The organism is Mycolicibacterium sichuanense (assembly GCF_033741125.1).
In the GTDB taxonomy this organism is placed as follows: domain Bacteria; phylum Actinomycetota; class Actinomycetes; order Mycobacteriales; family Mycobacteriaceae; genus Mycobacterium.
The window spans coordinates 451,066-508,736 of record NZ_JAWQPU010000003.1 but is presented as its reverse complement, the minus strand read 5'-3'; the positions used below and the strand labels follow the sequence as shown (position 1 = coordinate 508,736).

Here is a 57,671-nt window from a genome sequence, read left to right as displayed (position 1 = left end):
GCTCACCAGTGGCCACGTCGATGGCCGTCACCCGCAGTACGCGGTCTGGCCACTCCCGGCTCGGCAGCCGATGCGCGATCACCGCCCGCCGTACCGGCTCGGTGACCGTGTCGGCGGCCACCGCGATCGCCCCGATTCGCTGCAGCACCCGTTCGCCGGTGTCGTCCTCACCCGTCGTGGCGGTGGCAAGCAACGCCACCAGATCGTCGATGCTCACCCCTGGGTCGATCTCATGGCCGTCGCCGGAGACCTGCGCGTCGAAGAGCGCCTCGAGGGCAGTGCCGCTGCCGATCTGGGCTGCGACCGTGGACCCGGCGGACGTGCCGAGCAGGACGTCGGAGTCGAGCAACTCGCGGGCGACCTGCGGGGCCTCGTCGGCGATGCCCCGCAGGATGCCGATCTCCCAGGCAATGCCCGCCAATCCGCCGCCGGCCAGCACGAGTCCGCGTTTGGTCACGGCTGCAAAGTGTGCCAGGTAACGAGTACCACCGAAAGTTCGTCGTGCCGATGATCGCGAGATCTCCTGGGCTCGATTCGGCGACTCGAGCACCCGTGGTCGCCGAAGCGGCCAAAACGTAGTCTCTGCACCATGACCGGACGCCGCTGGCTGGCCGCACCCGTCGCCGTCGTGCTGTTGACGTGTGCCGCGCCGATGGCGACGGCGGAGCCACCCGCTCCCACGGTGCCGATCGTCCCGGCCCCGGTGCAGCCCGCCAACGTCGGGGATCTGAAGACTGCGGCCACCGCCTACTACGACGACGGCGGGTATCTGACGGACCTTCAGCTGACCACGGCTCCGGCTGCCGCCTGGATCGCCGAGGAGGCGCCGCGTGCCGCGCGGCCCGCCGTGGTGTTCGACATCGACGAGACGGCCCTGTCCAACTGGAAGGCCATCGAGGCCAACGACTTCGGACGCGTCATCGACGGCCCCTGCGCGGATCCGCCAGCGGGCCCCTGCGGGTGGCGGGCGTGGGACCTCAGGGCACAGGCGACCCCGATCCAACCGACGCTGGACGTCTTCACCGCCGCCAGGTCCGCCGGTGCGGACGTCTTCTTCATCACCGGCCGGGATGAGTCGCAGCGCGCCGCGACCGAGCAGAACCTGGCCGACGCGGGCTACCGGGATTACGACCGGCTGATCATGGAACCCGTTGGCGCCCAGTTTGATTCGGCAGCGGACTTCAAGGCTCCGCAGCGGGCCGACATCGAGGCACAGGGGTACACGATCATCGCGAACCTCGGCGATCAGCCGTCGGACCTCGTCGGTGGCTTCGCCGAACGCACCTATCTGCTTCCCAACCCGTTCTATCGAATTCCCTGAGCTAGCCGACCAATTGGTTCGACAGCCCCTCGAGTGACTGGCGGGCATAGCCCAGCCACAGCTTGCCGAATACCGGCAGCAGCGGGGCGGCCAAGGCAGTCCGGGGATGGATGGTCCAGCGCCACGTCACCCTGGTTCCCGTGCCGGCCGGCGTGAACGTCCACAGGCCCTCGACGTGATCCACCAGCGGCGCCAGCGGTCCCGTGACGTCGGACAGGCGGTAGCCGAAGGAGGCCGGCGGGTCGTAGGACACGAGCTCCTCGCGCATGCTGCCGCCGCCCGTCAGCACGACGGTGCGGGTCTGCCCAACGGCGTCCCAGTCACCGGTCTGCTCCCGCACCGCCTTGATCGGCGGGATGGGGCCATACCAGCGAGCGAACAGCGTGGGCAGCTCGATCGGGGCGGTGCCGGCGAAGGCGGCCTCTTGGGTCACGGGGATGGCCCGTGATTGCTCGACGACCGTGGGATGCGCCATGATGGCGATGGTACCCCCAGGTACCACGCGGCGGCGAGAGGAATCGGAATGGCGGACACGATGCGGGCACAGCGGTTCTACGCGGACTCGAAGACGATTGCCGTCGAGGACGTTCCGATCCCCGAACCCGGCCCCGGCGAGGTGCTCGTCAAGGTGGCGTTCTGCGGCATCTGCCACTCGGACCTCAGCCTGATCAACGGGACCTTTCCGGCGCAGGCGCCGGTGGTCACCCAGGGGCACGAGGCCTCGGGCACCGTCGCCAAGCTCGGGCCAGGCGTCACCGGATGGGCCGAGGGTGACCGCGTCGTCGTGGCCGCGGGCAAGCCGTGCCTGGAGTGCGTGAACTGCCGGCGCGGCGACGCCTCGAACTGCCTGCGGATCCGGTTGATGGCCTTCGCCTACGACGGAGCCTGGGCCGAGTACACGGTGGCCCAGGCCTTCGGGCTCACCAGGGTCCCGGACAACGTGCCGCTGGAGCAAGCCGCCATCCTGGCCGACGCGGTATCGACGCCCTACGGCGCGGTGGTGCGCACCGGCAAGGTCGGCATCGGCGAATCCGTTGGCGTGTGGGGAGTCGGCGGCCTCGGGACCCACATGGTGCAGCTCGCGCGTCTGGTCGGGGCGGCGCCCATCATCGCGGTCGACGTCAAGCCCGCCATCCTGGAGCGCGCGCTGGCGGTCGGTGCCGACTTCGCCTTCGACGCCCGCGACGCGGATCTGGCCGCCAACATCTCCGAGGCCACCGGTGGACGCAACCTGGACGTGGCATTCGACGCCGTGGGCATCGCCTCGACCTTCGAGCAGGCGTTGAACAGCCTGACCGTCGGCGGTCGACTGGTGGGCGTCGGCATGAGCGCCGACACCCCGAACATCGGTCCGACGGCCTTCTTCAACCTGCTCAAGCGCCAGGTCCTCGGCCATCTCGGCTACCAGAACGCCGACATCGGGACGCTGGCCGCGCTCGTCTCCCTCGGCCGACTCGACCTTTCGCGCTCGATCAGCGAGATCGTGCCCCTGGAGAATGTCGCCGAGGGCATCGAGAAGCTCGAGACCGCCGCCGGCGACCCGATCCGAATCCTGGTGCAGCCCTAACGCAGATCCGGGGCGGCCTTCCCACTGATCAGCGGCAGGTCCAGGTAGGTGGCGATGCCGGGTGGGGCCGCGCAAACGGCGGGCACCGAGTTCACGCAGTGCGCCGCGGTGGCGACGATGCCGTCGTTGGACTCCAGCCCCTCCTCGACGCTGTCGGGCTGGAAGCCCTTGACCGTCACGGTGAAGTCCGGGTTGCCCTTGACCTCCATCTCGTAGCGCTCCCCGGCGGGACCGAAAGTCCAAGGCGGGTCCAGGTTCTCCTGTCCCATGAACCAGTTCACCGTCACCCGGACCACCGGCTCGTCGCCGACGAGGGCCTCCCAGTGAAACTTGCGGCCCGCCACCTGGCCCGCGTCGATGACGCCCATCGGGGTGTCGATGGGGGCCGTCGCCAGCGAGATCTCCTGGGTGGACCTGATCTCCGGAGCTGCGGCGAACCCCATCTGGTCGACGATCATCTTCACCGACTGATTGAAACCTCCGTCGAGGAGCTTCTGCATCGGGCCAGTCAGCGCCTTCTCTGGGGTATCGCCGAAACCCATCACGTAACGCAATACGTCCGGCGCGTCGTAGGTGCGCAGATCCGAGAACTCCTCGGCACGAACGAATCTCACGCCGGTCGACATGATCGACATCATCAGCGGAAACTTGTCGCTGATGCCGCCGGGCGCGATGCCGGTGCCATGCAGAGTGACCCCGCCCGCGAGCGCGGCCGCGCGCAGCGGCCCACCCTCCTTCTCCCCCGGGTAGAACCACCCGACCGGGGTGACGACGTTCTTGCCCGACCGCAGCAGGGCGGCCACCTCGTCGACGTCGGGAAGCAGTGGTGAGTACAGGACGGCGTCGGCGTCCAGCGCCAGGATCTCGTCGACGTCGTTGGTCGCGGCGACGCCCAGCGGACCACATCCGACGATGTCGCCGACGTCCTTGCCGCTCTTGGCCTCCGAGTGCACCCAGCAACCCGCCAGCTCCAGGTCGGGATGCTCGAGCACGCCCTTGATGGCAGCGATGCCGACCCCACCCGTCGCCCACTGCACCACGCGTAACGGCATCGGCCACTCCCCTCGTCCCGAGCAATCGACAAAACTAGAACACGTTCCATTCAGATGTACACCACCGGACCTCACCCGACTGCCCGATTGCCCGCGCCGGACGTCTGGCTCGTCGTCCACTTCATCGGCACTTTCCGGGTAGCGGCTCCCACCAGGCATTAAGGTGTCTCCTGGCATGCCGGACCCGGGCAGATTTGGCACGAGGAGATCTAGATGAGCGAGCCGAATCCGCGCGAGGGCACGATGTTCGGCCACTACCGCCTGCTGCGCCTGATCGGCAAGGGCGGGATGGGCGAGGTCTACGAGGCCCAGGACACCGTCAAGGACCGCGTGGTGGCCCTCAAACTGCTGCCGGAGAACGTCTCGCACGACCCGGTGTTCCGCAAGCGACTACAGCGCGAGGCACATTCGGCCGGACGGCTACAGGAGCCGCACGTCGTGCCGATCCACGACTACGGCGAGATCGACGGCGTGCTGTACGTGGACATGCGCATGATCGACGGAACCGATCTGCGCAAGCTGTTGAAGAACTTCGGTCCGATGACGCCGGCACGGGCGGTGGCGATCGTGCGGCAGGTGGCCTCGGCGATCGACGCGGCGCACGCGAGCGGCCTCGTGCACCGCGACGTCAAGCCCGAGAACATCCTGATCACCCGCGACGACTTCGCCTACCTCGTAGACTTCGGTATCGCCAACGCCGCCACCGACGAGAAGCTGACCGAGCTGGGCACCGCGGTCGGCACCTACGCCTACATGGCGCCCGAGCGGTTCTCCGGTGACGAGGTCACCTACCGCGCCGACGTCTACGCCCTGGCGTGCGTGCTCTACGAGTGCCTGGCTGGGTCGCAGCCGTACGCGGGTGACAGCGTCGGCGTCGTCATCACCGCCCATCTCGTGCAGCCGATCCCCCGGCCCAGTCAGGCGCGTCCCGGCATCCCCGCCGCGTTCGACGACGTGATCGCCCGCGGCATGGCCAAGAAACCCGACGAACGCTTCGCCACCGCAGGCGATCTGGCGGCTGCCGCCACCGAAGCACTCACACCCCGCGACCAGGACCAAGCCGCGACGATCCTGCAGCGCGGTCAGGCCGCGGCGCTGCCGGGCAGCACATCCGTCGACCAGGGTGCCACCATGGCCGCGCCAACCCCGATGCCGACCCCGTTGCCAACGCCCGCGCCAACGCCCGTTCCGCCCTCGCCGTACGGCCCGCCCGGTGTCCCGCCGCCGCCCTACGCAGGCGCCCCCGCGGCATACGGCGCGGCGCCGGGTCCCTTCCCGCCCGCCCCGCCCCAGTACGGCTATCCGGGGGCGCCGCCGCCTCCGCCCGGCTCCCCGGCGTGGGGACCACCTCCTACGGGCCCAAATGCCCCTGGCGGCAAGAAGACTCCGTGGGTGCCCATCGTCGTGGTCGCCGCGGTCCTGATCCTGCTGCTCGGCGCCGTCGGCATCTTCGTGCTGACCAGATCCGACGGCACGGGCAGCACGGCCTCGAGCACGACGCAGACGTCCACGGCCCGGCAGCGGCCGTCGACCACCCGTGCCACTCCAACGACGGCAGCCGGCGACCCCAGCGGTTTCGACGCCCAGCTGATGGCCCTCATCCCCCCGGGTTACCCGACGAGCGTGTGCGAGAAGGCGGTTCCCCCGGCCACGGGCGCCCTGGCGACGATCGACTGCCGCCAGTCCACCCAGCCGGGCGGTCCCGGTGCCGCGCGCTACTCGCTGTTCGCGAACAAGGACACGCTGGCTCAGCAGTTCGCCTCCTCGATCGCCGACGACGAGGAGTTGCTGCGCTGCCCCGGCGCCGACGGTGACTCCCCGACCACCTGGCACTACAAGTCCACCCCCGACGCCGTCGCTGGCTCGGTGGCCTGCGGTACCTATCAGGGCAACGCCGACATCATCTGGACCCAGGACGACGACCTGCTACTGGCCGACGTCCAGAGCAGCGACATGTCCCAGCTGCACGACTGGTGGCTGAACTACAGCTGACGACGACTCCTGCCGGGGCGAGCGCCAGCGCTGTTATGTTGCAGGGAACGCAGCGTGGCGAAGGGATGAGTCGTGACCAGCAGGGGCAACAAGGTATTCGTCGTCGGGGTCGGGATGACCAAGTTCGAGAAGCCCGGACGGCGCGAGGGCTGGGACTACCCCCAGATGGCCAAGGAGTCGGGCACCAAGGCGCTGCAGGACGCAGGCATCTCCTACGACGCCGTGGAGCAGGGCTTCGTAGGGTACTGCTCGGGTGACTCCACATCCGGGCAGCGCGCGCTCTACGAGCTCGGCATGACGGGCATCCCGATCGTCAACGTGAACAACAATTGCTCGACCGGGTCGACGGCGCTGTACCTCGCGGCGCAGTCAATTCGAGGCGGTCTTGCCGACTGCGTCATGGCGCTCGGGTTCGAGAAGATGCAGCCGGGTTCCCTCGGCGGTGGCGCCCAGGACCGCGAATCCCCGCTTGGCAACCACGTCAAGGCGCTCGCCGAGATCGACGAGTTCGCGTTTCCCGTGGCGCCGTGGATGTTTGGTGCCGCCGGCCGTGAGCACATGAAGAAGTACGGCAGCACCGCAGAACACTTCGCCAAGATCGGCTACAAGAACCACAAGCACTCGGTGAACAACCCATACGCCCAGTTCCAGGACGAGTACAGCCTCGAGGACGTCCTCGGCGCCAAGATGATCTCCGATCCGCTGACCAAGCTGCAGTGCTCGCCGACGTCGGACGGCTCCGGCGCCGCGATCGTCGCCAGCGAGCAGTTCGTCGACCAGCACGGGCTTGCCGGGCAGGCCGTCGAAATCGTCGGGCAAGCCATGACCACCGACTTCGCCAGCACCTTCGACGGCAGCGCGGCCAACATCATTGGCTACGACATGAACGTCCAGGCCGCCAGGCAAGTCTACGACCAGTCGGGGTTGGGCCCCGAGGACTTCCAGGTCATCGAGCTGCACGACTGCTTCTCGGCCAACGAGCTACTGCTCTACGAGGCGCTGGGCCTGTGCGGTGAGGGCGAGGCGCCCGCGCTGATCGACGACGGCGCGACCACCTACGGCGGCCGCTGGGTGGTCAACCCGTCGGGCGGCCTGATCTCCAAGGGACATCCGCTGGGGGCCACCGGCCTGGCGCAATGCGCCGAGCTGACCTGGCAGCTCCGCGGCACCGCCGACAAGCGCCAGGTCGACGGTGTCACCGCCGCCCTGCAGCACAACATCGGCCTCGGCGGCGCGGCCGTCGTCACGGCCTACCAGCGGGCCGAGCGCTAGCGCACCTCGACGACGTCGTAGACGCCGTCGGCGTGCCTGGCGCGGATCGTCTTCTTGTCGTACTTGCCGACGCTGGTGCGCGGTACCTCGTCGATGAACACCCACCGCTCTGGCAGCCACCAGCGAACGACTTTGTCCGCCAGGAACTCTCGCAGCTCCGACGGGGAGACCGTGGCGCCCTGGTGCAGCACCACCGCGGCCAGCGGACGCTCGTCCCAGCGCTCGTCGGGCACCCCCACCACGGCGGCTTCCCGGACCGCCGGGTGGGCGATGAGGTGATTCTCCAGATCCACCGAGGAGATCCACTCACCGCCGGACTTGATGACGTCCTTGGCCCGGTCGGTCAGGGTGACGTAGCTCAGCGGGTCGATGCGTCCCACGTCTCCGGTGCGGAGCCAGCCGCTGTCGAACTTGGCCTCGTCGCGGTTCTGGTAGTAGGACCCGGTGATCCACGGCCCCCGCACCTCGAGCTCGCCAACGGCCTTGCCGTCGTTGGGAAGTGGGTTGCCCGCGTCGTCGACGATGCGTACCTCCACCCCGCACATTGGCCTGCCCTGCGTGGCACGCAGACTCCAGTGCTCCTCCTCGGACAACCCCGGCGGCGGCCACGCCATGGTGGCCACCGGCGAGGTCTCCGTCATCCCCCACAGTTGCCGGATCTGGACGCCGAACTTCTGCTCGAACGCCTGCATCAGCGACACCGGCACCGCGGAACCGCCGCAGGACACCAGGCGCAGTGACGAGATGTCATGTCCCGGTGCGGCATCGAGGGTATGCATGACGTCGTTCCAGATGGTCGGCACCGCACCGGCCACCGTCGGGCGCTGGGTCTCGATGAGGTCGATGATCGTCGCCGCGTCGAGGAAGCGATCGGTCAGCACCAGATCGGCCCCGGCCATCAGCGTCGCGTACGGCAGCCCCCAGGCGTTGGCGTGGAACATCGGCACGATCGGCAGCACCGAGTCCTCGAAACCGATGCCGAGGGTGTTCGCGGTGCAGGTGGCCATCGCGTGCAGGTAGCTCGACCGGTGGCTGTAGACCACACCCTTCGGGTTTCCCGTCGTGCCGCTGGTGTAACACATTGCCGCAGCGTCAGTTTCGACGAGTTCGGGCCAGGCGAACTCCGGTGACTGCTCGGCCAGCAGCTCGTCGTAGCGCAGCACGGTCTTGCCCGAGGCCGTCCACGGCTCGAGGTCACCCGCCCCGACCGCGATCACCGTGTGCACGGTGCGCAGCAGCGGTAGGACCGGGGCAAGCTGCGCCGTCAGCGACAGGTCCGCGATGACCACCGTGTCCTGGGCCTCGTCGGCGATGTAGGCGATCTGCTCGGCCGACAGCCGGATGTTGAGCGTGTGCAGCACCGCGCCCATGGACGGGACGGCCAGGTACGCCGCGAGATGCTCGGCGTTGTTCCACATGAAGGTGCCGACGCGGTCGTCTCCGGTCACGCCGATTCCGCGCAGGGCGTTGGCCAGCCGGCCCACCTGTTCGCCGAGTTCCCGGTAGCTGGTGCTGCGGTATCGCCCGTCGCCCATGGCAGTCGTCACCGTACGGTCGCCGTTGACCTCGCAGGCGTACCGCATGATCGTCGTGACGGTCAGCGGGACGTCCTGCATCGTGCTCTGCATGGCCGTCGATGCTAATGGCGGCACCCGCCCGAAAATGGCGGTTCGGCGAGCTGCAACGAAATGGTGTTTCGGAGCGACATACCGGGCGACTGCCGTAGGGAGTTCCATGGCCGCGCGGAGTAGTGGATGATTGGCAGCAAGCTGACAGGAAGGCGCCTCATGCGCACGAAGTGGACGGTCGCCGCAGCGGCCATCGGATTCTGCGGAGCCGCCCTGGCGTCGGCAACCGTCGCCTCGGCGGAAACCGCCGAGGAGACCATCAACCGGCTGCAGTCCGAGGGCTACACCGTCACCATCGACAAGCTGGGCACCGCTCCCATCTCCGAATGCCAGGTCACCAGCGTGCGCAACCCGCAGAGCGTCTCGCAGCTGGTGCCCTTCGTCGGCCCAGGCAACAACGGCGATCGCGTCCTGATCCCTCAGGTGACCAGCCAGACCATCTCGGTCTCGCTGGACTGCACGCGCTGACCATCACCGGCTGGAGCAGTCCAGCGACACGGTGATGGAGCGGTTGGTGACCACCTCGATGAAGTCGTTGCGGTTCCCCCGCCCGTTGATCGGCACCACCTGAGTCTGGGTCTGCGGATTGCGCACACTGGTGACGGTGCAAGCCGACAGGGGCGCGCTGCCCACCCGGTCGACGTTGACGGTGAATCCCTCGGCTTGCAGCTGTCCGATCGTGACGATCGCCGAACTCGATTCGGCCGAGGCGACATTCGCGGGGCCGCCGAGCAGGCCGATGGCCAGGGCGGCCGGGGTGATCAGGGTCAGTAGAACTGCACGCATCGTCGGCATCCGTTCTGGTCGGGCACGGCCACCGTGGCCGTCACCCCATAGACGAGACCGACCTTCCGTTGGTTCACAGCTGGCCCAATTCAGAAGCGGCCCAACCCAGAAGGGCCCGGCCGGAGTGATCCGACCGGGCCCTTCCCTCGGCACGCCCTACGCCGACGCAGGGACCTTCGCCTGCACCGGTTCTTCGGCGCGGGAGTCGTGGTCGTCGACCATGGTCAGCTCGTCGAACGGGTCCTTGCCGCTGAGCACCCGGTCCACCTGGTTGCGGTCGACGGTCTTCGTCCAGGAGCCCACCAGCATCGTGGCGACCGCGTTGCCGGAGAAGTTGGTGACGGCGCGGGCCTCCGACATGAACCGGTCGATGCCGACGATCAGGCCGACGCCGTCGAGCAGGTCGGGGCGGTGGCTCTGCAGGCCGCCGGCAAGCGTGGCCAGTCCGGCGCCGCTGACGCCGGCCGCACCCTTGCTGGCGACGATCATGAACACCAGCAGCGAGATCTGCTCACCGAGGGCCAGTGGCTTGCCCATGGCGTCGGCGACGAACAGCGACGCCATCGTCAGGTAGATCGCGGTGCCGTCGAGGTTGAACGAGTAGCCGGTCGGGACCACCACGCCGACGGTCGTCTTCTCGACGCCGAGGTGCTCCATCTTCGCGATCAGCCGGGGCAGCGCCGACTCCGAGGACGAGGTGGCGAAGATCAGCAGGTACTCGCGGGCCAGGTAGCGCACCAGCCGGAAGATCGACACTCCCGCCACGGCGCGCAGGAGCACGCCCAGCACGCCGAAGATGAACACGATGCAGGTCAGGTAGAAGCCCAGCATCAGGGTCAGCAGCTGGGTGACCGCACTCCAGCCGGTCTGGCCGACGACGTTGGCGATTGCGCCGAAGGCGCCGATCGGGGCGAGCCACAGGATCATGGCAAGGACCTTGAACACCAGCTTCTGCACCGCTTCGATGCCCCGCAGGATGCCCTCGCCGGCCGTGCCCATGCTCAATAGTGCGAAGCCGACGAGCAGCGCGATGAACAGCGCCTGCAGCACGTTGCCCTCGGTCAGCGACGACAGCAGCGACGTCGGGATGATGTGCTGGATGAACTCCATCAGGCCGCCGGCCTCGTGCGCGGTCTCGGCGAGCTTGGAACCCTTGTCCGAGGTCGCCTGCAAGTTCAGGCCGGTGCCGGGGCTCAGCAGGTTGCCGACCACCAGACCGATGGCCAGCGCGACGGTCGACATCGCCAGGAAGTAGACGAACGCCAGGCCACCGACCTTCCCGACGGTGGCCGCCGCCTTCACCTTGCCGATGCCGAGCACGATGGTGCAGAAGATGACCGGCACGATCATCATCTTGATCAGGCTGACGAACATGGTGCCGAGCACGCCGACGCTCTTGCCAACGTTGGGAGCCAGGATGCCGACCGCGACGCCGGCGAACACGGCGACGATGACGGCGATGTACAGCCAGTGGGTGCGATCCCGCTTCTTGGGTGGCGAGTTCGGTGGTGAGGACGAGTCCAGCTGGTTGGTCATGGTGCCTGCTCCTTGTGTTCCTACGGTCGGCTAGGAAGTTGTCTGCATGAAGAGTGGGCCTTCGAGTGACGCGCGTCACGCTTTTGTTCATTTAGTTCTGCACCGTGCCGCAGCAACCAGCGCCGGGGGATAATCGCCCGGTGCTGTGGTCGGTCGTCGGATTAGCCGCGGTACTGGTCGTGTGGTCGCTGTCGTCGAGCCTGCTGCGGCGGTGGCGGGTCACCCCGGTGATGGTGCTGGTGGTGGCAGGCGCCTTGGTCGGGGCCACGACTCACGACGCGCTCGCGGCCAAGCTGGACACCGACGTCATCTCGCCGATCATCGAGATGATCCTCGCCGTCGTCCTGTTCGAGCACGCCACCAACATCAAGCGGGGCGTCTTCGGAGGACAGGCCCGGCTCGCCCTTCGGCTGCTGTTGATCGCGGTGCCCGTCGGCCTGGCACTGACGATCGCGAGCGGGCTGGTCTTCCTGCCCCATCTCGGCTGGGCGACGCTGCTGGTGATGGCGTGCGTCCTGGTGCCCATCGACTACGCGCCGGTGGTGTCGTTCCTGCACGACGAGCGCATCCCGCTCCGAATGCGCCAGGTGTTCAACGTCGAGGAGGGATACGCCGACGGCGTGATCTCCCCCGTGTTCGTCTTCGCGCTGGCGATCGCGGTAGAGGGGCACTCCACGTCCAGCAGCATCGGCCACGCGCTGGCCGAGGGCCTGCCCCACCTGCTGGTGGCGATCGCGCTGGGGGTGGGCATCGGCGCCGGCGTGGCGAAGGTGGCCAACCTGGCGGACGCGCGTGGCTTGATGACCGTGCAGGCGCGGCGCATCGTGATGATCGCCGCTCCCGTGCTGACCTACACCCTCAACGTCGGCGTGCACGGCAACGGCTTCGTCGCGGCCTTCATCTGCGGCATCGCCTACAACGCGGTGCGCGTCTACCAGGACGCCAGCCGCGAGCAGGGACTGATCGACGACCTCACGTTCCTTCTCACCGCGATCGTTTGGTTCGTCTTCGGTGCCGTGGCCTGGTACGTGCTCGAGGACGGCGTCCCGCTGCGCGTGGTGTTCTACAGCCTCGTCGTGCTCGTCGTGGTCCGCGGTGTCTCCGTGACGGTCTCGATGGTGCGCAGCGGCCTCAGTAGATCCGAGCGCATGTTGCTCGTGGCGCTGGGTCCGCGCGGCACCGCCAACATCGTGCTCGCACTGCTGGCCTACGACGTGCTGGCCGACGATCCGGCCGAACGCCTGCTGGAGGCCACCGTCCTGGTGGTGCTGGGCAGTGTGGTGTTGCACGGTCTGCTCGGTGAGTACCTGATCAACCGCAACGCCTGTGCCGACGCCGAGACGCGCGCGACCGTGTCGTGAAATTCGTTGGCGGTCAAGACCTTTACGTGACCGCACCCCGTCGAAACCCGCCAGCTGCACGGCGGGATGCGGTAAAGTCCCTGGTCGGGCAGTTGCGAGCCCTCGAGAATCCCCTGCGACGACGCAGACGATCGGGCCGGAGGTGCGATGCGCAGGTGGTGGCCGCGCTCGTTGGCCGGGCAGGCGATCGCGCTACAGATCGCCGTGATCGCGGTGGTGGTCGTAGTCGGCAGCGCCCTGGCCCTGCTCGATGCCCGTCGCGACGGCGATTCCGCGGCACGCCAGCAGGTGGTGAGCATCGCGACGGCGCTTGCCGATTCGCCGTCCACGGCACAGGCCATCGAATCGGGTGACGCGACCAGCGTGCTGCAACCGGTGACCGAGGCCGTGCGGACCAACACCAACATTGCCTTCATCACGATCATGTCGCCGGACGGAACCCGGTTCACCCACACCGATCCCAGCCAGATCGGCGGACACTATCTCGGCACCATCGCACCCGCGCTGCGCGGCGAGACGTTCACCGAGGTCTACACCGGCACCCTCGGGTCGTCGATCCGGGCGGTCGTTCCGGTCCACGACGACTCCGGTCGGGTGATCGGTCTGGTCTCGGCGGGCATCACGCAGCAGACGCTGGCCCAGCGATGGCGTGACCAGTGGCCGATGATCGCGGGTGTCGGCCTTGGGGCCCTTGCCCTTTCGCTCGTCGGAGTGTGGGCCATCCGCCGGCGGCTACTGCGTCAGACCCACGGATTGCGCCCGGACGAACTGCGGGTGATGTACGAGCATCACGACGCGATCCTGCATTCGGTCTCGGAGGGGCTGGTCGTGCTGGATCGTGATCGGGTGGTCCTGGTCAACGACGAGGCACGCCGGCTGCTCGGCCTTCCGACGGGCCGGGTGTCGCAAGACGACCTGCCGGAATTCTTGCGCGCCTACGCCCCAGGCGCCCGCGACGAGGTGCACGTCACCGACGACCGGGTGCTGGTGGTCAACCGCTCCCGCGTCGCCGACTCGGCACACTCGGAGGTGGTGACGGTGCGTGATCGCACCGAATTGCAGGGCGCCCTCGGCGAACTCAGCTCGCTGCAGATACTGACAGACTCGTTGCGCGCCCAGGCCCACGAGGCGGCCAACAAGCTGCACACGGTGATCACGATGGTGGAGATGGGCAGGCCGGAGGAGGCCGTCAGGTTCGCGACCGACGAGCTGGCCCTGTCGCAGCGGCTGGTGGACCGGCTGTCCGCGGACGTCGGCGAGCCCGCCCTGGTCGCACTGCTACTCGGCAAGACCGCGCAGGCCGACGAGCGCGGCATCTCCCTCACGGTCACCGAGGACACCCATCTGCCGTCGGACACCGACGACGTGCCCCTGTCGGCGCAGGAGATGATCACGGTGCTGGGCAATCTGATCGACAACGCAATGGACGCATGCGACCGGGCGGACCCGTGGGTCGAGGTGACGGTGGCACTCCGGAACGACGAGTTGCTCCTGCGCGTGGCCGACAGCGGCACCGGCATGGACGGCGGAACCTTCGAGCGGGCCGTGCAGCGCGGCTACTCGACCAAGAACACCGAGCCCGGGCAGCATGGCCTCGGTTTGGCGCTCGTCGCCCAGGTGGTCCGTCGCCACGAGGGGACCCTGACCACCGACGTGACCTACGGTTCGGTGGTGACGGTGCTGGTGCCGGGGCGCGCTTCGTGATCTCGGTGCTGATCGTCGAGGACGATCCCCTCATCGCTGCGGCGCATCGCACCTATCTGGATCGGCTCGACGGCTTCTCGACGGTCGCAGTGGTGCATACCGCCCGCGAGGCCATGCAGACCGCGGCGGAGGCATCTGCCACGGAGTCACCGATCGACCTGGTCCTGCTCGATCTCGGTCTGCCGGACGCCAGCGGCATCAGCCTGGCGTCTGCCTTGGCCGGGCTGCGGCCGGCCCCCGACATCATCGCGATCACCTCGGAGCGAGATCTGGAGATGGTGCGTGCCGCCGTGGCCCACGGCGCACTGGCGTACTTGTTGAAACCGTTCGCGTTCGCGGCCTTCCGCGAACGACTCGAGCGCTACCGACGCTACCGCTCGGCGCTGCCCGCCGGCGTCGACGCGGCGAGCCAGGAGGAGGTCGACCGAGCCCTTGCCGAATTGCGAGTCGCCACCGATCGATCGGCGACCCCGAAGGGCGCCGCCCCCCAGACGAACGACGAGATCTCGCGGGCCGTTCGCGACGCCGTCGACGGGGTGACCGCCGATGCGGTGGCGAAGCGGGTCGGCGTTTCCCGGGTGACCGCGTGGCGCTACCTGGAACGGCTGGCCGACGAGGGCACCGTGACCCGGCATACCGACTACGGCGGGGCTGGCCGGCCCAAGACGCGCTACCAGTGGCGCCGACCCTAGCCGGCTCACGACGGCTTGGACGACGAAACGGCGGCTGAGCGAACGAGTCGCACAGCCGCCGTTTTCGTCCTGCGTGGTGGGTATTAGCCCCGGTTGAACAGGTTTCCGATGCCGTTGAGCAATCCGTTGCCTGCGCCACCGAGCTGGGTCAGCGCGTTGGTGCCGGCGGTGCCGACCTGGGTCTGACCGTTGGAGACGGCCGTGCCCGTCTGCGAGATCGCGTTGGTGCCCGCGGTGCCGACCTGGGTCTGACCGTTGGAGACGGCCGTGCCCGTCTGCGAGAGCGCGTTGGTGCCCGCCGTGCCGACCTGGGTCTGCGCGTTGGACAGTGCGGTGCCGATCTGGGTCAGGAAGTTCGTGCCTGCGTCACCGACGGTCGAGGTCGGCGATGCGGCCGCCGCCGAGACGGTGGCCTTGTTGGCGGTGTTCCTGACGACGTTCTGCTGGTTGTCCGCGGCTGCGGTACCCGCGCCGGCCAGAGCCAGTCCCGCTGCGATTGCTGCGGCGCCTCCGGTCAGTGCGACGGCGCCCGCGAACCGGTTGGCTACACCCTTACGTTGTACGTTCATGAGCTTGCTCCCTTTCAGCAACGTTTTCGACGACCTCCTAGAAGTTACCAGAACTCGCCGTGTTCAAACACACACCATGAGATTTTCTTTGCATTGCTTCGCCGATTCGGACGGTTCGCCTATTTGCCAATTAACAGTTCCGTCAATCCAGCATTCGATCTTGAAATGGACGTGACCGCGCTTTCGAACGGTCGAGGAATTCGAAAGGCCGCCTTACCTCGGCATTCACCGATCAACAGGCACTATCTCCATGTTCGCTATCAGCAACGATGCTTCGCACGGCCTCGAATGACCGCTCCGTGGCTCGATCATCGACTCGGATCGATCAGTGCAAGAAGTCGCAACGAGCCCTTCGCTCGCCCGGCGCAATGATGCCGAATCGACATCAACCATTTGCTAACAGTTAAGCGCCGAATGCCGCCATTAGCGCCAGCCAACCCCGCGATGACTACTGATCTTGAGTTGCCGGTTGACAAATACAGCTAATTAGATCTCGCGCCGGCGGAGGAGTCTTCGGAGCGACTTCGGAGCGTGCCCATTCGTCCGGCGCGGCGTCGCGGGGCGCCTCGGCGCGAGCTCGCCGGACCGAATCGGGGCATTGCCAGCAGCGCCCCTGCCGAGCGCAGGGAGCCGATCACCCGCCCGACCGACCGAGGGCACGGAGCATCCGACATGCGGTCCCGGGGGGTTCAGAGGCCCGCACGCGGGCAGGGCGCGGCCACCGGGGCACCTCGGACGCGGAAATGGCGTCTACGGCGCGAGGCACCGGGGGAGGCGTGCAGACCTAGAGAAGGCACGACGCCGTCAGCGTGCGACGACGCACACGCTGACGGCGAAACGGTGTGAGAGGAGAGCCCTGGCGACCGCGAGGGCGCCGGCGGGCGTCAGACGCCGGCGGGCGCCAGCTCGCGGCGGGCGGGCACCACCAGGGCCGGGGCCGCGACGAACGGCGAGTAGAGCATCGGCGTGCTGGACGCGACGGCGTAGGTGGTGACCCCGCCGTCGTAGTCGGTCACGTAGAGACGGTCACCGCGCAGGGCGATCGCGGACGGACGCGCACCGACCGACACCTCGGCGGTGACGGCGCGGGCCTCGGTGTCGACGACGGCCACGTGGTCGTAGTCGACGACGTAGGCGCGGGCACCATCCTCGCTGAGGGCCAGCTGGGTGGGTGACGTGGCGACGTTCACCCTGCCGGAGATCCGGTTCTCGACCAGGTCGACGACGTAGAGGACCCCACCTTCGGCGAGGTCGGAGGTCAGCACGTACGCCGTGCTGTCCATGCCGAGCTCCAGGCCGCGAATCGGAGCACCGATCTCGAGTGTCCGGCGGACGCGCGACGACTGCACGTCCACGGTCAGCAGGCGGCTGCTGCGGGCGTCGGACACGGCGACGTACAGCCGCCGCCCGGTGGCGTCCAGACGCAGGGCGTCGATGGTGGCGTCCTCACCCTTGGCGACGTAGATGGTGCCGACCCGCTCCTCGGTGACGTCGATGACGGCGACGTCGACGCCGTTCCCGCCGGCCCGGCCGGCGTAGACGCGCTTGCCGTCGAGGCTGGTGGTGACCGCGGTGACGTCGAACGCCAGCGGGTATTCCTTGACGACGTCACCGTTGACGGTGTCGATGACGGCGATCGCGTCGTAACCCGCCGACGACACCGCGACGATCGCCCGGTTCTTCGCGGCGACGACCGAGGTGGGCTGCCCGGCGAAGACACCGCCGTGGACGGCCAGCGTCTCGGCGTCCAGAACGGCGATGGAGTCGTCCCCGAAGTTGGCGATCACGATGGTGTCGCCGTCGACGGCGATGTCGGCGATCGGCCCGCGGCCAACCATGGTCGACTTCAGCAGCGCGACGTCTTCGTTCTCGACGGTGACGCTTGTCGTGCGCGCACGAGCGTTAGCCATGTTCTTGGCACCTCCGCCGGCATAGCTGCGCCGGCAATAGATTTCATCTGGTCGACGCCCCGCTGGGGCGTGGTCGACATCGAGTGTAGCGACGCAGGCGGACGTTCCAGAGTGCCGTGATCGGGCCACCGACCGGGTGATCACGTTCCTCTCAGTACACACTTAGGAAACTTTCCGTTATCGCATCGTTACCTTTGATCCGCACCGAATTTCGGCTGCTCTGCCTGCGTCTTCGCGGCCGCGCCGGGTTCTTACCGGCGACCCTGAGCAGTAGCTCAGATAACGAATTCTTAACCTTGGTCGCGAAAGTGAGCGCTAGATCACAAGGCGACACGACCGGCGATTCAGTGACTTCGGCGGCGCGATGGACGGATGTGACTGTCGAGGCCACTGAGGCGAGCAGCGGCGGTCACCAGCGCCACCGAACGCGTTGCGCCGGAGCTCATTCGAGGCGCCGACCGGCCTCAGCCCTGCTCGACGACGTTGTTGCCACCCGAGTTCTGGATCTGGGGATCACCCGTGTGGTACGTGATGCGATTGTCGAAGCCCGACACCCCGATGGTCGCGGTGGCGTCGACGGTGACGACGTTCTGGACGCCGGACACCGTGACGCTGTGGCACTGCCCGGTCAGGACGACGGTGTTGCTGACACCGCTGACGTTCACCGCGTTGTCGTCGCAGGCGATCGTCCGGTTCCCGTCCACTCCGGCGACGCTGACCTCGACGCCGGACGGTTCGGTCTGCGGCGACGGTCCGGGGCTCGGCGCCGCGGCGTGGTTCTGGCCGTTCTCAGTGGTGGGGACGCCGAACGGCCCCCCACCGCCGGATGCGGACGGGGTGTCCTGGAACGCACCGACGGTCGGCGAGACGCCGGAGAACACGTGCGCCACCACGAGCACGACCCCGGCGACGATGGCGACGAGCACGGCGGCGAGCAGGCCGTAGCCGACCCAGGAGCGCCCCGCCCCAGCGGTGGGCGGCATCCCCATCGGCGGGTAGGGCGACGGATACGGCGTTTGGGCCGGTGCGTACGGCGGCTTGGTGATCGGGGCGGTGTAGGGCGACGCGGCGGTGTAGGACTGCGGCATGCCGGATCCGCCGTATGGGGCAGGCCCCAGTTCGGCCGTGCTCTGGGTCAGCTCGGCGGACTGTTCACTCAGCGACCGTTCCAGGTCGCGGATGCGGGCCTCCGGATCGTCATCGGAGCTCATGCGCCGATGCTCGCACAACGCGTCCGCCGGCACGGCCTACTTGATCAGTCGCTGCGACACTTCGAGCATCACCCGCCGGGGAGTGAACTGGTAACCGGTGGCCAGCAGGGCGTTCTTCAGTCCCGAGACCACGGTCGGCGTCGACTTGTCGAGTGCCGCCATGGCGGTATCGACCACCTGCTCGGAGGTCTGCCTGCCGTTGGTCAGGAATTCCTCGCCGGTGCGTGCGAAGAACTCGGTCTCGGTGGCACCGGGGCACAGCGCGAGCACGCGCACGCCGCTGCCCTTGGTCTCCTGCCACAGCGCCTCGGTGAACGACAGCACGAACGCCTTGGTCGCGCCGTACACCGCCATCCCGGGCGTGGGCTGAAACGACGCGGTGGATGCCACGTTGAGGATCAGTCCCCGGCGGGCGCTCAACATCGACGGCAGGTAGAGCCCGGTCAATTCGACCAGCGTGACGCAGTTCAGCTGGATCTGCGCGGCGTTGCGTTCGACCTCCTGCGCGGCGAAGTCACCGTGCAGACCCACCCCGGCATTGTTGATCAGCACGTCGATCCGACGCCCGAGTTCGGTGACCTCCGACGCCAGCTTGGCGGCCGAACCGGGCACGGCCAGATCAGCGGTGACGACGTCGATCGAGAGATCCGGATGTCGTTGCAGCAGAGTATCTCTCAGCTCGGCGAGCTTCTCGGCCCGGCGCGCGACCAGCACCAGATGAACGCCGCGGCTGGCCAGCTGGATGGCGAACTCCTCGCCGATCCCACCGCTGGACCCGGTGATCAACGCCGTTTGGTTGCTGAGGTCCATGGGGTCCACCTGTCGTTCGGATTGGGGTGTACGGCGATCGTCACGACGATCCTATGGTGGAGACATGACCTCGGAAAGCGTTCCGGACTACCCGCAACCTGCTGCCCAGCGCGGACGGGTGGAGCCCGCGCCGCGGCGTGTTCGCGGCTTCACCAAGGATCGCCAGATCTTCGACACCACCGCAGCCCGTTACGTCTGGGAGGTGCCGTACTACCCCCAGTACTACGTACCGCTGGGCGATGTGAACACCGACCTCTTGATCGACGAAGACCATTCGCAGAAGGTCCAATTCGGACCGTCCAGGCTGTACTCCATCGTCGGCCGCTCCGACGAGAAGCCGCCCGTGCGGGTGTTCGACGCCGACGGTGGGGGGCCAGTCGCGGGTCTGGCGCGATTCGAATTCGCCAGCATCGACTGGTTCGAGGAGGAGGAGCGCATCGTCGGGCATCCCCGCAACCCGTACAGCCGCGTCGACGCACTGCGATCGCACCGCCACGTCAGCGTGGAGCTCGACGGCGTCGTGCTCGCCGATTCGCGCGATCCCGTACTGCTGTTCGAAACCGGCTTGCCGACGAGGTACTACCTCGATCGCAGCGACGTCCGGTTCGAGCACCTGCTGGCGACCGACACCCAGACCCTGTGTCCCTACAAGGGCACCACGACCGGCTACTGGTCGGTGAAGGTGGGCGACACGATCCACTCGGACCTGGCGTGGAGTTACGACTACCCACTGCCTGCGGTAGCACCCATCGCAGGTTTGATCGCCTTCTACGGCGAGAAGCTCGACATCGTGGTCGACGGCGTCCGGCTGCCGCGCCCCACGACGCTCTTCAGCTGACCACGCTCATCGGAACTGCGCGATCGCCCACCCGGACATGCGCACATTAGAGAACGGTGAGAGGATTCGGGCGTGGTCGAAGACGCGGGGAGCGCACAGGCGCAGGCATTGCTGAGTGAACTGTATGGACACGTGGCAGATCTCTCCCGCAAGCTGGAAGCCGCCGAGGAGCGCAATCGGCGCGCTCGCGCCCGTGGAAACTCCCGCCGGGAGCCGCTGGCCGGCACCTTGCGGCGGGAATTGCACGAGGCCCGGCGCTTGATCGACGGCCTGCACCACCGCTACCCGCAGACGCAAACCGCTTCTCCGCACCTGGGCAGCGGCCACCACCGCAGGTCGACCGGGCTCCCGCCGGCCTAGCGTCGCCGCGAGTCTCGTTGATGGCCAACGCTGGTCGACGGCGAGGTTGAGCCACCGGCGCGATCCGCTTGGTTATGGTCGAGGCGCCATGACGAGACGTAGCCTGCTGTCGATCCTGTTCGTGCCCATGTTGCTCTGCGGACTGCTGATCGGCCCGACGGGTTGTTCGCTGTTCGCGGGCCCGAGCGCGCAGGACGCATTTCATGCGTTCGCCGACGCCATCGCGCGCAAGGACGGTGGCGCGGCCGCCGGGGACACCGACGATCCGAACGCGGCGAATCCCGCGATCACGTCGATGTTCGCTGGAATGGGCAAGGACGCCACGGTCAAGGTCGACGTCAGCCAGCCGGGAGACGACGAGAAGACCGCGAAGCTGACGTATTCGTGGACCTTCGGCCCCAACAAGACCCTGACCTACGACGCGACGGCGACCGCGACGCAGACCGGTGACGATTGGCACGTCCACTGGGCCTCCACGGTGCTGCACCCCAAGCTGCAGCCGGGCATGACCTTCCAGTACAGCGACGACAAGAACTTCCTCACCCCCGTGACCGACCGGGACGGACAACCGCTATTGACCTGGCAGACCATCGGCGTCGTCAACCTGACCAGGGACCACCCGGAGTCGGCGGCGCCGCTGGCGGCACTGCTGCACCCCTTCGACGACTCCATCACCGCGGACTCGATCACCGGCCAGTTCAACGGGACGCAAGACGCCACCGTCACCGTGATCAAGCTGCGCGAGGGCGACCTCGCCGGCGTGCGTGACCAGCTTGCTCAGCTGCCCGGTGTGTCGGTCGTCGAGCAGGGGGCCCTGCTCACCGCCAACCGCGACATCTCCTCGCCCGCCATCGGTGGCCTGCAGACGTTGTGGCAGAAGGCAATCGACGATGCCGCCGGGTGGTCGGTCACGCTGGTGGCCACCGAGGGCAAGGACCAGGGACAGCCCACCGAGCAGCTCGCCTCGACCCCGCCCGGTGACACGCCACCGATCCGCACGACACTCGACAACCGGCTGCAGCTTCTGGCCCAGCAGGCCGTCGCCGCCGAGGCCAGGCCCGCGGTGCTGGTCGCCATCTCCCCCGCGACGGGCGGCATCCTGGCGGCAGCGCAGAACGCCGCGGCCAATGCCCAGGGCCCCATCGCGTTCTCGGGTGCCTACCCGCCGGGATCGACGTTCAAGACCATCACCACCGCCGCAGCGCTGAAGGCCGGCCTGGCTACCCCCGATACGCCCGAGCCCTGCCCCGGCACCGTCACCATCGAGAATCGGACCATTCCCAACGAGGACGAATTCGACCTGGGCACCGTGCCCCTCTCGACGGCGTTCTCACACTCCTGCAACACGACCATGGCCGCCTTGTCGGACCGTTTGCCGCCCGATGCCCTGCCGAACATGGCCCGGCTCTTCGGCATTGGCGTGGACTACGTCATCCCCGGGCTGGTCACCATCACCGGCCGCGTGCCCAACGCCGACACCCCGGCACAGAAGGTCGAGAACGGGATCGGGCAGGGCACGGTGACGGTCAGCCCCTTCGGCCTGGCCGTTGCCGAGGCCAGCCTCGGCCACGGTTCGACCATCACCCCGACCCTGGTGGTCGGTCAGACCACGATGGCAGACACCCCGTCCAGCCCCATTCCGCCCACGATCACCGATGACCTGCGAGCGATGATGCTGCAGACGGTGTCCGACGGAACCGCCACCGAGCTGCGCGACGTGCCGGGGCTCGGCGGCAAGACCGGGACGGCCGAGTTCGGCGACAACACCCACTCGCACGGCTGGTTCGCCGGCATCACCGGTGACATCGCCTTCGCGACGCTGGTGGTCGGTGGGGACTCCTCGGCCCCCGCGGTGAAGGTCTCCGGTGACTTCCTACGCCGGGCCGTTGCCGGCTGACCGCCGAGATCCACAGGAGACTGCCAGGTAGGCCGGCGGCGCCACGGGGAAGCCGACACCGTGGCGCATCCCAGGTTGACGGCCGACCAACGGAACTCGTTCCTCGCCGCCCAGCTCGGCTGGACGATGGACGCGTTCGACTACTTCATCGTGGTGTTGGTCTACGCCAACATCGCCAAGACGTTCCACGTCTCGACCACCGAGGTCGCCTTCCTCACCACGGCCACCCTGTTCATGCGACCGGTGGGCGCGCTGCTGTTCGGGTTGTGGGCCGATCGGGTCGGGCGCCGCATCCCGCTGATCGCCGACGTGCTGTTCTATTCGACCGTCGGCTTCCTCTGCGCCTTCGCCCCCAACTTCACGGTGCTCATCGTGCTGCGCCTGCTGTACGGCATTGGCATGGGCGGCGAGTGGGGCCTCGGCGCGGCGCTGGCCATGGAGAAGATTCCCGTCGAGCGGCGCGGGTTCTTCTCCGGGCTGCTTCAGGCGGGGTACTCCTTCGGCTACCTGCTGGCGACGGTGGCCTCATTACTCGTCATCGACTGGCTCGACCTGTCCTGGCGGTGGCTGTTCGGGCTGTCCATCGTGCCGGCCCTGATCAGTCTGATCATCCGGTCCCGGGTCGAGGAATCCGAGGTATGGCAGGCCGCTCAGGACCGAATGCGAGTGACCCGCACCAGGATTCGCAACATCGTCGCCAACGGTGCCGTCATCCGCCGGTTCGTGTACCTGGTGGTGCTGATGACGGCTTTCAACTGGATGAGCCACGGCACCCAGGATGTCTACCCCACGTTCCTGCACGCAAGCGAGAACGGCGGCGCCGGACTGTCCAGCGAGACGGCCAAAGCGATCGCGGTGGTGTACAACGTGGGCGCCATCATCGGCGGCTTGGTGTTCGGCGGCTTGTCCGGTCGCTTCGGCCGCCGCTACACGATCGTCTTCTGCGCGGTACTCGGCCTGCCGATCGTGCCGCTGTTCGCCCTGTCGCACACCGCGGCCCTGCTCTGCCTCGGTGCGTTCCTGATGCAGGTCGCCGTGCAGGGCGCGTGGGGCGTGATCCCGGCCCACCTGACCGAGATGTCGCCCGACGCGATCCGCGGCTTCTACCCCGGTGTCACCTATCAGCTCGGAAACCTGTTGGCGGCGTTCAACCTTCCGATCCAGGAGCATCTGGCCGCGACGCACTCCTATTCGTTCGCACTGGTCGCCACCATCGTCCCGGTGCTGCTCGCGGTGGCGGTTCTGACCCTGTTCGGCAAGGACGCAACCGGCCTGCGGTTCGGCACCGAGGAGACGGCCTACTCCGCGGTGCGCTGACGCTCGGCAGTATCGTCCCTCTATGCCAAGCGCTCCGACACCACTGACGATCATGTTCTGGCCGGAATCGGCGTACGGTCCGACGAACCAGTGCATCGGCCTGGCCGCCATCCTGCGCGACCGCGGGCACCGGATCGTCTTCGCCGCGGAGAGTTCCTGGGCGGGCAAGCTCGGTCCGCTGGGCTTCGTGGAGGAACTCGTGGACCTGGCCGAGCCGGCGGCCGACGCGGCCGAGGAGGACGCCGGCAAGTTCTGGACCGACTTCATCGCCGAGACCGCACCGGAGTTTCGCAAACCGACGATCCAGCAGCTGGCGTCGTTCGTCCAGCCCACGTATCAGGCGCTCATCGACGGGGCCAAGTACTGCGAGCCGCGACTGCGCGAAATCGTCGCCACCCACCGCCCGGACGTCATCGTCGAGGACAACGTCGTACTGTTCCCGGCGCTGGTCACCTCGGGGGCACCGTTCGTGCGCATCGTGTCGTGCAGTCCGCTCGAGGTGCCGGGGCCCGGTGTGCCGCCGCCGTTCTCCGGGCTGCCGAGTGCCGACTCGTCGCAGTGGGATGCCTACCGCGCCGAGTTCGACCGCACCCACCGAGCCATGTGGGCCGACTTCGATGCGTGGGTCAGGGCCCAGGGTGCCGATCCCCTCCCCGACCTGGAGTTCATGCCGCGGGCGAACGCGGCCAACCTGTATGTCTACCCCGCAGAAGCCGACTACCTGCAGGCCCGACCGCTCGACGAGAGCTGGACCCGGATGGACTCGAGCGTCCGCGAGACCGACGACGACTACGTGGTGCCTGCCGAGGTCGCCGACCGTCCCGCGGACAGCGCGCTGATCTACCTCTCGCTCGGCTCGCTTGGTGGCGCCGACGTGGAGCTGATGCGGCGCCTCGTCGACGTGCTCGGTGCGACCCGGCACCGCTTCATCGTCAGCAAGGGTCCGCAGGCCGACCAGATCACGTTGCCGGACAACATGGTCGGGGCGCAGATGCTGCCGCAGACCAAGGTGATCCCGCAGGTCGACCTGGTGATCTCGCATGGCGGCAACAACACCACCACCGAGGCACTGCACTTCGGCAAACCGCTCGTCGTACTGCCCCTGTTCTGGGACCAGTACGAAAACGCCCAGCGCATCGACGAACTCGGGTTCGGCGTGCGGCTCGACACCTACTCCTTCGCCGACGCCGAACTGACCGGTGCGGTGGACCGGCTGCTCGCCGACACCGGACTACGGGACCGGCTGGACCGGATGGGCGCGGCGATCCGGGACCGCGACGGGCTGCGAGTCGGTGCCGACGTCATCGAGCGCGTCGGTCAGCAGCACCGGGGCTCGGTTGATTGAAACGCGCGACGCCCTCGACTTGACCGACGGCACGCGCCTGGCGATCGTGGTCCAGGGTGACGGCCTGGCCGCCATCCCCGAGGTCCGCGACGGCACGGGAGTCTGGCGCCGCGCCAGCTCCGGTGACGGGGTCTCCGAGGCCGTGCTGGACGTGCTGTCCCGGGGCTCGGCGACCCGCGGTGACTTCACGGTGCGGTCCTGGACGTCTCGAATCGCCAAGGGCGAGCGACCCGTTGGCGTCGACCAAACCAACGAGTCGGTCATCGTCGGGGACGCGGCCGTCGTCAAGTGGGCGACGCATCTGCAGGAGGGTCCGCATCCGGCCCCGCGCCGGATCGCCGTGCTGCGTGAGGCCGGTTTCGCGGGCATGCCGATGCCGTGGGGGCTGCTCACCTGGACGCCGCAGGGCGGTGCCGAGACGCTCGTGGTCAGCGTCGACGACTATCTGCCCGCCGCGGTCGACGGCTGGACCTGGGCGGTGGACCTGATCACCGGGGCGGCCCGCGATCGCGACCCCGCCGCGCTGGTCGCCGCCACGACACGGGTCGGCACCGTCGTCGCCGAACTGCACGCGGCCCTATCGGGCACCCGGACCGCCGCGTCGTCGGGGGACGCCAAGCGCTGGCGCGACGACGCCCTCGCCTCGCTCGAGGTGGTCGGCACCCTTGGCGACTTCGAGAGCGTCCGCGTCGCCGCGGCCCGCCGCGCCGAGATCGCCACCGCGCTGGACGGTCTCGGCGCATACGCCGGCACACCCGTCATCGAGGGCCACGGCGATCTGCACGTCGGGCAGGTGCTGCGCTCGGGTGACCGGTTCGTCGTCACCGACTTCGACGGCAACCCGGTGCTGACGGCGGCCCAGCGGATGCTGCCGATCCCGGCGGCCATGGACGTCGCGGGCATGGCTCAGTCGCTCGCCCACGCCGCGGTCGTCGCCGCGAAGTACACCGCGCTCGACGGCTCCGCACTGGCCGCCGTCGACGGCGCGGCTCGGGCCGCGTTCCTCGAGGCCTACTCACACCGGCTCACCGCGCTCGGTCACGCCGATCTCTACGAACCCGCTCTGGTGCAGGCATTCCGCATCCAGCAGGTGCTCCGCGAGATCGTCTACGCTGCACGGCATCTGCCGCGGTGGATGTACGTGCCCGACGCGGCGCTGCCCGCCGTCCTCGACGAAGGAGTGCCCACGTGAAACCCGACGGCTTCGCCGCCGACCTGCATCGCAAGCCCGAGGTTCTCGGCCGGCTCGCCGCGAGCCTCGCCGAGGCCAACCCGTGGGCCGGGGTGCTGCCGGCCGACGTCGATCGGGTGGTGCTGCTGGGCATGGGCTCCTCCGCCTACGCGGGTGGGGTCGTGGCGGCCAGGATGCGCGCGCGAGGTCTGGTTGCGACCTCGGAGCTGGCGTCGTCGCCCCTGCTGCCCGACTGGGGTGCGGGCACGGTCGTGGTCGCGACCTCGGCGAGCGGTGGTTCGGTCGAGACCCTCGATGCGCTGTCCCGGTTGCCCGCCGACCTACGCGTCGTCGCACTGACCAATACGCCCGGTTCGGCGGTCACCGCGCGCAGCGGGGCTGTCGTCGAGCTGGCAGCCGAACCCGAGGTCGGCGGCGTCGCCTGCCGCAGCTATCAGCACACGCTGGCGTTGCTGCTGGCGCTGGAATGTCACCTGACCGGGCGGGGCACGGCGGCCCTGGCCGACGCGGTCGCCGCCGCGGGGGCCGCGTCGGCCTACCTGATCGCAACCGAGAGTGATTGGCGGCCAGAGCTTTCCGAGCTTCTACTGGGACCGTCGGGGACCCATCTGGCCGCTCCGGCGCACCGGTTCTGTTCGGCCCAGCAGGGGGCGCTCATGTTGCGCGAGGGCCCCCGACTGCCCGCGGTCGGCTGTGAGACCGGCGACTGGAGCCACGTGGACGTGTACCTGACCAAGACCACCGACTACCGGCTGCTGGTCTTCGCGGGCTCGGCGTGGGAGGACCAACTGGCCGAGTGGACCACCGCGCGGGGCAGCACCGTCGTCGGCGTCGGCGGTGAGGTGCCCGGGGCGCGGCAGGTGCTGCGCTACCCGGGCGACACCGACGACGACGTCCGGTTGCTCACCGAGGTGCTGGTACCCGAGTTGCTGGCCGCCGCGGCGTGGGACGGCACCGGGTAGCAGCCTCAGGCGGCCAGGTGACTCCACGCCGGGGCCAGCTCGGCCCACGGGCCCACCGCGGCCACCTCGCCGTCGACGAGCACGACCACCCGGTCGGCCCTGGCCAGTGCCGCGCGCTTCGAGGAGGCGCCGAGAACCGTGATGCCGCGGGCGCGCAGCCCGGCCCACAGCTGCAGCTCGGTGGCGGCATCCAGCGCGCTGGACACGTCATCGGCGAGCAGCAGTTCCGGCTCCACCGCCAGCGCCCTAGCCAGGGCCAGTCGCTGAATCTGCCCACCGGACAGGCGGACTCCCCGGTGCCCGACGATGGCGTCGAGGCCGCCTGCCGCCTCGACGTCCGGCCAGAGACAGGCGTCGGTGACCGCGCGTTCGACGTCACGGCGGTGGTCGAGCCGCACGTTGTCGGCGAACGTTCCCGACAGCACCCGGGGCACCTGCGCGACGTGGCCCACCCGACCCGGCCGCAGGAACGCCTGTGCATCGGCGACGGGTTCACCGTTCCAGCGGATCTCACCGGTGTGGCCCACCAGTCCGCACAGCGCGGACAGCAGACTGGACTTGCCCGAGCCGACCTGGCCCAGCAGCAGCACCAGCTCACCCGCCTCGACGTGGAGGTCGACGCCGGTGACACCGCGAGTGCCGTCGTCGTGCACAGCCGTGACGTCGCGGAGCTCCAAGCGCCGCAACGGTGTTCGCGGGTCGGGCGCGGGCGCGGGCGCGGTGCCGGCCTCGATGTCGACCCCAGGCGGGATGTCCATCAGGTCGGCACCACCGGCCAGCCGCGTGGTCGCCCGCTGCCAGGCGCGGGTTCCCGGCGCCTCGGTGACGACGGCACCGGCGACCGTGCCGAAGTACCCGAACCCGCCGACCGCCCCCGAAACCAGCAGTGCCACGGCCAGATTCCACCCGCCGAGCAGGTAGACGATCCACGCCGCGACGACACCGAGCTGCACCATCACGACGGGCACGCTCGCCAGCAGCGTCTGCACCCGGTGCTCGCGCACTGCGGCGCCGACACGACCGCCGTCCACCCCGTCGAGGTGCGCCCGCACGTCTGCGGTCGCGGCGGCCAGCTTGACGGTGCGCACGCACTCCAGCGCCGAGACCAGGGCCCGGCCGAACTCGGCGCGGGTGGTGGACGCCGCCGCCGCCGAACGCCCGGCGATCGGGCGCCCGGCCACCGAAGCGACTGCCGCGGCGACCATCACCGCCAGCAGGACGACACCGGCCATGGGCGTGCCGCCGAGCATCGCGGCGACCACGACGATGCAAAGCCCGCCGACGACGTCGTACCACCGGTCGGCGTACTGCAGGAACCGGTCGGAGTCCAGCACCCGCGACACCACCTCGCCCGGCGGGGTCATGGCCAACCGGTGCTGGCGGGTCTGCGCGTCGAGCACGGTCATCCGGATGCGCAGCACGCAGCCCGACCACCAGGGCAGGAACCGGCGGATGGCGGCGGTCAGGACGAGGGGCTCGGCGACGATGCTGAGCACGGTGGCGACGGTCAGCAGCACCGGCGTCCGGTGATCGGTCAGGTCCTGCACCACGCGACCCCAGACGAAGCCGCTGAGCGCGCCCGTCGCACCGACCATCCCGGCGAGCATGAACAGCGCGCTACCCAGCAGACCGCGCGACGGGTTCGTCTGCACCATGCGCAGGATCCCGCGGGCCAGGCTCGGACCACCATCGACGGTGGGGGCTTCGGGCGGCGGGCCGTGGCGGCGGGCACCTCCGACGGCGGCGGGGCCGCGGTCCGGGCGATGGTCGTCGCCGTCGGTACCGGCGGCCTCCAGCAGCCGACCGAACGGTCCCGGCCTGGCGGCCAGCTCGGCGGGCGTGCCGCGGTCGACGACGCGGCCGCCGTCGAGCACGGCGACCTGGTCGGCCCGCGCGACGGTCGAAAGCCGGTGCGCGATCAGGATTCCGGTGCGCCCACTCAGCAGCCGATTGGCGGCGCGCACCACCCGCGCCTCGGTCATCGGGTCCATGCGCGCGGTCGCCTCGTCGAGCACCACCACGCGGACGTCGCGGACCAGCAGCCGGGCGAAGGCCACCAGCTGCTCCTCGCCGGCCGACAGCGTGGTGCCGCCGGGGCCCAGGCGGGTGTTCAGCCCGTCGGGCAGGCTCGCGACCCAGTCGGTCAGCTCGAGTTCGGCGACGGCGGCACGGACCCGGTCGCGGGGCAGATCGGCGAACAGCGTGACGTTCTCCGCCAGCGTGCCCGCGATGATCTCGGTGCGCTGGGTGACCACCCCGACCGAGGCTCGCAGCTGGTGCAGGTCGAGTTCGAGCACGTCGGAACCGCCGAGGAACAGCGAGCCGCGTTCTGGGTCGACGGCCCGCGATACCAGCGACGCAAGCGTCGACTTTCCCGACCCGGTGCGCCCGACCAGCGCACACGTCGTGCCGTCCGCGACGCGGAGGTCGACGCCCCGCAACGCGAACGGCCCGTCGGCGTAGGCGAAGTGCAGGTCTCTGAACTCGATGGTGGCGTCGGCCTGAATTGGCCGTCCGCCAGTGGGTTCCGGCTCACTGGCCAGCAGATCGCGCAACCGGATCACGGCGCCCATCCCGGCTTGCAACTCGGGCGCCTGTCGCGCCAGTTGAGCGATCTGGCCGACCAGCGTGGCGCTGACCAGGAACAGGGTGATCAGCTGCGCGACGTCGAGATCGCCGGCAGCCACCAGCGCGACACCCGCGACTACCATGCCGCCGAGCAGCGCGTGCATCAACCCACCGGCTCGCAGGGAGATCCGCGACTCGACGACCACCACGGCGCGAAAACTGCGCTGGACCTTGCAGGACAGTTCCGCGACGCGCCGCAGTAGGTAGGCCTGACCGCGGCTGGTGCGCAGGTCGTCACGGGCAGAGATGCCCTCCTCCAGCACCGCTGCGTGGTCGGTCCAGGCGGTCTCCTCGATGACCTTGCGGTCGCTGAGTTGGCGCAGCAGCGGGCGGATGGCCAACCCGGTGAGCGGCACGACGGCTGGGAAGACGAACCACGCCGGCCACCACACCAGGCCTGCGACGATCCACATCGGGACCACGGAGAACGCCGTCCGCATGGCGTTCCACAACTGTTGGCGGACCAGGGTTCCCACCTCGTGGGTGTCGTCGTCGACGCGGTCGAGCACCTCGCCGACGGCCTGCTCCGACAGCTGGGCGAGCGGTTGGTTCAGCGCGGCGTCCAGGGCGTCGGCGCGCAGCGTGCCCTCCGCGCGGTCGGTGAGACTCGACCAGACCACGTAACCGAGGGCCTCCAGGAGCGCGCAGCCGAGCAGGCAGCCGGCGAGTGCCGCGACGCCTGCCCACTGCGGATCGGCCGCGACCCGACCGATCACGACGGTCCCCAGCGATTGCAGGATGGCCGCGGCCATCGTGGCGATCAGCGCGAGGCCGGCACCGCGCCTGCGCAACCGGCGCCAGTCGACCGTGCGCTCCGGATCACGGGGCGTCGAGCGGGCCGCCGACTTCGCGCGGGGCTGATCCGTCGTCACCGTCGTCATGTCGTCAGAGTCGTGTCGTGGTCGTGATGGTCATGAGGTCGTCGCAGTCATCATGGCGGACGGTACGCACCGGCAGCGCCGCACTGCATCCCATTTTTGCCGGGCCGGGCGTGGCAATGGCGAATCCATGGACAGCCGGCCATGACATGAACTACGGTCGTTCAACTGCTTTGACTTGTGCGTCAATTAATTGCTGGCGAATGCACACGGGAATGGGCGGCCGTTCACGCGTCATCGATCTTTCAGACTGGGGGCTCATCATGGAGGCATCCGTAAGACCGTGGTTCACCACGGGAGTGGCATTCGTTGGAGCCGGCGCCATCGCGCTGACGCCGATCGCCCCCACGCCGACGCCATTGGCCGAGAAGGTGCACGCGGCAACGTCCTCAGTGGCCTCCGTCGTCACGGTGGCATCGGACTTCCGGCTGGCCGCGCTCGACATCCCCTACCTCCTGACGTTGCCGATCGTGCGGCAGTACGTCTCCAACGTCGTCGAGAGCTGGACGGTGCTGTTCGGCGGCTTCGCCCAGGCCGGCGTGGGCTTCGCCCAGTCGCTGCTGGCCGTCCCCGGAGTCACCGCGCAGATCGTGCAGCAGGTCGTGGCCCTCGACTTCGTCGGAGCGCTCAACACCTTCGCCCAGGCCGCGCGCGACTCGATCGTCGCCGTCGGGCAGCCCCTGCTCGAGTCGTGGATCTGGCGCGCGCAGAAGACACTGGTGGTGCAGGCCGCCATGCAGGCCGCGGTCCCCGTGGCCCTGGTGTCGGTGGCCAACGGCTTCCTGCTCGCCGGCGGCGGGATCGCGACGGCGCTGATCGAGAGCACCCAGAGCTTCATCGCCGCGGTGTTGACCCTCGACCCTGCCAACATCGTCAATGCCGCCATCGTTGGCACGCAGAACGTCGTCGCCGCCCTCGGCGCCGGTGCCGGGTCGGTCGTCTCGGGCATCGAGGGCGCGCAGCAGGCGATCGCGACGGCATTGGCCACCGAGCCACCGTTCTCCGTATCGAGTGTTGCCGGACTCGCCGGTTCCAGCGTCAGCTCGACGGCGCTGCGCATCACCTCGACCGTCGCATCCCCGGAGGCCGGTACCGCGTCGCCGGAGCTGGCCTCCGCGGCCGCTGCCCCTGCCGAGACCACGTCGGCGCCCGCGAGCACCGACCCGGCGCCCGCCACCGAGGTGGCGCAGACCGTAGAGCCCAGCACCGCACCGTCTCCGACGACCTCCCCATCCGCATCGCCGACGTCTTCGGCCACTGCTTCGTCTACTTCGTCACCGGCGACCGATGCCGTCGCACCGGCCACCAAGACCGCCGAACCGACCCTCTCCGACGCATCGACGGGCACGGGCACGACGAGTTCCTCGACGGCACCGACCGCGGTGAAGAAGCCCACCGTCACCAAGGACGAGACGAGCACGGCCCCGCAGTCCACGACGTCGCAGACCACGACGTCGACCACCACCGGTGCCGCCACCTCCGCGGCGAAGACCTCGACCGGAGGCGAGACCTCGACGGCCAAGACCTCCGGTACGTCCTCGGATGCGAAGTCCTCTGCGGGCGGGGAAGACTGACTAGGGGCTGGCCTGCGGGGCCACCAGGAACTTCTCCCCCGTGGCCCGTCTGACGTACCGGTTGAGGGCGTCGGGCGCGAGCATGCCCGCCAGCGACACCTCCTCGGTGTAGGCGCTGGCGAAGGTCGTGGTGAGTTCGTCGGCCACCCTGGCGCGCAGCCGGGCGATGGTGTCGGCGCCCGCGCTCTGCAGGAAGGGGGTGAGCAGCCAACCGCCAATCCCCCACGCCATGCCGAAGTTTCGCGTCAGGATGGTTGGGCCGGTGTCGAGGGCACCGTAGACGTAGACCTGCTTGTGCACGGTCGACCCGTAGCGGGAGTACGACGCCGCGGTGGTGTTGGCGGCCTTCTCCATGCCGTTGAGGATGTCGCTGGCCAGCGTGCCGCCGCCGGTCGCGTCGAACGCCAGGGTGGCCGACGTCGCGGTCAGCGCCTCCAGCAGATCATCGGTGAACGACGGTGCCGAGGTGTTGCAGACGTACACCGCGCCGAGCGAGCGCAGCAGCTCCTCCTGCTCGGGCTTGCGTACGACGTTGACCAGTGGGACGTCATCGCGCTGGCAGAGCTTGACCAGCATCTGTCCAAGGTTCGAGGCCGCGGCGGTGTGCACGAGAGCCGAATGTCCTTCGCGGCGCATGGTTTCCACCATGCCCAGCGCGGTAAGGGGATTGACGAACGAGGAGGCGCCGTCGCGCGCCGTCGCACCGTCGGGCAGGACGAGGCAGGAGACGGCGTCGACCACCCGGTACTGCGAGTACATCGCTCCGCCAGCCACGCCAACGGTCCGGCCGAGAAGCGCCTGAGCCGCCGGCGACGATCCGGCCGCCACCACGGTGCCCGCTCCCTCGTTGCCAACGGGCAGCGACTCGTCCAGCCGGGCCGCCAGCGCGCCCTGCGCACCCTCGGGCAACGGCGCCGTCACGACGGGGCGCTCCGGCGTGCCGGCGTAGGTGGCTGCGGTCATGTCGGCCGTGGCGACCAGCAGGCCGAGGTCCGACGGATTGATCGGGGAGGCCTCCACCCGGATCAGTACCTGCTCGGGTCCCGGTGACGGCACCGGTACCTCCGCAAGGGACAACTCCAACGTGCCCTTCGACGTTGCCAGTGAACGAAGTTGCAGCGCAGTGTCGGGCAGATCGGTGGTCATGAGTGGTGCCTCGTCCCTCGTCGTGAAGTCGATGTCGACTCAACACTACGAGCCCATCGGGCCGCCTGGTTCAGACCGGCTCAGCGCTTGGACTCGTCCAGTTCGTGTTGGTGGCGGTATCCGACGATGACGCTGGTGATGAGCGAGATGGCGATGACGGCCTCGGCGATGAAGAACGCGGCGTAGTCGATCACCGAACCGATGGGCGGGCTGCCGGGTACCGCGTTGCGCAGCGGGATCATGGCGAATAGCAGGGCCGCCATCACCGAGTAGGCCCCGAACACCAGACCTTGGCGAGAGCGGACGATGAAGTAGGCGGCCAGCGCAGCGGCCGCGGCCAGGCCCAGCATCAGCGCCATCACGAAGACCCCGAAGACGATCGTCGGGATGCTGCGGTGCATCCCGACGTCGACGTTCAGCCACTCGTCCTGATCGGCGTCGTAGTAGGGCGTGGTCGAGAAGAAGGCGTCGGTGCTGACGACGGTCACCGCGAGGGGAACGACGCTGCCGTCGGCCCGCGTCATGCGCAGCGACCACGCCGAGGAGTACCGGTCGAAGGGAAAGTCGGTGGGGGTGCCCGCGAGCGAGAACCGGCACTCGACGCTGGAGAACGCCTCACCGCGGTGCATGGCGTTGCGGTCGTTGATCACCGAATTCGTCTCCAGCACCACGTCTTCGGCGAAGTCGTCGTCCTTGAGCGCCAGCGATCCGTGCGGGATGACGTCGACGAGTAGCACCGTCATGGTCTGCGAGGCGACGTCGACCTTCGTGATCCATGCGGTGGCCTCGACGCGGTCGGGGTCGTGCTGGTCCACGCCGAAGGGTTCGGAGGGTTGCCCGGTGTGCAGGCGGCTGGCTTCGTACGCGCCCAGGCTCGCCGTCATGACCAGTATCACCGCGGCGCACAGCGCGACGATCCGCCTGCCCCGCCCTCGGGACGTCGTGGGACTCACGTCGGCACCCTAGCCTCGGGTGCCGCACGCCGGCCGGTATGACACGGCTACCGATCGATCAACTGTCGGCGGTCACCGGCGTGACGACCTGATTCATGCCGGCACGATCGCCCCGCTATCTCATTTTCTGTCAAGCAATGCTTGACGCCGACGCCGACGCCGACGCCGACGCCGACGTCGACCGGCGCGTTGACCGCGAGCCGGTCCGCAGCGCGACCCGCCCCCAGTTCGTGCCGCCGAGGACGCACGCCGCCCCGCACGCGCCGATCAGGGTGACGGGGTCTGCCGCGACCACCACGCCGATGATCGCGGCCCAGACAGGTTCGGTGCCAAGCAGGAGGCTGACCCGCGACGGCGAGGTCCGCCGGACTGCCCACAACTGGACGAGGAAGGCGAACACCGTGCACACCAGCGCGAGGTGGAGCACCAGCAGCCACGACCGAGCGTCCAGGTGCGCGGCGACGTCGGCGACGCCCCGTCCCGTGAACGGGGTGAGGACGACGAAGGTCACCAGCGCAGTACACAGCTGGATCAGCGTGACGCGCGCCGAGTCCAGCACGCGCCCGGCGGACAGCCGCGCCATCACCGTGACGTGGACGGCGCGCGCTGCGGCGGCGAGCAGGATCAACCCGTCGCCGAGGCCGGGGGTGGTCAGGCCGTTGCCCTGGGTGAGCAGGCCGACCCCGACGACCGCGATGGCCGCACCGCCGTAGAAGGCCGGGGGTAGCGCGGTGCGCCGGATCCACCGGTCCAGTACGGGAGTCATCACGATGGTCAGCGAGATGATCAGTCCCGCGTTGGAGGCCGACGTCATCGTCACGCCGAAGGTCTCGAGCACCAGGACGACGCTGAGGACCGCCCCGAACAGCATGCCGAGCCTCAGTTCCGAGCGGGTGGCGCGCCTCAGCCGCGGAGCCAGGATGATCGCCAATCCCACTGCGGCGATGGCGAATCGGAGGACCAGGAAGGCGAACACGTCATCCTGGGTGACGACGCCCTTGGTGGCCAGGTAGCTCGATCCCCACGCGAAGGCCACTGCCATCAAGGCGAGATCGACGGTGCGGTGCGACGACACGGCGGCACTCCTCTCGATGCACACCAAACCCGTTGCGAGATGCCGGGTTCGAATATCGACGACGGCGGCGCTGCCGTGCGGTTCCATCGTGACCGCGGGATGACACCTAAGACAAGCAACTCTTATTTCAGATACCGTTTAGGATCACTACATGGACATCCAGCGCCTGCGCCTGCTGCGCGAACTCGCCGAGCGTGGCACGGTGCACGCCGCCGCCGACGCGATGTCCCTCACGCCGTCCGCGGTCTCCCAACAGCTCAAGATCCTGCAGCGCGAGGCGGGGGTAGCTCTGCTGGAGCCCGACGGGCGCCGCGTCCGGCTGACCGAGGCCGGGCGCATCCTCGTCGCGCGCACCGACGACGTGCTCGCCGCGCTGGACCGCGCGCAGGCGGAGATGCAGGCCTACCGCAGCACGCCGCGGGGCACCGTGCGAGTGGCCATGTTTCCGTCGGGGGCGGCAATGTTGTTGGCCGGCCTCGTCACTCGCGCCGCAGCCATCGGCGTCGACGTCGCCGGGCGCGACATCGACCAACCCGCCGCCAACGCGCCCGGCCTGCTCGCTGACTTCGACGTCGTCGTCGTGCATCGAGACGAACGCGACACCGCGCCGTGGAGCCCGCGCATCGAGGCCACCGTCCTGCTCCGCGAACCACTCGACGTCCTGCTGCCACCCGATCATCGCCTGACGTCCCGCAACCGCGTCCCGCTTCGCGAGCTCGCCGACGAACCCTGGATCGGCGTGGAGGGCGGCCTGATGGTCGACGACGTGCTGCGCTCGCTGGCCACCATCGCGGGTGTCACGCCGCGCATCGTGCAGCGCGTCAACGACTTTCGCGTCGTCGAGGAACTCGTCCTGGCAGGTGTAGGCGTCGCGCTGCTGCCGCGCTACGTCCTCGTCGCGCGCGACCTGGTACGCAAGCCCCTCGGCGGCATCCGCGTCGCCCGCCGCATCGAGGCCGTCACCCGCGCCGGTGCCACCAGCCGCCCTGCCGTCCGGGCAGTCATCGACATCCTCGCGACGCTCGGCCGCGAAGCCACGGGCTGATCAGCCCGACAGCAGCCCGGCCCTGGCGGCGTTGAGCGCGACCCGGGCGGCCGACTCGATCAGGGCCTCGTCGATCGGGTCGCCCGTGGTGACCATCCGGTAGAACAGCGGAGCGCGGAAGGTGGTCAGCAGTGCGTCGGCGTCGCATCCGGGGGGAAGCTGACCGCGCTCGATCGCCTGCTCGACCGTCGGGACTGCGCGGGCGGGCGTGACGAACTCGATGACCCACGTGCGTTCCAGCGGAGCGCGACTCGAGGACCACGGACGCCTGCTGGCTGCGGGAACCTGCGAGCCAAGATCGTGCTGGTGGTGCAATGGCGCGATTGCGCCCGCTCGAGTTTCCCGCCGCCGCACACGAGGTATGTCAGGGTTGGATCGTCCGTCGATCTAGCCACTTGCGCTCTCGGTCGCCGACGCTCCATGTCCGACGAAGGGAACCCATGACACGCCACGCCGTCATCTCCGGAGCCGGTATCGCCGGCCCCGCCCTCGCCGGCCAGCTCAACGACATCGGCTGGCGCACCACCGTCGTCGAGCGCTATCCCGAACGTCGCGACGACGGGCAGAACGTCGACGTGCGCGGCGTGGCCCGTGAGGTCGCCCGCCGCATGGGCATCGAAGACGCCATCCGCGCCGCCACCACCGGTGAGATCGGCATGCGCTTCCTCGACGAGAATGGCAAGCCGGTCGCTTCGTTCCCCGTCAGCCACGACGGTCAGACCGACGGCCCCACAGCCGAATTGGAGATCCTGCGCGGCGAATTATCGCGGATCGTCGTCGAGCGCAGCCGCGACCGCACCGACTACCGCTTCGACACTCAGATCGCCGACCTGACCGACCACGGCGACGGCGTGACCGTGGCCTTGAGCGACGGATCATCGGTGGACGCCGACCTGGTGGTGATCGCCGAGGGCCTGCGCTCGCGCTCACGACGGTTCGTGACGTCAGTGGACGTCAACGATCTCGGGATGTTCTTCGCCTACGTCACCATCCCCCGCGACGAGAGCGACGACCAATGGTGGAACTGGCAGCACGCCACCGCCTCGCGCACCGTGCATCTGCGGCCGGACAACCTCGGCACCACCCGGGCGATCCTGACCTTCATCTCCGACGTCCGTGGCTTGGAGACGCTCCAGGTCGCCGACCAGATCACCATCCTTCGGCGGACGTTCGCCGGTGTCGGGGGCGCGGCACCCCGGGTGCTCGATGCCCTGGACGACGGAGCGCCGCTGTACTTCTCGGCCGTCGGCCAGGTGAGCACGCCTGCGTGGAGCAAGGGGCGCGTCGCGCTGCTCGGCGATGCGGCGTTCTGCAATGCGACGTTCGGCGGCGTCGGCACCAGCTTCGCGTTGATCGGGGCCTACGTGCTGGCCGGCGAACTCTCCCGCACCGACGACGTCCGTACCGCGCTGACGGGCTACGAGCAGTACATGCGCTCGGAGCTGGTCGACCGCACGCCTCCGGTGCGGATGCGCGTGCTGCGCCTGGCCAACCCGCGCACCCGCACCGGCATCCGCCTCCTGCATACCGGCGCCAGGGTCATCACTAGCCCGACCGGGCAGGCCGTCTCGAAGCTGGCTGGCAAGAGGCTGATGCGCGTATCGGCCGAAGAGGTTCGGCTGCCGGACTATTCGACCGCGTGAGTAGCGACCCGGGCCGTCGGCGAAGCGAGGCCACACCAAGGTCGTGCCGCTGGGACGCCCGATCTATTGGGCCGCAACCGGTTGCGACATCTTCGCAAGGGCCGCGCGAGCGTGGCGTTCGCTTCGCTGATCTCCGCCATGTCGACCAGACTGCGCTCGTCGTCGCCAACCGTCAACCAAGACTTCATGTCGAATCCATTCCAAGATCAGCCAGCGGGAAACAAGGATTGGTGGGACCATCCGATGGTGGCGGAGGACGCAGGCGTCGCACAGGCGCGGAAGCTGTTGGACGAGCTCTATCGGCACGTCGCTGACGTGTCGCGCAAGCTCGAGGCCGCGGACCTGCGCAACCAACGCGCACGCATGCGCGGCACCACGCGCAAGGACCCCATTGCTAGCGTGCTGCGGCGCGATCTCTATGAGACGCATCGATTGATCGACGGACTCCACCGTCGCTATCCCGCTACCGACCCCGCACGGCGGACCTCGGCTTCACGCCATGGGCACCAAGAGCACGAAGGTGTTCGCCGAGCGGTATAGGAGGTGCGCCCCCACGATCGCCTTCAGCGAGGCTCCACGAATCGTCGACTGGTCACACCAGGAAGACGTCGTCGAGCGTGACGGTGCGTAGGTTGCGGGACCGAATCACCTCGACGAGTTGGGGATAGACGTGGGTGACGGGCAAGTGATTGAGATGCCCGATGACGATTGTTCGTGGCGTGAAGTATTGGTGCGCCATCTGCACGATGTATTCCTCGGTGATGAGCGTCGAATCCGCCAATGAGCCCGACCACAGCGTCGGGACGGTATAGCCGAGATCCGCGGCGACCGCGTCCACGACGGCGTTGTGCCGCCCATAGGGTGGCCGGTAGAAGGGCGCCGCGGAGACACCGTAGGTCGACTTCAAGAAGCGGTCGTTGCGGTTGAGCTCCTCGGCGATGCGGATCTTGCTCACGATGGTCAGGTCGGGATGCGACCAGGTGTGGTTGCCCAGTTGGATCTGACCCGATTCGACCAGCGGTCGCAACGCTGCCAGGTTGTCGGTCCAGGAGTCGTACACCCCGTTGACGAAGAAGGTCAGCCGCATACCTGTGTCGGTGGCGAGTTGGGTGTAGGCCCGCACGACCTCGGTGTCGACCCCGTCGTCCAGGGTGAGCGCGAGCAAGTCGTCCTGCCCCGGCAATCGCGAAAGGGTTCCGCTGCCCGGCAACGCGATTCGTGAACTCCCCGGCAGTGGCGGCAACAGCTCCGGTGGGGCCGGTTCGGTCACCGCCAGCGGCGCTGGGTGCAGCGGAGTAGTCGCCGGGTCGGCCCGCGGATGAGCCGCGACACCCGCGCACCCGGCGAGTCCGGCCGCAGTTCCCGCTGCCAGCAGCGTGAGGAAGTCGCGTCGTCTCAGCTCGTTCATTGATTTCCTCGGGTTCGGTTCACGGCACGCTCCGCGGTGTGTGGCCGACGGCCAGCGAGCCTCCACCGGGGTCCGCGGGTCGGGCGTCGGCGGCCTGGGGTGACGGCACGGCCGGTGCGCCAGGCGTGCCGAGTCGGCCGGCCAGCCACGGCAGAGCAGCCGTGAAGGCCCGTGCCGCAAAGGACCAGTCGTGGTTGCCGGGTTGAGCGATTACCGAACAGTCGATGCCGTTGCGTCGGCCCAGCCCGCACAGCACGTCGGCGGCGGCAGAACCCGATGGTGCGTCGGCGACGGTGAACCACCCCGATACGCCGCGGTAGGGGCCGTGGCGGTCGATGACGGTGACGGGATCGAACGCGGCCCACGCCTCGGCGCTGCCGCCGAACAATCGCGAGATGGTCTGATCCTTCGTGCCGGCATTCGGACTCAGGTCCCCGGCTATGTCGACGAAGGCACTGAACGATTCCGGGTGCATGACCGTCAGGTCCACGGCGCACGTTCCTCCCGCCGAGAAGCCGGCGACGCCCCAGTGACCAGGGTCGGCGCTGACTCCGAAGTTGGCGACCATGAAGGGGATGACGTCCTTGGTGAGGTGATCGGCCGACCGTCCCCGAGTACCGTTGACGCATTCGGTGTCGACGTCGAATTTGCCGCCCGCGTCGACGAATACGAGCACGGGCGCATTGCCTCCGTGTGCGGCTGCGAAGTCGTCGACGGTGATCGCCGCGTTACCCGCACGCGGCCAGTCGGTGGGGGTGTTGAATTCCGCACCGATCATCTCGACGACGGGCAGCGGGGGCGGCGGCTTGCTGGCGAACCAGGCGGGCGGGAGGTAGACCAACTCGTCGCGGTGTCGAAAGCCCGACCGCCGCGCGTCGATGCTGACCGACACCACGACGCCCTTGGCAGGCTTGACGCCGCTGTCTTGTATGGACGCCACGGTGGCTCGATCAGTTTGGTCGGCGACCGCACCCGAGGTCAGCTGACCCCACGCCGACGACACCGTGGGCAGGTAGCCAACCCAGCCGTTGAGTACCAGCGCGCAGCTGAGCGCGGCCATCGGAACCGCGGCGACCGAAGTCATCCGCTGCCGCCACCGCGCGCCCCGCCAGCCCAGCACCGCGACGCCGGCAGCGACGCCGGTCGACCCGATCCACCCCCACAGCGCCCAGGGCGCCGGTTCACCTGCCAGGCCCTCCGACGCCACGAACCAGTAGACGCTCGCCACCAGGGCCACACCCACGACGAGCGCGACCGGCAGTCGCCAACGCCACCAGTGCGACAGCCTGCGGCCGATCCCGTAGAGCAAAGCCACCCCAGCGATCACCTGCGCCGACAACGGAATCCATCCATGGGTCAACGACGATCGCGCGAGATCCTGGGGTGGCGCACCCTTGGTCACGATCGCGGTCGCCGCCGCGCCGACGACGCCACACCCAACCAGCATTAGGAGGTGCACCGGCAGCGGTGCGCGGGCCAGCGGGGTACGCGAGAGGAGCGCTACCGCAACCGTGATCGCCGCGGCGCAGGCGGCAATCGATAGGAGAAACGACCCCGGAAACGACATCACCGACCCCATTACGACTACCGCTCGCTTCTCTGGACGCCACTACCTCAGGACGCCGCTCATCGTGCGGGCTGGAAGCTAAGCGTTAGCTGAGGGGCCGTGGCCCGCCGCGCGAACATTTGGCAAACAGACGACGATTCGCCGGGCGGCGGGTCGCGGGGCCGACGAGCGGCTACGGCAGGATCGCCTCGACGTCGTCCAGCGAGGTGTCGCGCGTCTCCCGCATGACCAGCAGTGCGATCGCGGTCAGCACCGCGGCGCAAAGCAGGTAGATGCCGACCCACGCCACGCCGTAGGAGGTCGCCAGCCACGTGGCGACGAAGGGTGCGATCGCCGCACCGAGGATGCTCGCGACGTTGTAGGCGATGCCGGAGCCGGTGTACCGCACGTTAGTCGGGAAGAGTTCGGGAAGCACCGCACTCATCGGTCCGAACGTCAGGCCCATCAACGTCATGCCGATGACGAGGAAGGCCAGGATGGAGGACGTGGAGGCCGAGGCCGGGTCGAGCAGCCATCCGAAGGTGGTGCCGTAGATCATGATGCCGACGGTGATCACCAACAGCGTCACCCGGCGTCCGAATCGGTCGGCCAGCAGACCGGTGACGGGCAGCATCGCGGCGAAGAACAGCACCGAGATCAACTGCAGCTGCAGGAATTCCAGGTAGGGAATGCCCAGTCCGCCGCCCCTGGCGGTCTTCTTGCCGGTGCCGAAGCTCAGCGCCCACGTGGTGACGACGTAGAACAGGGTGTAGGTGGCCAGCATGACGAACGTCCCGATGAGCAGCTGACGCCAGTGGTTGCGGAACACCTCGGCCAGTGGAGCGCGGACCCGTTCGCCGCGTTCGATGGCGCGGGCGAACACCGGGGTCTCGGTCAGGCGCAGGCGCACGTAGAGGCCGATGGCGACCATTACCGCGCTCAGCAGGAAGGGGATTCGCCAGCCCCATGTGAGGAACGCCCCGTCGAGGTCCGGGCTGGCGGTGTTGAAGCCGAGCCACAGCACCAGGATGAGGAACACGCCGTTGGCGAGCAGGAAGCCGAAGGGGGCGCCGAGCTGTGGCCACATCGCCGCCCACGCGCGCTTGCCGGGTTTGGCGGTCTCCGTGGCCAGCAGCGCTGCGCCGCTCCACTCCCCGCCGAGCGCGAGGCCCTGGCTGAAGCGCATCACCGCCAGCAGCGCCGGCGCGAGGAGCCCCACCTGGTGGTAGGTCGGCAGCACGCCGATGAGGAACGTCGCGATGCCCATGACGAGCAGCGACGCCACCAGCGTCGTCTTGCGGCCGATCCGATCGCCGAAGTGCCCGAACAAGATCGACCCGACCGGGCGGGCGACGAAGGCGAGGCCGAAGGTGGCCAGCGAGGCCAGCAGCGCGGTGGTCGGGTCACCCTTGGGGAAGAACAGGTGCGGGAACACCACGACCGCCGCGGTGGCGTAGGCGTAGAAGTCGTAGAACTCGATGGTGGTGCCCACCATCGAGGCGACGACGATCCGCCCGCGAGGAACACCGTCGACCAGATCGGGTTCACGAATGGTCATGAGTGGACATCCTTGCATTCGTCGGACCCAATCCGCTCGAGGGATCCGTCCCCGCCGTCGAGCCGGCGGGGCAGAACTACTGGCCACGGGAACAGCCCGGACCTACTCGACGACTATCCGACCAAGCTGTCGTACTCGGGGCACATGTAGGTCACCGATCCAACGATCCACACGGCTGCGTCTCGCGCAGTGTGGTGGCGCATCATGTCCCTACCGACCTCTTGGCCGTTCATGCCCACATCGAACTCGTTGCAGATGGCCCACCCATGTCGAGGCTCGCGCTCCGGAGATCGCTCGTTTCGACGCTGTTCCCGTTGCGTTCCAGATAGTCGAAGAATCCGTTGACGTCCGTCCCCGGGCGCACGCAGTCGGGAGTTGCGGCGTCATAGCAGCTACCCGGGGATGCCCCGACCAGGGGTGCCGATAGCAATGCCACACCCGTCACCGCGCATGCCATGACCGTGAACCGGATCGCGCTCTTGCCGCCCCATCGACTCAATTCGACAACCACTGCGAGACGCCCCCATGTCCCGAGCACGTGCCGGAGTGATGCGTGCTGTAGGAATAGTCGCCATCGCGACACACCGCGGTCGCGCCGGCCGGAACGCCACCTCCGCCGTTGGGTGCTGACGGATCAGGTATGCATTGGCCGCCTGAATTCTCATAACTGCCTGCCCCACAAGCCAATACCGCACTCGGTGCGCTGACCGCCTGCGCGAATCCCCAAAGCGAACCGGCCAAGATGAGCGCCGAGAATCCGGCCCGAATCCTCATGAGGCGTCTACTCGCATCCGACACCGTTGGCGTCTCGATCGAGCCCGTAGACGTCCCGTCCAACTACGGTCACCGGACCCGACACGTAAGACGGACCATTGCCGCTCCCACCTGCACAGTCGACGTCACTGTCGATCGGAACGCATGCACCCGAATAGTTCGGATCACACGACGAGTTCGGCTGCTGCGGCAGCGGCGAAATCGGCGCGGCACTCGCCCCCGGAGCTAACACACACGCTGCGACCAACGCCGCGAACAGCAAATAAATTCTCCCCATGAGCGCAGACTAGAGGTTCCGTGATCTCGATCACAAGTGGGCCTGCATCCCCGGTTTCTTTCCGACGGCGCCGGCCGGGCGTCGCGCCTCCGGGATACGCCGAAGTGTGGGTGTCGCCGATACCACGCGTCGTCAGGTCAGTCGAACGGCGATGCAAGCCGATCCGCTCGTCTCGATAGAGGACTACTAGGCCCTTGGAGTCCGGTGCTGCACAGAGGTCAACCCGCCGATCCCACATTCGTCAGCAGCACGGCTGCCTCGTCGTCGGGAAACGCCCGGTAGAGCAGGCGACAACGCGGTATGACGAGGGCGGCGGCCTCGCCCTTGCTCACCACTCGCGGGTTGGCGAGCGCGAGAGCCCGTCCACGCTTGCGTAGCACCGTCGGTCCGCCGGCCAGCACGTTCTTCGACCAGTCCGTCTGTGGGCCATAGCCGACAAGGATGGCGTAGCCATCATGGGTCTTGAACACCAGAAGGGGCGTTCGATATCGCTTGCCCGATTTCCGCCCGACGTGTCCGAGCGTCCCGAGGTTCGGAAGCCACGGTGTGATCGTGCGAGCCACCGGATTGGTGAATCGCCTGTTGAACGTTGCGATTCGGCGAGGCACGCGCATTCTCGGAGTGTAGGTATCGGTCGAAATTCTCGCCGACGCGATGCCGACGCAGCGAGCTATTAGCGACAGCGACCGCTCGAACATTCAGCCGCAATCGGCCAATACCTGCAAGAAACTCCGGTGCCCCCAGTCGGACTCGAACCGACACTTGGCGGATTTTAAGATCGCCCCACCTGGCGTTTTGAGGGTTGAGCCATTTACGGTGAGTTACGGGACACATAGCCTGACTTGCGGATAAGCGTTGGTGAGAAACGGCTTTCAACGGCGTGTTGCGGGACTCCTGCGGGCTGTGTGCGGGCTGCGGCGCGTCTGCCTGCCATCCGCAAGATGGCGCGGGAGCATCGCGTGATGATTGTGTATGAGGTATTTCAGCGGGTGGTCGAGCTGTTTGGTGAAGACGACCGGCGCGGCACCGCCTTTCTTATCGGCACCGGTGACGATCAGTTGCTTGTCACGGCGCGACATCTCTGTGGAGACCTCGCTCAGGAGACAGTGCGGATTCGCCACTCCAACACCAACGACGGGTTCGCTTTCCCGACGACAATCACCCGAGTTGCGGTGGGAGAAGGTGCATCCGCTGACTTTGCGGTTTATCGCTTGCCGATTGCACTGGAGGTTCTATCCGATGTACCGCTGAGCCATCACGGGCTCACTTATGGCCAGAACTGCGTCATTCTGGGTTATCCCTACGGTCTAAGCTTCCAGCCTGACGGAAACGGTCAGCAGCGACTCCCCTTCGCCAAGAAGTGCATCATGAGTGCGGCAGAGTCCGACGAGGACGGCGTGGGCAAGCTATACGTCGACACAATCGTCAACCCAGGGTTTTCTGGCGGACCTTTGGCGTTCAACGTCCAAGGAAGTCGAAAGTGGCAATTCGCAGGCGTCGTGGTTCAAAATATTATGGCCCCAATGTGGGAGCAGAAGCCGGACGAACCAGAACCGCCGAAAGGTCACGCAAGAATTGGCCTCGTCGTGGATGCCAGGACGATCTCGCGTGCGATCGAGAAGCAACGCTGGAACGCTTAATTTGACCGCAGGCACGCACTCAGCTTCCCCGCTAGGCTGGTTGATCAATTCTCGATGGCGATCAGCTTCTCGGACAACCACAACAGGCGGGTTTCATCGACCGTTGCGGCGAGGCCACGGAAGCACTTATCGACTGGCGTAGCGCCGCGAAGGTCACCACACGGATCAGGCTCCTGATCGATGGGGCGGTCGAAGCTGACCGCAGAAATGCACCAGCCCAAGGAGTTCCTAATGAACCCCAAACCCGCACGCGCAGCGCGGATACCCGCCTCGTTTGGCCAGTACGGGTCTCCGCTGTAGCTGAGGAAGAGGTCGACGTGCCTCACTCGGCCCTCGGTGGGCACGGGCACGATCCCCTTCATCGCCTTCGGCTTCGGCCAATCCGAACCGCCCGCTGCGGGCGCACCAGCCATGAAGGCGTCGTGCCCCACGCAGAAACGCACGATGAGGGCCACGTGGTCGTTCACTTGCCGACCCGTGAACTTGCGAGGCAAGTCGCCGGGGTCGGTGAGCCAGCGCGCCCCCGCGCCAATAGCTCTCGCAGCACGATCCTGATTCGATCGCTCCACGTCGAAGCGGAAATGCTCCCTGCCGGGGTGCCTGGGGTCCGGACCGTGAATGCTGACCTTCATCGCCTGCATGGCGGGATTCATCGACTTCACGTAGAACGACGTCGTAGTCCACTCGATCAGCCAATGCCAGCTGTCTATGGCCGTGCCGTCGTTGGTGGCCAAGAAGAACTCGATGGCGGGGTGCTCGTCCATGCCGGGATACGACACTTCGTCAGTCATTACCCGCTCCCCGATTGCGCCGAATTGGGACTCAGGATCGCATCCCCGCGTGCATCGGGTCATCCAATTACCGGCATAAGCGTGTTCGCACTATGCGACCTGATCAGGTCACGACGCGGCGAACGTTGAAAGCTTCGCCGACCTAGCTGTGGCCAGCGATCCCGGTCTAAGCCAGCGAGAACAATTCAGGAGCGGAGGAGTGCAGCCCCTGAGCACACAACGCGACGTCTGGCTTGTCGGCGAAGGCTTCCGACATTTTTACGACACACCCGGGAGGAGCGATGTACTCGCCGTGCGGACTGCGATCGGAGCATCGGAAGCGGCCCTGCGTGCGGCGTCGGAACATCTTTCCAGCCGGTAGACGATCCCGCTGCGCCTCGCTGGCGAAGATCATGCGCTCGCGGCCCTGCTGCACGGCATCCCGCACGACTCCGACGAGTTCGCCGGTGGCCTCGCGGATAACGGCCTTCTCGCCGACGTTGTTTCTGCTTAGCGCTACCACGCGGTGTGGGCTCACAGGCCAAACGATGTACGCGGCTTCCGCGATTCCGGGTCGCTCATTTCGCACGAAGGGGACCAGCACCGGAGCATCGCACGTCATGAATCGCGCCTTCGGGTCGTCCCAGACCTCGATCTGTCGTGTGATGAGGACGTCGGCGGCACCCCACATCGCCTTGAACAACGACTCGGTATGGATGCCTGCTGCCTGGTGCGGGTTCTGATCGTCGTCAGCGATCGACCGAAATTCGGGGCTTTGAGCCGCCATCCAGACGCTGTACTGAGTCTGAATGCGCCTCTGCTGGAGCGTCCGCATCCGCTGAACAGCCATCGTGATGCCCAGGCCCGGAAGGTCGTCGAAACTCAGTGCTTCCGGGTCGTCAAGATAAGCAAATAGCCGCTGAACTCGGCCAACTTCCGTGTCCACAACCCCGAACAGCTTCTCTACTCGATTGTGTGGCGCGCCGTCCGGTCCGATCACCCGGTAGAAGTTCTCGTTGACGCAGACATCCCTGGTGCCGAGCGGCTTGACCAACCCCGTCATCGTGTCCAGCGCCCAAACTCGCCGACCGTCGAAAGACCACTTACGCAGATAGGTCTGTGGCACGTAGTGATGGCGACGGCTCTCCGTGTCGGGGACCCGCTGTTGGGCGAGCAGCCTGTCCATGTAAGCGCGGGCCGCATCCGATAGGTAGCGCCCACCGCCCGTGTGGGGAACCTGCCCCCAGGGGTTTCGCACACGGGTCACCCGCCAACCGCCGGTAGTGGTTTCGAAATGGGGGTCAGTCTTGGCACTCACTCTTCGGCTGCCCCATCCCCAGGTTGTCCCTCTAACGGTGGCAGTATGCACCCACGCACCGACGTTGACGGCAGCGCGCTGGCCAGCGCGCTGCATTTGCTCTGCACGTCGCCGACGGTTCTAGGCACGTCAAATCGTCGCCGACGTGGCATGAGGTTCGACCTGGCCGGCTGGCTATCGAGATGTCCAGCGGCTCATCCCCCACGGGAGCCCACCCGTGAAGACGCGCGCGACGCAGGCGGCACTTACTTGACGTCGAGAGCCAACGGGGCGTCGGACTGCCTGCATAGTCTGATTGGCCATGGGCACCTTCACAGATTTGTTTGCTCCCTTCGACCTCGATCCGCGAGTCCGGGGGACGCAGTTCGAGCACGTGTGCAAGTGGTTCCTCACCAACGACCCCACCTACCAGAGCGCACTTCGCCGAGTCTGGCTCTGGAATGATTGGCCGGACCGTTGGGGCGGCGACGCGGGCATTGATCTAGTCGCCGAGGACCATGATGGTCGGCGCTGGGCGATCCAGTGCAAGGCCTACGCGCCGGAAAATGCAATTACCAAAGCCGACGTAGACAAATTCCTGTCCGAGTCGTCGCGAGCCGCCTTCTCGTACCGCCTGTTGATCGCTAAGACGCCGGCAGTTGCCGTTTACGCTGCTCGTCGACGCCCTGCGGTTCGCCACGTCTCAGTCGCAACAACCCATCCTTTACGAGACATCGGTTCGCGCGGTCCTTCGCGAGGCTGCCGTCTCCCCTGCCCCAGAACTACCTGTCCGGCGTTGAACGCCCGGCATCACAGCCATGCACTCCTTTTGCACCCTTGACGTGCAGTGGCTAAGGGCACGCTGCCACCACGGCGGCAAAGGCAGCTTCAGGCCCTGCATGACACCGTTCTCGGTCAAGGCTAGGACTTATCGGGCGGCTAATGTCAACATCTAGTCGCATCTCGACAGACTTTTTCACCCGGGTGATTTGAATACGAAACGCCTTGCCGTGCGGGGACGCCGGTGGCTGGAATCGGGGCGAGTCATGTGATGGGCCAAGCTAATCCGGGGCTATCTTTACCGAATGGACCTGCACCTTGAAGCTGAACAGCTGTCGGCGCTCCGCCGCACCGTTGCCAATAGCGGGTATCACCTGTTGTTGGGGGCGGGGGCTAGTGTCGACTCGCGGTTGCGGGACGGTCGTCAACTGCCGCTCGGCAATCAGCTCGCAGATGAGTTGTCGGCCCACTTCCGAGTCCCTAGGGAGGACGGGGACTTGCTGTGGCGGACTTACGCTCGCGCGGTCGCTAGGCACTCCGAGGACGCCGTTTACGCGTGGCTTCGCGACAGGTTTAACGATGCCCAATCGCCCGAATGGATGAGCGTCCTTGCGCGCTCTCCGTGGGCCTGCGTGTGGACTCTAAACCTAGACAACACCTTCGAGAATGCCTACTCAAAAGTTGCATCGGATGCCTCGCGGCAACTTCGATCCGTGTCGTGGGATGACGAGTACCGGATGGACCGCGACCTATCTGTAGTGCACCTACACGGTCACGTCCTTCATCAGACACCCCGCAAACTGGTGTTTTCGTTAGAGGAGTACGCCGACACCGCTGTGGCTCGCGCGGCCTGGCCGATTGCTTTTCGCGACCTGTACGGGGTAAGCCCGTTCGTTATTATCGGGGCACGCTTGCGTGACGAGCCGGACGTGGAGGCAATTGTGGCCCGCCGTCTCCCGGAACACGCTGCTCCAAGCTTCTACGTTGCTCCGAATATTTCTGAAGCAGTAGAGGAAGATTTGCGATCTTGGCGTTTGATTCCGGTGAGAATGACGGGTGAGGAATTCGCCTCGGCATGGAGTGAGCTTTGCGGGCAAGACCTGACACAGGCCCCCACTACATCGGAGGAATACAGCCTGCGGGTCGGGCGACAGTTTCGCGAACTCACCACGGTACGCCCGGTAAAGCTTCCTGCATCGCACGATCTTTTGGGGGGCGACGAGCCAATTTGGGACGACGTCCGTTCCTCAATTCACGCTGAATTAGACTGGATTCGCGAAGGATTGGCTTATGTGCGCAGCTGGGGACAAAGGTTCCCTCCTTCAAGCATTCTTGTCTATACAGGTCAGAGACTGACTGGCAGGAGCACCGGCCTGCTTGCTATCGCGCTCGCGTTCCGCAATGCATCTTGGCGGACTTTCTTGTATGTTGCCGACGAACGGCCTGATGTGGAGGCACTACTGCGGTTTGTTGCTGACGGTAAGTCAGTCGTTCTTGTCTTCGACGGTATTGCCGATGTGGCGGAGGACGTAGCTGAGATCATCCGTCGATCGCGTGAATTGAGAACGAAGATAGCTGTGCTTGCCGTAGACCAAAGCGAGCGAGATGCGGGCATCGCGGGTCGTATATCGCACCATCTTCTAGTTGGAAGGGAAATAAAGTCTGTCCGACGCACCCTTTCGCGGTCTGACGCTGCGCGACTAGTGGACAAACTCGCTGCTGTGGGCCGTCTCGGCGTGCTGGAACAAGAAAGGATCGACAGACAACGGCTGGCATATTTCCAAAATCATGAAATATTCCAGTCTATGGCCGGTCTGAGCGACGCGCCCGGGTTCGGAAAGCGGGTGGGGGCCGAGGTTGCTGCGCTTCAGCGTGCTGACGACGTAGAGTTGCTCTTCTTCGCAGCTTTGGCGACCAAAGTTGGTCGACGCCTGCAAGTCGTGGACGCTGCGCGCATGTCGGGCCGCCCGCCTGAGGAAATTATCAGGTCCGTGCGCCAACCCGAGACAAGCGCTGTGCTCTATACCGACGGCAACATCGTGCGCACACGGCAGCGGTGGCTCGCTCTCGAACCAGCCGTCCACAAACTCGGAGGAAGTCAAAAAGCAATGACCACTCTGCTTACCGGCCTGGAACGACTATCAAGCAGGCTAAATAGGGTCAGTCAGCGGGAACGCAATGCAACATCATTACTTGTTGGCGGGTTTATGACGCATCGCAACTTGACTCAAATCTTTTCGGCTGCAGATTTAGAAAAATTTTATTCGGGCCTGCTGCCTAGTTTTGGAAATTGGAGCGGTCGATACTGGGAGCAGCGAGCGATCATGAGTCGGCACATCGGTCAGAATGATCCAAAAGCACTTGCCCGCGCTGAGTCTTATGCTTTGCGGGCTGTGTCCTTGCTCGAAGATACTTACTCCTACACCACGCTTGGAACTATTCTTGCAGCGCGCGGAGCCCGCTCCGATCCATCACAGTATGGCCATTACTACGACCGGACCTACGATGCCTTTGAGAGGGCTGACGATTTAGACCCTACCAACATCGTGACGTGGTTAGCATTCTTGGATCACAGTCTAAGACTCTTAGAACAAGTAGTCATTCACAGCTCCGATGCCGAAGTTCGGGACCGCCTTACCGAGGATTGGTTGCGCGTTCACGATGCAGTTGCCTCCGTAGTTTCGGTCAGCGAGGAGGCAAAGGCAGAGCTGGCGCGTCTGCTGGTCAAATATCGACGAATCGTGAACCCGAATTGACCCGCCGCGCCTTGGCAGCACGCTCGATGCGACATTTGCATTAATAATGCGCCATCTCGGCTAGGACACAACGCTAAGGTAGGACGACCACACGCTCATCGGAACTCGTCACTTGTCTGAGCGGACTGCTCTCAGGTATAAGAATTGGCCAAGCGCTAAGTAAATTCGTAAGCCAAACACCACGCGGTTAGGTTCTGGGTGAGCCGCCTCAGTCAGACGAGGGTGTCATTTGGTGGCGTCCTTGACGCCTCTCCCCTGCGGGCTGGGCGGTGCCAGCGGTCCTCGACTCCTGCCCGAGCGTTGCGCCTGATCGCCATACCCGCAGTCTAGATGCTGCGGTCTGGCTGCGGGCTGGCATCTTCCACGGCCACTTGATGCGGTGGCAATACATCATCTGAGCTCGATTTTTCGGTGCCCCCAGTCGGACTCGAACCGACACTTGGCGGATTTTAAGTCCGCTGCCTCTGCCAATTGGGCTATGGGGGCTTGCTCCCCCGCGACGCTACCGAACCCATGCCGGAGAACCCGGCATGCCCCTACTCACGTCGCTACGCCGCGTCACCATTCGTCGACGACTTGGCCGCACCCTCGCCGTCGGAACCCTTCGCCTGACTGGACTCGGCACTCTTCTGGACTCCCGGACCAACCTTCGTGTCCGCCGGCTTGACGTCGTCGGGCTTCTTCACGGACTCGGACGTGTCTGGCTTGTCGTGGGCGACCGCCGTCGGCGGCGTGGGGTCGGTGGCCTCGGACGCCGCGGGCGCAGTGGTCGACTTCGTCTCGCCGCCAGCATCTTTCAGAGCGGTCGGGGGCGTCTTGGCCTCCGGAGACGGAGACGGGGTCGGCGCCTCGACGACATCTCGAGGTGCAGGCGTGCTGTCGACCGATGAGCTGACTTCGGCCGGGGCAGGAGCCACCTCGGAGTTCTTGGACGCGACGGGCGTGGCGGACGCGACCGGCGCGATGGCCGTGAGCGCCGCAGGCTGAGTACCAACGCGCGCAACCGCAGAAGGCGAAGTGCTGGTGGTCACCGCCGCCGCGGGCTCGACCTCGGATGCGGCGACCGGCGGCGTCGGATCCGCGACCGGGGCCGGCGCGGTGTTCGTCCACACCCACTGCCCGTTCTCGACGTGCGGCCCCAGCCACGGGGTCATCGACGAATACCCTGCCGCGATCAACGGCATCAGCAGCCTGTCCAAGTCGTCGACGGCCCAGTCGGGAATCCCGAGCTGGCGCAGCGGCCGGGTCATTGGAAGGTTGTCGCGCGGAATCACATACGTCGTCGTCGTGCCGCCCCGCGAATTGGTCACCTGCGAGACCTTCACCGCGTCCGACACGCTGTCCAGCGCGCTCTGCGAGTGATCGTTGGCCCCGTTCACCGTGTACAGCGCACCCATCACCGCGTTGAGGATCGCCAGCGCATTCCACGGCCGGTCGGGCGGATTGGCCCAGCCGTCCCACTGCTCGTTGACCACGATGGTGTCGTACTGGCTCTCCGGGACCGGCCCGAACGTCTGCCCGAAGATCGGAATGGTGATCCCGCGCAGGTACGTCTGCCCGAGCCCGCGCAGCATGTCGCCGAACACGTAGAACGTGATGTCCCGTGCCGGTGGCGCATTCGGGTCGCGCGCCAGGTAGGCCAGCTCGGCGTCGACCACCAGCGTGCCCTCGCTCAGCGCCGCCACCGAGATGGGCTCACCCTTCTGCAGCTGCGCCATGATCGCGTCGTGCAGGTACTGCCGGCCGAGGGCGGTCGACTCGTCAGTCGTCATCGCCCCCGGACCCGACACCACGCCGAGCTGACCCGGGTGACTCACCGCGACCGGAGTCGTTCCCGGCAGCCAGTTCTCGCCGACGCGCGAGGCGAACTCCAGCCACCCGTCCTGCGTCAGCCCCTGCCCCGCCAGGTACGGGACCAGGAACGGCCACGTGCTCGGCCGCGCTCCGTTCAAGCCAAGCCGCACCTGCGCGACGGCTACCACCCCCGGCGCGGCCAGCAAGGCCAGCACCGCCACCACCGCGACAGCCAACCAGCGCCGAACCGGTCCCCACCCAGCATTGCCGATCGACGTCATTGCATCCCCCTGAGCAGAACGAGCCGCGACCCGAAAGTAGACCCCACCCCGGGGCGTCATCCGCATTTTGACGCGCGCGTCGACAAGATCAAACAGTTCAGGGGGTTCTGAATTCAGCCAGGGCTGTATCGTCTGACCGGTGCACACCGTCCTGCAGCGCGACGCCCTGACCCGCTTCGGCTACGCCCTGGCCGACGCCACCCGCTCGCGCATCCTGCTCTGCCTGCGCGACGGCGGCCGCTACCCGTCGGACCTGGCCGACGAGCTCGAAGTCTCCCGCCAGATCGTCTCCAACCACCTGGCCTGCCTGCGCGGATGCGGGCTGGTGGTCACCGTCCCCGAAGGCCGCCGCAGCCGCTACGAGCTCTCCGATCCACGCATCGCACACGCCCTCGACAGCCTCCTCGAGTTGATCCTCGCCGTCGACCCCGCCTGCTGCCCAGCCAGCGCTGACGGATGCTGCTGATGGCCCGGGATCTGGGCCTGCCCGGACTCTCCGGGGACCGACGCCGCGTACTGAACCGGCGCATCCGGCTGCTGGTCGGCGCGACCATCACCTACAACGTCGTCGAGGCCGTCATCGCACTCGCCGAAGGATCGCGGGTATCCTCGACGGCGCTGATCGGCTTCGGTCTCGACTCGGTGATCGAGGTGTCCTCGGCCGCCGCGGTGGCCTGGCAGTTCGCCGGCGAGGATCCGCGCGCCCGCGAGAAGGTCGCCCTGCGCGTCATCGCGTTCTCGTTCTTCGCCTTGGCGCTCTACGTCGGCGTCGACGCCCTTCGCGCCCTGCTCGGCGCTACCCCGACTCACCACTCGCCAATCGGAATCGCCCTCACCGCAGCCAGTCTCGCGATCATGCCGGTGCTGTCGTTGGCCCAGCGCAGCGCCGGCCGCGAGCTCGGTTCTCCGACGGCCGTCGCCGACTCCAAGCAGACGCTGCTGTGCACGTATCTCTCCGCTGTCGTGCTGGCCGGGCTCGTGCTGAACGACGTGCTCCCCTTGGCCGATCCGGTGGCCGCACTCGCCATCGCCGTGATCGCCGTCCGGGAGGGTGCCAACGCCTGGCGCGGCGACACCTGCTGCGCGCCAACACTGGCCGGACCCGCCCCGCAGACCTGCGAGTGCTGCGACGACTGACGGGTGGATGATGGGCAGGTGAGTTCCGAGCCGTCGCCGTCCCGGCCCGCCCCCAAGCGGGGTGAGTTGCGCATCTACCTCGGCGCGGCACCGGGGGTCGGCAAGACCTACGCCATGCTCGGTGAGGCGCACCGGCGCCTCGACCGCGGCACCGACCTGGTCGCCGCGGTCGTCGAGACCCACGGCCGCAAGCGCACCGCCGAGCTGCTCGACGGCATCGAGCTCATCCCCCCGCTCGTGATCGCCTACCGTGGCTCGAACTTCCCCGAACTCGACGTCGACGCCGTCATCGCCCGGCACCCCGAGGTCGTCCTGGTCGACGAGCTCGCCCACACCAACGCTCCCGGTTCGCGCAACGCCAAGCGTTGGCAGGACGTCAACGAGCTCCTCGACGCGGGCATCACCGTCATCTCGACCGTCAACGTCCAGCACCTCGAGAGCCTCAACGACGTCGTCGCTCAGATCACCGGCATCGAACAGCAGGAGACCGTGCCCGACGAGGTCGTTCGCCGGGCCAACCAGATCGAGCTGGTCGACATCACCCCGGAGGCGTTGCGGCGCAGACTGTCCCACGGCAACGTCTACGCCCCCGAGCGCATCGACGCGGCGCTGAGCAACTACTTCCGCCAGGGCAACCTGACCGCGCTGCGCGAGCTGGCCCTGCTGTGGCTGGCCGATCAGGTCGACGCCGCACTCGCCAAGTACCGGGCCGACCACGAGATCAGCGAAACCTGGGAGGCCCGCGAACGCGTGGCCGTCGCCGTCACCGGCGGCGAGGAGTCGGAGACGTTGGTGCGCAGAGCCTTTCGCATCGCGTCGCGTTCGAGCGCCGAACTGATGGTGGTGCACGTGGTGCGCGGCGATGGGCTGTCCGGCGTCTCGGCACCGCAGATGGGCAAGGTCCGCGAGCTCGCGGCCAGCCTGGGCGCCACCGTGCATACCGTTGCCGGTGACGACGTCCCGGCCGCCCTGTTGGACTTCGCCCGCGAGATGAACGCCACCCAGCTGGTGCTCGGCACGTCGCGCCGGTCGCGCTGGGCCCGCATCTTCGACGAGGGCATCGGCGCCGCCACGGTGCAGCGCTCCGGGAAGATCGACATCCACATGGTCACCCACGAACAGGCCAAGAACGCGCCGACGTGGCCGACCTCCCCACGCCAGCGTCGGTTCGCCTCCTGGGCGGCCGCCATCGCCGTGCCGTCGGCGGTCTGCGCGGTGATCACCCTGCTGCTCGACCGCTTCCTCGGCATCGCCGGTGAGAGCGCCCTGTTCTTCGTCGGCGTCGTCCTGGTGGCCCTGCTCGGAGGCGTGGCGCCCGCCGCGGTCTCCGCGGTGCTGTCGGGGATGCTGCTCAACTACTTCCTCGTCGAGCCCCGCTACAGCTTCACCATCGCCGCACCCGACAGCGCCATCACCATCGTGGTGCTGTTCGTCGTCGCGGTGGCGGTCGCCGCCCTGGTGGACAGCGCAGCCAAGCGAGCACGCGAGGCCCGGCGCGCCTCGCAGGAGGCCGAACTGCTCGCGTTGTTCGCCGGTTCGGTGCTGCGCGGTGCCGACCTCGAGACCCTGCTCGAGCGGGTCCGCGAGGCCTACTCGCAGCGCGCGGTGAGCATGCTGCGCGAGCGCGACGGCCACGGCCAGGTCGTCGCGTGCGTCGGCGCCGATCCCTGTGTCGAAGTCGAATCCGCGGATACCGCAATCGAAGTCGGTGACGACGAGTTCTGGATGCTGATGAGCGGACGGCAACTGGCGGCCAGGGACCGTCGCGTGCTGACGGCCGTCGCCAAACAGGCCGCCGGGCTGGTGCGCCAGCGCGAGCTGGTCGCCGAAGCCGGCCAGGCCGAGGCCATCGCCCGCGCCGACGAGCTGCGCCGCTCGCTGCTGTCGGCGGTCAGCCACGACCTGCGCACCCCGCTAGCGGCGGCCAAGGCGGCGGTGTCGAGCCTGCGCGCCGACGACGTCGGCTTCTCCCCCGAGGACACCGCCGAGTTGCTGGCCACCGTGGAGGAGAGCATCGACCAGCTGACCGCGCTGGTCGGCAACCTGCTCGACTCCTCGCGCCTGGCCGCCGGGGTGGTCCACCCCGACCTGCGGCGCGTGTTCCTCGACGAATTGGTGCACCGCGCGATCCTCGGAATGCCAAGGGCCACGACCGGACTGGATCGCATCAAGATCGAGGTGGGCGACACCGTCGTGATGGCCGACCCAGGGCTGCTGGAACGCGTGCTGGTCAACGTCGTCGACAACGCCCTGCGCTACGCCCCCGCCGGCATGATCCGCGTCAACGCCGCCCGCGTCGCCGACCGCGTCCTGATCGACGTGATCGACGAGGGCCCCGGCATCCGACGCGGGCAGGCCGACCAACTGTTCGCACCGTTCCAGCGTCTCGGCGACACCGACAACACCACCGGCGTGGGCTTGGGCCTCTCGGTGGCAAGCGGTTTCGTCGAGGCGATGGGTGGCCGTATCTCCGCCTCCGATACCCCCGGCGGTGGTCTCACCGTCGAGATCGATCTCGCCGCACCCGAGAGGACGGCATCGTGACCCGCGTCCTGGTGATCGACGACGAACCACAGATCCTGCGGGCGCTGCGCATCAACCTGTCCGTTCGCGGTTACGAGGTGTTCACGGCCGATACTGGGGCAGAGGCACTTCGGGCCGCCGCCGAGCACAAACCCGATGTCGTGGTGCTCGACCTCGGCCTGCCCGACATGTCCGGCATCGACGTACTCGAAGGACTGCGGGGCTGGCTCACCGCGCCCGTCATCGTGCTCTCGGCGCGGACCGACTCGTCGGACAAGGTAGAGGCCCTGGACGCCGGCGCCGACGACTACGTCACCAAGCCGTTTGGCATGGACGAGTTCCTAGCCCGGCTGCGGGCGGCGGTGCGGCGGGGCGCCGCGTCAACCGAAACCGACCAGCCCGTCGTCGAAACCGCTTCCTTCACCGTCGATTTGGCCGCCAAGAAGGTAACCAGGCACGGCGCCGAGGTGCACCTGACGCCCACCGAGTGGGGCATGCTGGAGATGCTGGTGCGCAACCGGGGTAAACTCGTCGGCCGCGAGGAATTGCTGCGGGAAGTGTGGGGGCCGGCCTACGCCAAGGAAACCCATTATCTGCGGGTGTATCTCGCGCAGCTGCGTCGCAAGCTGGAGGACGACCCGTCGCATCCGCGTCACCTGCTGACCGAGACCGGGATGGGCTACCGCTTCGCGGAGTGACCCTGCCTAGTCCGACCCCACCAACTTCCTGGCGACGTGCAGCAGCGGGTCGTAGAGGTCGAGCACGGCCTGGGGATCGTCCTCCATCAATGCATTGGTGACCAGGGTGGAGATCGCGGAGACCAACGCGCGACAGGCGAAGCGCCGCTCCTCCGACGTGGGCGCGAA

The 57,671-nt window shown here is 67.6% G+C and carries 49 protein-coding genes, 1 tRNA gene and 1 pseudogene (2 of these 51 only partly in view); 26 read left to right on the top strand and 25 right to left on the bottom strand.

The features are described from left to right. Positions 1–457 carry the 5' portion of a patatin-like phospholipase family protein gene (locus SBI80_RS12840; RefSeq protein ID WP_318975069.1) on the bottom strand. The gene continues 398 nt to the left of window position 1, outside the view, so only the first 457 of its 855 coding nucleotides appear in the window; its start codon is at positions 455–457; its stop codon lies off the left edge, out of view. A 132-nt stretch (positions 458–589) separates the two neighbouring features. Here SBI80_RS12840 and SBI80_RS12835 point away from each other — a divergent pair, with 132 nt between their 5' ends. Continuing rightward, positions 590–1,321, top strand: coding sequence for an HAD family acid phosphatase (locus SBI80_RS12835; protein ID WP_318975067.1), 732 nt, complete (start codon positions 590–592; stop codon positions 1,319–1,321). Between the two features lies 1 nt (position 1,322). On the opposite strand, the gene SBI80_RS12830 is transcribed toward SBI80_RS12835, so the two are convergent. Further along, on the bottom strand, positions 1,323–1,796 hold the full coding sequence (locus SBI80_RS12830) for an SRPBCC family protein (RefSeq protein ID WP_318975066.1): 474 nt from the start codon (positions 1,794–1,796) through the stop codon (positions 1,323–1,325). A 48-nt stretch (positions 1,797–1,844) separates the two neighbouring features. Here SBI80_RS12830 and SBI80_RS12825 point away from each other — a divergent pair, with 48 nt between their 5' ends. Then, positions 1,845–2,888: a zinc-binding dehydrogenase gene (locus tag SBI80_RS12825; RefSeq protein ID WP_318975064.1), complete on the top strand. Its 1,044-nt coding sequence runs from the start codon at positions 1,845–1,847 to the stop codon at positions 2,886–2,888. On the opposite strand, the gene SBI80_RS12820 is transcribed toward SBI80_RS12825, so the two are convergent. Further along, on the bottom strand, positions 2,885–3,940 hold the full coding sequence (locus SBI80_RS12820) for an NAD(P)H-dependent amine dehydrogenase family protein (protein WP_318975063.1): 1,056 nt from the start codon (positions 3,938–3,940) through the stop codon (positions 2,885–2,887). The genes SBI80_RS12825 and SBI80_RS12820 overlap by 4 nt on opposite strands. 213 nt (positions 3,941–4,153) lie before the next feature. Between SBI80_RS12820 and SBI80_RS12815 the strand changes: the two genes are divergently transcribed. After that, positions 4,154–5,932 carry a serine/threonine-protein kinase gene (locus SBI80_RS12815; protein WP_318975061.1) on the top strand — a complete coding sequence of 593 codons (1,779 nt, stop codon included), beginning with the start codon at positions 4,154–4,156 and terminating at the stop codon, positions 5,930–5,932. Between the two features lie 72 nt (positions 5,933–6,004). Continuing rightward, complete coding sequence (locus SBI80_RS12810) at positions 6,005–7,204, top strand: lipid-transfer protein (RefSeq protein ID WP_318975059.1); 1,200 nt, start codon at positions 6,005–6,007, stop codon at positions 7,202–7,204. On the opposite strand, the gene SBI80_RS12805 is transcribed toward SBI80_RS12810, so the two are convergent. Continuing rightward, positions 7,201–8,832: a fatty acid--CoA ligase gene (locus tag SBI80_RS12805; RefSeq protein ID WP_318975058.1), complete on the bottom strand. Its 1,632-nt coding sequence runs from the start codon at positions 8,830–8,832 to the stop codon at positions 7,201–7,203. The genes SBI80_RS12810 and SBI80_RS12805 overlap by 4 nt on opposite strands. A 159-nt stretch (positions 8,833–8,991) precedes the next feature. On the opposite strand from SBI80_RS12805, the gene SBI80_RS12800 reads away from it, so the two are divergent. Continuing rightward, positions 8,992–9,300 (top strand): hypothetical protein, encoded by a 309-nt coding sequence (locus tag SBI80_RS12800; protein WP_318975056.1) that lies wholly within the window; start codon positions 8,992–8,994, stop codon positions 9,298–9,300. 3 nt (positions 9,301–9,303) lie between these two features. Here SBI80_RS12800 and SBI80_RS12795 read toward each other — a convergent pair whose 3' ends face one another. Further along, entirely contained in the window at positions 9,304–9,618 is a 315-nt protein-coding gene (locus SBI80_RS12795) for a hypothetical protein (protein ID WP_318975054.1), read from the bottom strand. A 156-nt stretch (positions 9,619–9,774) separates the two neighbouring features. Continuing rightward, positions 9,775–11,154 carry a cation:dicarboxylate symporter family transporter gene (locus SBI80_RS12790; RefSeq protein ID WP_318975052.1) on the bottom strand — a complete coding sequence of 460 codons (1,380 nt, stop codon included), beginning with the start codon at positions 11,152–11,154 and terminating at the stop codon, positions 9,775–9,777. Positions 11,155–11,294: 140 nt separating this feature from the next. On the opposite strand from SBI80_RS12790, the gene SBI80_RS12785 reads away from it, so the two are divergent. The 3 genes from SBI80_RS12785 (at position 11,295) to SBI80_RS12775 (ending at position 14,911) form a co-directional block, all read left to right on the top strand. Continuing rightward, complete coding sequence (locus SBI80_RS12785; protein WP_318975050.1) at positions 11,295–12,515, top strand: cation:proton antiporter domain-containing protein; 1,221 nt, start codon at positions 11,295–11,297, stop codon at positions 12,513–12,515. Positions 12,516–12,662: 147 nt separating this feature from the next. Then, complete coding sequence (locus SBI80_RS12780; protein WP_318975048.1) at positions 12,663–14,219, top strand: sensor histidine kinase; 1,557 nt, start codon at positions 12,663–12,665, stop codon at positions 14,217–14,219. Continuing rightward, on the top strand, positions 14,216–14,911 hold the full coding sequence (locus SBI80_RS12775) for a response regulator (RefSeq protein WP_318975046.1): 696 nt from the start codon (positions 14,216–14,218) through the stop codon (positions 14,909–14,911). The genes SBI80_RS12780 and SBI80_RS12775 overlap by 4 nt, the downstream gene beginning before the upstream one ends. Positions 14,912–14,994: 83 nt before the next feature. Here SBI80_RS12775 and SBI80_RS12770 read toward each other — a convergent pair whose 3' ends face one another. The 4 genes from SBI80_RS12770 to SBI80_RS12755 all read right to left on the bottom strand — a co-directional run bounded on the left by SBI80_RS12770 (position 14,995) and on the right by SBI80_RS12755 (position 19,411). Further along, the gene (locus SBI80_RS12770) at positions 14,995–15,480 is read right to left on the bottom strand and encodes a hypothetical protein (RefSeq protein ID WP_318975045.1); all 486 of its coding nucleotides are present in this window, start codon (positions 15,478–15,480) and stop codon (positions 14,995–14,997) included. A gap of 884 nt (positions 15,481–16,364) precedes the next feature. Further along, a complete protein-coding gene (locus SBI80_RS12765; RefSeq protein WP_318975043.1) occupies positions 16,365–17,390 on the bottom strand; it encodes an MmpL3/TtfA transport complex stabilizer in 1,026 nt (341 codons plus the stop codon). A gap of 464 nt (positions 17,391–17,854) precedes the next feature. Then, on the bottom strand, positions 17,855–18,601 hold the full coding sequence (locus SBI80_RS12760) for a DUF3060 domain-containing protein (RefSeq protein ID WP_318975041.1): 747 nt from the start codon (positions 18,599–18,601) through the stop codon (positions 17,855–17,857). Positions 18,602–18,637: 36 nt separating this feature from the next. Further along, the gene (locus tag SBI80_RS12755) at positions 18,638–19,411 is read right to left on the bottom strand and encodes an SDR family NAD(P)-dependent oxidoreductase (RefSeq protein WP_318975040.1); all 774 of its coding nucleotides are present in this window, start codon (positions 19,409–19,411) and stop codon (positions 18,638–18,640) included. Between the two features lie 64 nt (positions 19,412–19,475). Between SBI80_RS12755 and SBI80_RS12750 the strand changes: the two genes are divergently transcribed. The 7 genes from SBI80_RS12750 to SBI80_RS12720 all read left to right on the top strand — a co-directional run bounded on the left by SBI80_RS12750 (position 19,476) and on the right by SBI80_RS12720 (position 27,322). Beyond that, positions 19,476–20,249, top strand: a complete 774-nt coding sequence (locus tag SBI80_RS12750; protein ID WP_318975038.1) for a DUF427 domain-containing protein — start codon at positions 19,476–19,478, stop codon at positions 20,247–20,249. Positions 20,250–20,381: 132 nt separating this feature from the next. After that, on the top strand, positions 20,382–20,609 hold the full coding sequence (locus tag SBI80_RS12745; RefSeq protein WP_318975036.1) for a hypothetical protein: 228 nt from the start codon (positions 20,382–20,384) through the stop codon (positions 20,607–20,609). A gap of 88 nt (positions 20,610–20,697) precedes the next feature. Then, on the top strand, positions 20,698–22,506 hold the full coding sequence (locus tag SBI80_RS12740; RefSeq protein ID WP_318975034.1) for a penicillin-binding transpeptidase domain-containing protein: 1,809 nt from the start codon (positions 20,698–20,700) through the stop codon (positions 22,504–22,506). A gap of 60 nt (positions 22,507–22,566) precedes the next feature. After that, positions 22,567–23,823, top strand: coding sequence for an MFS transporter (locus SBI80_RS12735; protein WP_318975032.1), 1,257 nt, complete (start codon positions 22,567–22,569; stop codon positions 23,821–23,823). A gap of 22 nt (positions 23,824–23,845) precedes the next feature. Then, positions 23,846–25,168, top strand: a complete 1,323-nt coding sequence (locus tag SBI80_RS12730) for a glycosyltransferase (RefSeq protein ID WP_318975031.1) — start codon at positions 23,846–23,848, stop codon at positions 25,166–25,168. Next, the gene (locus SBI80_RS12725) at positions 25,161–26,360 is read left to right on the top strand and encodes a glucosamine kinase (protein ID WP_318975029.1); all 1,200 of its coding nucleotides are present in this window, start codon (positions 25,161–25,163) and stop codon (positions 26,358–26,360) included. The genes SBI80_RS12730 and SBI80_RS12725 overlap by 8 nt, the downstream gene beginning before the upstream one ends. Further along, the gene (locus SBI80_RS12720) at positions 26,357–27,322 is read left to right on the top strand and encodes an SIS domain-containing protein (RefSeq protein WP_318975027.1); all 966 of its coding nucleotides are present in this window, start codon (positions 26,357–26,359) and stop codon (positions 27,320–27,322) included. The genes SBI80_RS12725 and SBI80_RS12720 overlap by 4 nt, the downstream gene beginning before the upstream one ends. Positions 27,323–27,327: 5 nt before the next feature. On the opposite strand, the gene SBI80_RS12715 is transcribed toward SBI80_RS12720, so the two are convergent. Then, entirely contained in the window at positions 27,328–30,831 is a 3,504-nt protein-coding gene (locus tag SBI80_RS12715; RefSeq protein WP_318975025.1) for an ATP-binding cassette domain-containing protein, read from the bottom strand. Between the two features lie 296 nt (positions 30,832–31,127). Between SBI80_RS12715 and SBI80_RS12710 the strand changes: the two genes are divergently transcribed. Continuing rightward, positions 31,128–32,402, top strand: a complete 1,275-nt coding sequence (locus SBI80_RS12710; RefSeq protein WP_318975023.1) for a hypothetical protein — start codon at positions 31,128–31,130, stop codon at positions 32,400–32,402. On the opposite strand, the gene SBI80_RS12705 is transcribed toward SBI80_RS12710, so the two are convergent. From SBI80_RS12705 to SBI80_RS12695, 3 genes are all read right to left on the bottom strand, one after another. Beyond that, a complete protein-coding gene (locus tag SBI80_RS12705) occupies positions 32,403–33,548 on the bottom strand; it encodes a zinc-binding dehydrogenase (RefSeq protein WP_318975021.1) in 1,146 nt (381 codons plus the stop codon). It abuts the gene before it with no gap. Positions 33,549–33,628: 80 nt separating this feature from the next. Continuing rightward, entirely contained in the window at positions 33,629–34,501 is an 873-nt protein-coding gene (locus SBI80_RS12700) for a DUF8686 domain-containing protein (RefSeq protein ID WP_318975020.1), read from the bottom strand. Between the two features lie 130 nt (positions 34,502–34,631). Continuing rightward, a complete protein-coding gene (locus SBI80_RS12695) occupies positions 34,632–35,576 on the bottom strand; it encodes a DMT family transporter (RefSeq protein ID WP_318975019.1) in 945 nt (314 codons plus the stop codon). Positions 35,577–35,727: 151 nt separating this feature from the next. Between SBI80_RS12695 and SBI80_RS12690 the strand changes: the two genes are divergently transcribed. Continuing rightward, on the top strand, positions 35,728–36,621 hold the full coding sequence (locus SBI80_RS12690; RefSeq protein ID WP_318975018.1) for a LysR family transcriptional regulator: 894 nt from the start codon (positions 35,728–35,730) through the stop codon (positions 36,619–36,621). Here the strand turns inward: SBI80_RS12690 and SBI80_RS12685 are convergent. Beyond that, positions 36,622–36,822: pseudogene (locus SBI80_RS12685) on the bottom strand (TetR-like C-terminal domain-containing protein); the annotation flags it as partial. It lies immediately after the preceding gene. A 239-nt stretch (positions 36,823–37,061) separates the two neighbouring features. Here SBI80_RS12685 and SBI80_RS12680 point away from each other — a divergent pair. Both SBI80_RS12680 and SBI80_RS12675 read left to right on the top strand, forming a co-directional pair. Continuing rightward, positions 37,062–38,264, top strand: a complete 1,203-nt coding sequence (locus SBI80_RS12680) for an FAD-dependent monooxygenase (RefSeq protein WP_318975016.1) — start codon at positions 37,062–37,064, stop codon at positions 38,262–38,264. Between the two features lie 111 nt (positions 38,265–38,375). After that, positions 38,376–38,804, top strand: a complete 429-nt coding sequence (locus SBI80_RS12675) for a hypothetical protein (protein ID WP_318975015.1) — start codon at positions 38,376–38,378, stop codon at positions 38,802–38,804. 52 nt (positions 38,805–38,856) lie between these two features. Here SBI80_RS12675 and SBI80_RS12670 read toward each other — a convergent pair whose 3' ends face one another. The 5 genes from SBI80_RS12670 to SBI80_RS12650 all read right to left on the bottom strand — a co-directional run bounded on the left by SBI80_RS12670 (position 38,857) and on the right by SBI80_RS12650 (position 44,441). Then, a complete protein-coding gene (locus SBI80_RS12670; RefSeq protein ID WP_318975257.1) occupies positions 38,857–39,663 on the bottom strand; it encodes a polysaccharide deacetylase family protein in 807 nt (268 codons plus the stop codon). Between the two features lie 28 nt (positions 39,664–39,691). Beyond that, positions 39,692–41,119, bottom strand: coding sequence for an alpha/beta hydrolase (locus tag SBI80_RS12665; protein WP_413232718.1), 1,428 nt, complete (start codon positions 41,117–41,119; stop codon positions 39,692–39,694). Positions 41,120–41,411: 292 nt separating this feature from the next. Beyond that, positions 41,412–42,776, bottom strand: coding sequence for an MFS transporter (locus SBI80_RS12660; protein WP_318975011.1), 1,365 nt, complete (start codon positions 42,774–42,776; stop codon positions 41,412–41,414). Positions 42,777–43,271: 495 nt separating this feature from the next. Beyond that, positions 43,272–43,550, bottom strand: a complete 279-nt coding sequence (locus tag SBI80_RS12655) for a DUF3761 domain-containing protein (protein WP_318975010.1) — start codon at positions 43,548–43,550, stop codon at positions 43,272–43,274. 495 nt (positions 43,551–44,045) lie between these two features. Beyond that, positions 44,046–44,441, bottom strand: coding sequence for a nitroreductase family deazaflavin-dependent oxidoreductase (locus SBI80_RS12650; RefSeq protein ID WP_318975256.1), 396 nt, complete (start codon positions 44,439–44,441; stop codon positions 44,046–44,048). A 327-nt stretch (positions 44,442–44,768) separates the two neighbouring features. Here SBI80_RS12650 and SBI80_RS12645 point away from each other — a divergent pair, with 327 nt between their 5' ends. After that, positions 44,769–45,467, top strand: a complete 699-nt coding sequence (locus SBI80_RS12645; protein ID WP_318975008.1) for a S1 family peptidase — start codon at positions 44,769–44,771, stop codon at positions 45,465–45,467. A gap of 44 nt (positions 45,468–45,511) precedes the next feature. Here SBI80_RS12645 and SBI80_RS12640 read toward each other — a convergent pair whose 3' ends face one another. After that, a complete protein-coding gene (locus SBI80_RS12640) occupies positions 45,512–46,258 on the bottom strand; it encodes a hypothetical protein (RefSeq protein WP_318975007.1) in 747 nt (248 codons plus the stop codon). Between the two features lie 166 nt (positions 46,259–46,424). Further along, positions 46,425–47,423 carry a DUF4238 domain-containing protein gene (locus SBI80_RS12635; RefSeq protein ID WP_318975005.1) on the bottom strand — a complete coding sequence of 333 codons (999 nt, stop codon included), beginning with the start codon at positions 47,421–47,423 and terminating at the stop codon, positions 46,425–46,427. A 433-nt stretch (positions 47,424–47,856) separates the two neighbouring features. Here SBI80_RS12635 and SBI80_RS12630 point away from each other — a divergent pair, with 433 nt between their 5' ends. Together SBI80_RS12630 and SBI80_RS12625 are read left to right on the top strand one after the other, a co-directional pair. After that, entirely contained in the window at positions 47,857–48,375 is a 519-nt protein-coding gene (locus SBI80_RS12630; RefSeq protein WP_318975004.1) for a restriction endonuclease, read from the top strand. Between the two features lie 244 nt (positions 48,376–48,619). Next, positions 48,620–51,070 (top strand): SIR2 family protein, encoded by a 2,451-nt coding sequence (locus tag SBI80_RS12625; RefSeq protein ID WP_318975002.1) that lies wholly within the window; start codon positions 48,620–48,622, stop codon positions 51,068–51,070. A 412-nt stretch (positions 51,071–51,482) separates the two neighbouring features. Here the strand turns inward: SBI80_RS12625 and SBI80_RS12620 are convergent. Next, positions 51,483–51,556 (bottom strand) — tRNA-Leu (locus SBI80_RS12620). Between the two features lie 62 nt (positions 51,557–51,618). Next, on the bottom strand, positions 51,619–53,145 hold the full coding sequence (locus SBI80_RS12615) for a PE-PPE domain-containing protein (RefSeq protein ID WP_318975000.1): 1,527 nt from the start codon (positions 53,143–53,145) through the stop codon (positions 51,619–51,621). 139 nt (positions 53,146–53,284) lie between these two features. On the opposite strand from SBI80_RS12615, the gene SBI80_RS12610 reads away from it, so the two are divergent. From SBI80_RS12610 to SBI80_RS12595, 4 genes are read left to right on the top strand one after another with little or no spacing between them, the layout of a single operon-like run. Beyond that, a complete protein-coding gene (locus tag SBI80_RS12610; protein WP_318974999.1) occupies positions 53,285–53,611 on the top strand; it encodes an ArsR/SmtB family transcription factor in 327 nt (108 codons plus the stop codon). After that, positions 53,611–54,282: a cation efflux transmembrane domain-containing protein gene (locus SBI80_RS12605; protein WP_318974998.1), complete on the top strand. Its 672-nt coding sequence runs from the start codon at positions 53,611–53,613 to the stop codon at positions 54,280–54,282. Before SBI80_RS12610 ends, SBI80_RS12605 begins: the two co-directional genes overlap by 1 nt. A gap of 3 nt (positions 54,283–54,285) precedes the next feature. Next, a complete protein-coding gene (locus SBI80_RS12600) occupies positions 54,286–56,826 on the top strand; it encodes a DUF4118 domain-containing protein (protein ID WP_413232705.1) in 2,541 nt (846 codons plus the stop codon). Further along, complete coding sequence (locus SBI80_RS12595; protein WP_318974996.1) at positions 56,823–57,503, top strand: response regulator; 681 nt, start codon at positions 56,823–56,825, stop codon at positions 57,501–57,503. Before SBI80_RS12600 ends, SBI80_RS12595 begins: the two co-directional genes overlap by 4 nt. 6 nt (positions 57,504–57,509) lie before the next feature. Here the strand turns inward: SBI80_RS12595 and SBI80_RS12590 are convergent, their stop codons facing one another. Continuing rightward, on the bottom strand, positions 57,510–57,671 hold the end of the coding sequence (locus tag SBI80_RS12590) for a TetR/AcrR family transcriptional regulator (protein ID WP_318974995.1). The gene runs 393 nt beyond the window's last position; 162 of the gene's 555 nt are visible here — the last part of the coding sequence; its start codon lies off the right edge, out of view — the gene reads right to left on this strand; the stop codon is at positions 57,510–57,512.

Excerpts from the sequence above, each read along its gene's own strand:
- SBI80_RS12835 (WP_318975067.1), top strand. The coding sequence starts at position 590 with ATGACCGGACGCCGCTGGCTGGCCGCACCCGTCGCCGTCGTGCTGTTG.
- SBI80_RS12830 (WP_318975066.1), bottom strand. The coding sequence starts at position 1,796 with ATGGCGCATCCCACGGTCGTCGAGCAATCACGGGCCATCCCCGTGACC.
- SBI80_RS12825 (WP_318975064.1), top strand. The coding sequence starts at position 1,845 with ATGGCGGACACGATGCGGGCACAGCGGTTCTACGCGGACTCGAAGACG.
- SBI80_RS12820 (WP_318975063.1), bottom strand. The coding sequence starts at position 3,940 with ATGCCGTTACGCGTGGTGCAGTGGGCGACGGGTGGGGTCGGCATCGCT.
- SBI80_RS12815 (WP_318975061.1), top strand. The coding sequence starts at position 4,154 with ATGAGCGAGCCGAATCCGCGCGAGGGCACGATGTTCGGCCACTACCGC.
- SBI80_RS12805 (WP_318975058.1), bottom strand. The coding sequence starts at position 8,832 with ATGCAGAGCACGATGCAGGACGTCCCGCTGACCGTCACGACGATCATG.
- SBI80_RS12800 (WP_318975056.1), top strand. The coding sequence starts at position 8,992 with ATGCGCACGAAGTGGACGGTCGCCGCAGCGGCCATCGGATTCTGCGGA.
- SBI80_RS12795 (WP_318975054.1), bottom strand. The coding sequence starts at position 9,618 with ATGCGTGCAGTTCTACTGACCCTGATCACCCCGGCCGCCCTGGCCATC.
- SBI80_RS12790 (WP_318975052.1), bottom strand. The coding sequence starts at position 11,154 with ATGACCAACCAGCTGGACTCGTCCTCACCACCGAACTCGCCACCCAAG.
- SBI80_RS12780 (WP_318975048.1), top strand. The coding sequence starts at position 12,663 with ATGCGCAGGTGGTGGCCGCGCTCGTTGGCCGGGCAGGCGATCGCGCTA.
- SBI80_RS12770 (WP_318975045.1), bottom strand. The coding sequence starts at position 15,480 with ATGAACGTACAACGTAAGGGTGTAGCCAACCGGTTCGCGGGCGCCGTC.
- SBI80_RS12765 (WP_318975043.1), bottom strand. The coding sequence starts at position 17,390 with ATGGCTAACGCTCGTGCGCGCACGACAAGCGTCACCGTCGAGAACGAA.
- SBI80_RS12760 (WP_318975041.1), bottom strand. The coding sequence starts at position 18,601 with ATGAGCTCCGATGACGATCCGGAGGCCCGCATCCGCGACCTGGAACGG.
- SBI80_RS12755 (WP_318975040.1), bottom strand. The coding sequence starts at position 19,411 with ATGGACCTCAGCAACCAAACGGCGTTGATCACCGGGTCCAGCGGTGGG.
- SBI80_RS12750 (WP_318975038.1), top strand. The coding sequence starts at position 19,476 with ATGACCTCGGAAAGCGTTCCGGACTACCCGCAACCTGCTGCCCAGCGC.
- SBI80_RS12740 (WP_318975034.1), top strand. The coding sequence starts at position 20,698 with ATGACGAGACGTAGCCTGCTGTCGATCCTGTTCGTGCCCATGTTGCTC.
- SBI80_RS12730 (WP_318975031.1), top strand. The coding sequence starts at position 23,846 with ATGCCAAGCGCTCCGACACCACTGACGATCATGTTCTGGCCGGAATCG.
- SBI80_RS12715 (WP_318975025.1), bottom strand. The coding sequence starts at position 30,831 with ATGACGACGGTGACGACGGATCAGCCCCGCGCGAAGTCGGCGGCCCGC.
- SBI80_RS12705 (WP_318975021.1), bottom strand. The coding sequence starts at position 33,548 with ATGACCACCGATCTGCCCGACACTGCGCTGCAACTTCGTTCACTGGCA.
- SBI80_RS12690 (WP_318975018.1), top strand. The coding sequence starts at position 35,728 with ATGGACATCCAGCGCCTGCGCCTGCTGCGCGAACTCGCCGAGCGTGGC.
- SBI80_RS12680 (WP_318975016.1), top strand. The coding sequence starts at position 37,062 with ATGACACGCCACGCCGTCATCTCCGGAGCCGGTATCGCCGGCCCCGCC.
- SBI80_RS12665 (WP_413232718.1), bottom strand. The coding sequence starts at position 41,119 with ATGCTGGTTGGGTGTGGCGTCGTCGGCGCGGCGGCGACCGCGATCGTG.
- SBI80_RS12660 (WP_318975011.1), bottom strand. The coding sequence starts at position 42,776 with ATGACCATTCGTGAACCCGATCTGGTCGACGGTGTTCCTCGCGGGCGG.
- SBI80_RS12655 (WP_318975010.1), bottom strand. The coding sequence starts at position 43,550 with ATGAGGATTCGGGCCGGATTCTCGGCGCTCATCTTGGCCGGTTCGCTT.
- SBI80_RS12650 (WP_318975256.1), bottom strand. The coding sequence starts at position 44,441 with ATGCGCGTGCCTCGCCGAATCGCAACGTTCAACAGGCGATTCACCAAT.
- SBI80_RS12645 (WP_318975008.1), top strand. The coding sequence starts at position 44,769 with ATGGCGCGGGAGCATCGCGTGATGATTGTGTATGAGGTATTTCAGCGG.
- SBI80_RS12640 (WP_318975007.1), bottom strand. The coding sequence starts at position 46,258 with ATGACTGACGAAGTGTCGTATCCCGGCATGGACGAGCACCCCGCCATC.
- SBI80_RS12635 (WP_318975005.1), bottom strand. The coding sequence starts at position 47,423 with ATGGACAGGCTGCTCGCCCAACAGCGGGTCCCCGACACGGAGAGCCGT.
- SBI80_RS12630 (WP_318975004.1), top strand. The coding sequence starts at position 47,857 with ATGGGCACCTTCACAGATTTGTTTGCTCCCTTCGACCTCGATCCGCGA.
- SBI80_RS12625 (WP_318975002.1), top strand. The coding sequence starts at position 48,620 with ATGGACCTGCACCTTGAAGCTGAACAGCTGTCGGCGCTCCGCCGCACC.
- SBI80_RS12615 (WP_318975000.1), bottom strand. The coding sequence starts at position 53,145 with ATGACGTCGATCGGCAATGCTGGGTGGGGACCGGTTCGGCGCTGGTTG.
- SBI80_RS12605 (WP_318974998.1), top strand. The coding sequence starts at position 53,611 with ATGGCCCGGGATCTGGGCCTGCCCGGACTCTCCGGGGACCGACGCCGC.